Here is a 44579-nt window from a genome sequence, read left to right on the forward strand (position 1 = left end):
TGAACCTGAGCCACCACTACCTCAGCGACGCCATGATGCTGCAGGTCTGGGACGCTCTCGAACCCGCGGGCGTACGGGTGGACCTGTCCGAGCAGCAGCCCGAAAAGTATCGAACCAGCCCCCACCCGTCGGACCGCAACATCGAGGCCGGCGACTACTTTTGAGTGACGACCGCGTTCTGGCGTCCTGCTGGGCGCCCACTGATCGGCGGCGCGGCTGCGGGAGGCGATGGGAGAAGGGTCTCGCTCCGGCCGGTCCCGATCCGTAGCTCGCCCGTTCCGCGTCCGATCCGGAGCCCGGCGGCGTCCGGCTCAGTCTTGTTCCACCGACTGACTCGTGTCCTGTGGATAGAGAATCGAAGCTTGGGTCGCAGTGGGGCCAGTACGAGTACGCCACTTCCTTCGGTTTCTCCGCCTGAGCAACGGACCACAGAAGGGAGGGGAAGAGCATGGAGGAGCACACCATGGACGGGCCGATGGAACTGCGGCGCCGGCAGAAGGAGGCCGCCGATGCGGGGGTCTTCGCGCTGGAGACCCCGCCCGGCGGCATCCCCGCAGAGGGGCTGCGTACGCAGGTGATCGCCGCTCCGGGGTCGGGTAAGACGCTGGTCGCCTATGATGTGGCGCGCCGTCTGGAGCCGCGAGGGCGGGTCTTGGTGCTGGTGCCCACCTTGAATCTGCTGACGCAGACGGTGGCCAAGTGGCGTCAGTACGGCATGCGCGGTAACGCGGTCGCGGTCTGTTCCCTGAACCGCGACTCGGAGGTGCGCGCCCACCTGGCCGACGACTTGGGCGTGCGGTGCACTACGAACCCGCTGCGGTTGGCGCTGTGGGCCGGCACAGGCCCCGTGACCGTGTTCGCCATTACGCCTCTCTGGTCGGTAACCCGGGCCGCCCCGCCGCCGACGAGGACCAGGACGACGAGGGCGACGACGAGGCTGCGGAGGAACGCGCGGTCGCCGGCGTCCTGGAGCGCGCCTTGGCGGGTGCGTTCGGGCAGAAGCTGGACGGCTTTGGTCTGGCGATCGTGGACGAGGCGCACCGCACCGCCGGCCTGGCCTCGAAACCGTGGGCCATCGTCCACGACAACACCCGCATTCCGGCCGACCGGCGCCTGTACATGACGGCCACGCCCCGGGTCTATGAGGCGGACGCCGTCGGTGGCGAGGTGCTGGTCGCCTCGATGGACGACGAGGGCGTGTTCGGCAAGCCCGCGTTCACCTTCCCCTTGGGGCAGGCCATCGAGGAGGGCCTGCTGGCCTCCTTCGAGATCGACGTGCTGGAGATTCGCGACCCCGCACCCCCTGGTGACGAGGCGACGCTGGAGGAGCGGCGCGGCATGCGGCTGGGTGCCATCAGGGCCGCCGCCCTGGCCCACATGGAGACCGCGGGCGTCGTGAGCCTCCTGTCTTTCCACTCCCGTACCCAGGAAGCCCTCTCCTTCGCCCGTGGCCTGCCGGACGCGGCCGACGAGCTGCGCGCGGCGGGGCGGTTTCCGGGCCAGGTGTGGGGGGAGTGGCTGTGCGGCCTGCACCCGGCCGCGCACCAGCGGGCCGTGCTCGACCAGTTCGCGAACGGCGTCGATGCCGAAGGGCGCAAGACCGAGTTCCGCATTCTGTCCACCTGCCGCCTGCTCGGGGAGGGCACGGACATCACCGGCCGGTGCGGGTTGGACGGTGTCCTGTTCGCGGATGTGCGCAGCAGCCCCGTGGACATTGTTCAGGCCGTCGGCCGCGCCCTGCGCCAGAAGCCGCACGAGGGCAAGGTGGCCCGCCTGGTCGTGCCGGTGCTCCTGGCCGCGGAGGACGAGGGCCGGGACATGGCGGCCACGGCCGCGTTCGAGCCGCTGGTGACGGTCCTGCGCGCGCTGCGCTCCTTCGACCCGCGCGTCGTCGAGCAGCTGGCGCTGCGCCAGTCCGGCCGCAGCAGCGGCACACCGGAGGACGTGCTCGCAGACGACCCGGCCGGGGCCCCCGGCAGGCCGGCACTTCCACCGAGGGCGGTGAGCCGGCCGGTGAGGACCACGGCTAGGAGGAGGCGCCCGCCACGAGCAGGGGGCGGAGCTGGCGTTGCTGCACTTCTCCCACCGCCCCCGCGAAGCCGAAGAGATCGCACGGCTGGTCCGCACCCGCGTCCTGCGCCCGGAATCCACGGCCTGGCTGACCGGCCTCGAGGCCGTCCGCGCCTTCGCGGCCGAGCACGGGCACGCCAACGTGCCCTACACCGCCACCGTCCACCTCGGCGACCAGGGCGTCGACTACCCGGTGGGCCAGTGGGCGGCCGAGCAGCGCCGCGCCTGGCGGCGGGGCGAGTTGGCCGACTGGCGCACCAAGCTGCTGGCCGAGGAAGGGTTCGTCTTCGACACCCGCGACCAGGCGTTCACCGAGTTCCTGGACGTGTGCGCCCTCTATCACGCCGAACACCACACCTTGGCCGCGCCCCGCGACGCGGTGCTGGCGGGTGTGGCGGTGGGGGAGCGGCTGCACCAGGCCCGCAAGCCCGGTGGGCTGGGCAAGAGGCCCGAGCGCGCGAAGAGCCGGCGGGAGCGGCTGGAGGGCATCGACCCGGACTGGAATCCCGACTGGTCGCTGTCCTGGCAGCGGCACTACGCGAAAGCCCGCTGGCTCATCTCCCAGGGCGCCACCCTCGCCGAGCTCCAGCCCGGCGTCAGCCTCGGCGGAGACGACATCGGCACCTGGCTGGCCGAACAACCCGCCGCCTGGCACACACTCACCGATGGCCAGCAACAGCGCCTCACCAAACTGGGAGTGCGCCCTGCTGCCACGGCAGCACTCCCGGCCGCCCCGGCTGTGCCCGCTGGGGCAGGGCGATGGCAAATCAACCTGGCCGCCGCACGCCAATTCAAAACACGAGAGGGACACCTACGCGTTCCACGGGACCACACCGAAACCATTACCGACGCCGAAGGACGCGAACACCTGATTCGGCTGGGCGTTTTCCGTAGTAACGCCCGCACCCGCCACAAGAAACAGAAACTCACCCCCGACCAGACCCGCGAAGCGGAACAGGTAGGACTGCTGACCTGACCACCGTGCCCTGCGCACCGCGAGCGCCGCCAGGGCTGGCGCCGAGGCGTAGCTCACCCGGCCAGGAGCCATCGTGGCGGACTGCTCGCGGTTCGCTCGCAATCTAGGGCGTGTCCCTTCGATCATGAGTGCCAAGTCCGGCCGGAGGTATCTGCCCCCCAACCGTGCTTGACCGATCGGCGGCATCTGGCGGGATCGTCGCCGGCGCTGATGAATAGTGCGGTCAGCATGGGCACGGCGTGGGTGAGTGCTTGGTGCGGCAGGGGACCTGTGGCGACAAGTGAGGCGAGTCCGTGGCCGATTGTCCAGCTCTGTGTTGCCAGTTCCAGCGGGTCCACGTCGTCGCGGAAGCGACTGGCCGTTTTGGCCCGTTCGACGGCACGGACGAGGCAGTGCAGAGCTTCATCCGCGGCGTCGGCGTCTTCGAGTTCGAAGCCCGCGTCGAACATGACGCGGTACAGGTCGGGACTTTGCAGGGCGTTGGCCAGGTAGGCGGCTCCCAGGGCGGCGAGGTCTCGCACGGGGTCCGGGGTCATCGAGACGGCTGCGAGTTTGGCCGCAAGGCGGGTGAAGCCTTCCTGTCGCAGCGCTTTCCACAGGCCGTCCATGCTGCCGAAATAGGTGTAGACGGCCATCGTCGATACGCCGGTTCCGGCGACCAGTGCGCGGAGTGTGACTGGTTGCCGGGTCCGGAGTATGCGCGCGGCCCGATCCAGCAGTTGGGAGCGGACCGCCGGATCTTTCGTCCTTGCCATGGCGGCAAAATACATAGCATCGCTATGCTTTCGCGCGCTGATCTTGCCGCACTTGACGCCAAGGAGGGGTCATGACTGTGACGCTGGTCAATCCCAACGGTTTGCCGAAACCCGACGTCTACCGTCAGCTGTCGATCGCCAGCGGATCGAAGCTGGTGTTCCTTGCGGGGCAGGTCGCCCGTGATGCCGACGGCCGACCCGTCGGCGAAGGAGACTTCGCCGCTCAGGTCGAGCAGTGATACCTCAACATCGGCACGGCGCTGGCCGAGATCGGCGGATCCTTCGATGACGTGGCGAAGCTGACCATCTATGTCGTCGACTGGAGTCCCGAGAAGATGCCTCTGCTGGGTGACGGGGTCGGCCGGGCGGCGGCGAAGCTGGGCATCGATCCGGTCAAACCGATCACCCTGCTGGGCGTTGCGGCGCTGGGGGAACAGGACCTCCTGGTCGAGGTCGAGGCCACCGCGGTCATCGAATAGCCGTGTCGCTCGATCAGGGAGAGCGTGGGTCTGGCCATGATGAGCCGGGGGGATCTGACCGACGGCGAGTGGGCGGTGCTGGAGCGGCTGTTGCCGGTGAGTAACAACCGGTGCGGTCGGTGGCGCGATCACCGGCAGGTGATCAACGGGATCATTCACCGGTTGAGCACCGGGGTTCAGTGGCGGGAGCTCCCCGAACGCTTCGGCCCGTGGAAGACCGTCCACAAACGGCACTCGTTGTGGTCGGCCGACGGCACGTGGGAGAGACTCCTCCAGCACGTCCAGGCCGTCGCCGACGCCGAAGGCGACTTCGGCTGGAACGTCAACGTCGACTCCACCATCACGCGCGCTCACCAGCACGCCGCAGGCGCACCCCAGACCCCACCGCCCGCACCGCCCGGCCCTTCAAAAGGGGGCCGCCGAAGGCTGGCCCGGCGGCCGCCGACATTGGTGAGCCTGCGCGGCCTCCTGGAGGGGGCGGCGCCTCGGGCGAAGCCCTGGGCCGGTCCCGCGGCGGGCTGACCACCAAGATTCACATCGCCGCGGAGGGCCGCTGCCGCCCCCTGTCCCTGCTCGTCACGCCCGGCCAGCGGGCGGACTGCATCCAGTTCGAGCCGGTCATGGACAAGATCCGCGTCCCACGCACGGGACTCGGCCGTCCCCGCCGCACGCCGGACAGCGTGAGCGCCGACAAGGCGTACAGCAACCGCTAGATCCGCGCCTACCTCCGAAACCGCGGCATCCGGCACGTGATCCCGGAGAAGAAGGACCACGAGGCCGCCCGCCTGCGCCGGGGTACACGCGGCGGCTGGCCGCCGGGCTTCGACAAGGAAAGGTATAGAGAACGCAACACGGTAGAGCGGGCCATCGGAAAGCTGAAGCAGTTCAGAGCCGTGGCGACCCGCTATGACAAGCGCGGATACGTCTACCTCGGCACCGTCACCGCCGCCGCACTCCGCGTCTGGCTCCGATCATGATCGAAGGGACACGCTTTAGCACAGTGATCCGGGCTGGCCAACTTCTCGGTGAACACCCTTGAGGTGCTGCGCGTCCCGCCCGGCTGCCTGCTGTTGCAGACGCTGCGCGCCACGACCAGTACAACACCACCATCTACGGGCTGGCGGACCGCCACCGCGGCATCCACCGGGGACGCAGAGTGGTCTTCGCCCACCCCGACGACCTTGCGGAGCGCGGGATCAACGACGGTGACCTGGTGGACCTTGTCAGCGAGTGGACCGACGGCCAGGACCGGCGGGCTGAGGCCTTCCGGGCCGTCGCCTGCGACACCCCTCGCGGCTGCTGCGCGGCCTACTTCCCCGAGGCCAACACACTGGTCCCGCTCGACTCGGTGGCCGACACCTCCAACACGCCGACCTCCAAGAGCATCGTGGTACGCCTGGAGCGCTGTGGTTCCCCCGCCCGCGGGCCGGGGGAGGGTCAGCCCGGGTAGCCCATCCGGTGGCCGATCTCGTCTGCGCCCTTGACGAGTACCGGGGAGATCTCGCGCATGCGCTCCTCGGTGAAGCGGTACGCCGGTCCCGACGCGCTGATCGCGGCGACGACCTCACCGTCCCGGGAGCGGATCGGGGCCGCCATGGCGTTCAGCCCTGTCTCGAGTTCCTCCAGCGCCAGTGCGTACCCCTGCTCCCGCACCTCTGCGAGGCTCTTCTCCAGCTTCGTCTTGGCAGTGATGGTGTGGGGTGTTTGCTTCCGCAACCCGGACGCGAGCAGTTCGGCGCGCTCGTCAGCCGTCAGGTGAGCCAGCAGGACCTTGCCGCTGGATGTGGCGTACGGCGGGGTGAGCCGTCCGACCCAGTTGTGCGCGCCGACCGCGCCCGGACCGCGCACCTGGTAAAGGTTGACCGCGTAGTGCTCCTGCAGCACGCCGATGTTGACGGTCTCGCCGATCTCCTCGGCGAGCCGTTCGCAGACCGGCCTGCCCTGTTGGGTGATGTCGATGCGGCCGGTGACCGCGCTGGCCAGGCGCACGATCCCGAAGTCGAGGCGGTACTTTCCGCGCTCGGCCGTCTGCTCGACCAGACCGCGCGCCTCCAGCGCTCCGAGCAGGCGGAATGCGGTCGACTTGTGGACATCGATCTCGGCGGCGACCTCACTGACGCCTGCCTCCCCACGCTCGGCGAGGATCTCCAGGACACTTACGGCACGGTCGACGGACTGCACTCCGCTCCCCGCGGGGCCTGCTGTTCGATTGTGTGCCGTATGGTTGCTCATGGCGCAACTATACCTACCGGTAGTGCACGCCCCGTGCGCAAGGGCGGGGGAGAAGCGGTGACCGTTTCTGTGTGATCGGCACCATCGCACGGATCAGCCGGTATCCGCCCAGCCGGTATCGGCGGCCCGAGCGGCGGCCCCGGGCCGTCTACGGCGAGGTATACGTGCTGGACGTCATGGGCGGGCTCCGGGAAGGGGCGGTGTCGAGGACGTGGCCGTGCCCGGGGGCGAGCGCCGACGACGCATCGGGTGCGTCCGCGGTTCGCCGCGGACCGGTGGGGGACCGTACCGGTCGAGGCAGACGGATTCCGCGAGGCTCGCCCGGCCACCTGGCGAACCCCCGGACTGCTCGTCCCGTCAGCGGAAGACGACCGTGCGATTGCCGTTGACCAGTACGCGGCTCTGGCTGTGCCACTCCACGGCGCGGGCGAGGACCTGGGCCTCGACGTCACGGCCGATGGTGACCAACTCGTCCGGGTCGTGCGAGTGGTTCACGCGGACGACATCCTGCTCGATGATCGGCCCCTCGTCGAGGTCGGGGGTGACGTAGTGGGCCGTGGCTCCCACGAGTTTGACGCCGCGCACGTGTGCCTGGACGTACGGCCGTGCCCCCTTGAAGCTCGGCAGGAAGGAGTGGTGGATGTTGATGGCCCGGCCGTCGAGGTGCTTGCACAGGTCGTCCGAGAGGATCTGCATGTAGCGGGCCAGCACAACCAGGTCGATGCCGAGTTCGTCGACCAGCCCCAGCAGTTGCGCCTCTGCCGCGGCCTTGCTCTGGGGCGTCACCGGGATGTGGTGGAACGGGATGCCGTAGTTCTGTGCCAGTGGCTCGAGGTCGCGGTGGTTGGAGACAATCGCGGGGATCTCGATGTTGAGCGCGCCCGTGGACCTGCGGAAGAGCATGTCGTTCAGGCAGTGGCCGAACTTCGACACCATGATGAGTGTGCGGGTCGGGATCGAGGCATCGACCAGCTGCCAGGTGATCTGGTACGCCTCGGCCACTGGGCCGAAACCAGGGCGCAGATCCTCCAGCGACACGTCTGGATCCGAGACCTCGAAGTGCACTCGCATGAAGAAGCGGTCCTTTGACCGGTCCTCGAACTGCTGGCTCTCCAGGATATTGCCGGAGTGGCCGACGAGGAAGGTAGTCACAGCGTGGGCGAGGCCCGCACGGTCAGGACACGAGAGGGTGAGGACGAACTCGCGGCCGGGCTGCGGTCGAGGAGACATTGACATCCTCCATTGGTGCGTAATACGCAACGCGATGAGTAATACGCAACATGGTCCAGGGTGGCGCCCGGCTGGTCAAGGGGCGGCAGTGCAACCGCCCCGCCCTGAGGTGAGCGACATGGGCCGCGTCCCGGCGCGTCCTCCGGGAGACGGTCCAAGGGTCATGCCCTGATGTGCCGGCGGCAGGGAGGAGGCGGCGATCGGCGGCAGTCGGGGGCGCCTGAGTGCCCTGCCGTTTCGGTGCTCTGCGTGGCGATCGTTTCCGCGAGTCACCCCTTGACAGCGTTCCGGGAGGCCCGGCACCTTGAGTTGCACAATGCGAAGCGTGTTGCGTAAAAAGCAACTGGAGGTTGTGCGATGCCGGGACCACGCGTGGTCATCATCGGAGCGGGCGTCGTGGGAGCGGCATTGGCCGACGAACTGTCCGTCCGGGGCTGGACCGAGGTCACGGTCGTCGACCAGGGCCCGCTGCCCGCTACCGGCGGGTCGACGTCCCACGCCCCTGGCCTGGTGTTCCAGACCAACTCCTCGAAGACCATGACCGAACTGGCCCGCTACACCGTGGAGAAGTTCCGCTCCCTCGATGTGGAGGGGCAGCCCTGCTACCTCCCGGTCGGCGGCCTGGAGATCGCCACCAGCCCCGAGCGCAGCGCCGAACTACAGCGCAGGCACGGCTGGCTGACCTCCTGGGGCATCGAATCCCGGCTGATCGGCCCGGACGAGTGCGTCGAGCTGCACCCCCTGGTGAATCGCGAACGTGTACTCGGCGGGCTGTTCATCCCCACCGACGGCCTGGCCAAGGCCGTCCTTGCGGTCGAGGCGCAGCTCAAGGCCGCCCAGGACCGCGGCGTCCGCGCCCTCGCCCACCATGAAGTCCTGGACATCCGCACCGAGGACGGCCGCGTCAGCGCCGTCGTCACGGACCAGGGGGAGATCCCCGCGGATATCGTCGTCTGCTGCGCCGGCATCTGGGGCCCCAAGATCGCCCGCATGGTCGGGATGAACCTCCCCCTGACTCCGCTGGCACACCAGCTTGCCTGGACCGGCCCCGTGCCGGCGATCGCCGGGCAGACGGAGGAGGCCGCCCGCCCGATCCTGCGCCACCAGGACGCCGACCTCTATTACCGCGACCGCTTCGACCAGCTCGGCATCGGTCACTACGGCCACCGGCCCATGCCCATCGACCCCGACGACATCCTCTCCGTCGACGCCGCCGAGCAGATGCCTTCCGTGCTCCGCTTCACCGAGGACGACTTCGCCAACGCCTGGACCGAGACCCAGAACCTGCTGCCCGCCACGAAGGACGCCAAGGTCGAGGAGGGCATCAACGGGCTCTTCTCCTTCACCACCGACGGGCTTCCCCTGCTCGGTGAGTCGCCCGACGTCAAGGGCTTCTGGGTCGCCGAAGCGGTCTGGGTCACCCACTCCGCCGGTGTCGGCCGTGCCGTGGCCGAGTGGCTCGTCGACGGCCACTGCTCCTCATTCGACCTGCACGAGTGCGACGTCAACCGCTTTGAACCGCACCAACTTGCGCCCGCGTACGTCCTCGCGCGCGACTGCCAGAATTTCGCCGAGGTCTACGACATCCTCCACCCTCTCCAGCCGGCCGGTGCGCCCCGGCCCCTGCGCACCAGCCCGTTCCACCCCCGCCAGCAGGAGCTCGGCGGGTACTTCCTGGAGGCCCACGGCTGGGAGCGGCCCCAGTGGTACGCCACCAACGAACACCTGCTGGCAGGCCGGAACATACCCACGCCCGACGACTGGGCCGCCCGTTACTGGTCGCCGATCGTCGGCGCCGAGGCCCAGGCCACCCGCGAGTCCGTCGCCCTGTACGACATGACGGCCCTCCCGCGCCTGGAGGTCACCGGCCGTGGCGCGGCCGCCTTCCTCCAGAGCATGACCACGGCCAACGTCATCAAGTCCGTCGGATCGGTCACCTACTCCCTCATGCTGGATCACGACGGCGGCATCCGCAGCGATGTCACCGTCGCCCGCCTCGGCCGCGACCGCTTCCAGGTCGGCGCCAACGGCAACCTGGACCTGGACTGGCTCACCCGGCACCTGCCCGAGGACGGCTCCGTGCAGGTGCGCGACGTCACGGCCGGCACCTGCTGCATCGGCCTGTGGGGACCCAACGCGCGCGAGGTCCTCCAGCCGCTCGCCGACAAGGACTTCTCCAGCAAGGGTCTGCGCTACTTCCGCGCCCAGCACGCCCACATCGGCTCCGTTCCCGTCACCGCTATGCGGCTGTCGTACGTGGGGGAACTGGGCTGGGAGCTGTACACGACCGCCGACATGGGGCTGAAGCTGTGGGACACCCTCTGGGAGGCGGCCCGGCCCTACTGCGGCATCGCGGGCGGCCGCGGCGCCTTCAACAGCCTGCGCCTGGAGAAGGGATACCGCGCCTTCGGCACCGACATGACCTACGAGCACGACCCGTACGAGGCCGGCGTCGGCTTCGCGGTGAAGATGGACAAGGGCGACTTCATCGGCCGAGCCGCGCTGGAGCGGCGCGCGGCCGACGTACGCCGCCGCCTGACCTGCCTGACCATCGACGACCCGCTCTCTGTGGTCATGGGCAAGGAACCCGTGTACGACGGCGACCGGCCGGTCGGCTACGTCACCAGCGCCGCCTTCGGCTACACGATCGGCAAGGGCATCGCCTATGCCTGGCTGCCCGCTGAACTCGCCACCACCGGACGCGCACTCACCATCGGCTACTTCGACCAGCGCATCCCCGCGGTCGTCGCCGAGGAACCCCTGTTCGACCCGACGATGCAGCGCCTGCGGGGCTGACGAAAGGAAAGCTCTGTGACCGCAATGACCCTCGACGGCCGCCGAACAGCGACCGCCATTCGCGCCGAACTCGCGGACCGTGTTGCAGCGCTTGCCGAGCGCGGCATCGTGCCCGGCCTCGGAACGGTGCTGGTCGGTGACGACCCCGGCAGCCACGCCTACGTGGGCGGCAAGCACCGTGACTGCGCCAAGGTCGGTATCACCTCGATCCGGCGCGAACTGCCTGCCGACGCCACGCAAGCCCAGGTGGAAGCCGTCGTCGACGAGCTCAACGCCGACCCGGCGTGCACCGGCTACATCGTCCAGCTGCCCCTTCCGCGCGGGCTGGACGCCAACGCCGTACTGGAGCGGATGGATCCGGCGAAGGACGCCGACGGCCTGCATCCGGTCAACCTGGGCCGACTGGTCCTCGGTGTCGAGAGCCCGCTGCCCTGCACCCCGCGGGGCATCGTCGAGCTGCTGCGCCGCCACGACGTGCCGCTCGCCGGCGCCCGGGTCTGTGTGATCGGCCGAGGCATCACGGTCGGACGGCCCATCGGCCTGCTGCTCACCCGCAGATCGGAGAACGCGACCGTGACGCTGTGTCATACGGGCACCAAAGGGCTGTCCTGGCACGTACGCGAAGCAGACGTCGTCATCGCGGCGGCCGGATCGCCCGGACTGATCACACCGGAGATGGTCCGGCCCGGTGCCGCGGTGCTCGACGTCGGCATCACGCGCACGGAGGAGGGGCTGCTCGGTGACGTCAACCCGGACGTGGCCAAGACCGTCGGATGGCTGGCCCCGATGCCCGGTGGGGTGGGCCCGATGACGAGGGCGATGCTGCTGGCCAATGTCGTCGAGGCCGCCGAACGCGCCGCCGAACCCCCGCCGGCCCGGGCATCGTCCGACGTCACCCCGTCCCCGTAACCGAAACAGGCTGCCTGAACGCTGCCTGAACGCGTCCACATCCCAAGGCGGGTCCTGGGCCGCACGGCTCCCGGGCCACCCGCACCTGTCAGGAGATCCGCGAGGAGCCCCGCCCCCGGAGGCTCGCTCCAACGGCCGTTCCTGCGCCACCGCCCAGAACATCCCGGCCGAAGACCGTATTCGGCCGGCCCTTCAGCGAGGAGCTCGACAGTGACACACGAGGTACGCGCCGTTGTTGCCCGGAAGAAGGGCGCTCCGGTTTCGGTGGAGACCATCCTGGTGCCCGACCCCGGCCCGGGCGAGGCGCTTGTGAAGGTGCAGGCTTGCGGTGTCTGCCACACCGACCTGCACTACCGTGAGGGCGGAATCAACGATGAGTTCCCCTTCCTGCTCGGCCATGAGGCCGCCGGCGTGGTCGAGGCGGTCGGTGAGGGCGTCACCGGCGTCGCTCCTGGCGACTACGTCATTCTCAACTGGCGTGCCGTCTGCGGTCAGTGCCGTGCCTGTAGCCGCGGGCGGCCGTGGTACTGCTTCAACACCCACAATGCTGTCCAGCCCATGACGCTGGCTGACGGAAACCCGCTGTCCCCGGCCCTGGGGATCGGCGCCTTCGCCGAGAAGACCCTCGTCGCAGCCGGCCAGTGCACCAAGGTCGATCCGAGCGCCTCGGCCGCCGCCGCGGGTCTGCTCGGCTGCGGTGTGATGGCAGGGTTCGGCGCCGCGGTCAACACGGGCGGGGTTGGCCGGGGGGACTCGATCGCGGTGATCGGCTGCGGAGGTGTGGGCATGGCCGCCATCGCCGGTGCCAAGGTGGCCGGCGCCTCGAAGGTGATCGCGGTCGACGTCGACGAGCGGAAGCTGGAGTGGGCCGGGAGGTTCGGCGCCACCGCCACCGTCAACTCCGCCAAGACCGACCCCGTCGAGGCCATCCGTGACCTGACGGGTGGCTTCGGCGCCGATGTCGTCGTGGAAGCGGTGGGCCGTCCCGAGACCTATGAACAGGCCTTCTACGCCCGGGACTTGGCAGGCACCGTCGTTCTGGTCGGCGTCCCCACCCCGGAGACGACCATCGAGCTGCCGCTGCTGGACGTGTTCGGCCGCGGCGGGGCGTTGAAGTCCTCCTGGTACGGCGACTGTCTGCCCGCCCGCGACTTCCCCGCCCTCATTGATCTCTACCTTCAGGGGCACTTCGACCTGGACGCCTTCGTCAGCGAGAAGATCGGCCTCGACGAGGTGGAGACGGCGTTTGAGAAGATGCACCGCGGCGACGTTCTGCGCTCGGTGGTGATCCTGTGAGCGCCCGCATCGAGCACCTCGTCAACAGCGGCACCTTCGAACTGGACGGGGGAAGCTGGGAGGTCGACAACAACGTCTGGCTGGTCGGTGACGACCGGGAGGTCCTGGTCATCGACGCGGCGCACGACGACGCGGCGATCGCCGCCGCCGTCGGGACCCGGCGTCTGGTCGGCATCGTGTGCACCCACGCCCACAACGACCACATCAACGCCGCCCCCGCGCTGGCAGCCCGCACCGGCGCGCACATGATGCTGCACCCCGCCGACTCGGTGCTGTGGAAGGCCACCCACCCGGGCATAGCCCCCGAGGTGTGGCTGGCGGACGGCGACGTGCTCACCGTCGCCGGTACCGACCTGCACGTGCTGCACACCCCCGGGCACGCGCCCGGCGCGGTCTGCCTGTACGCGCCCGAGCTGGGAGCCCTGTTCTCCGGCGACACTCTCTTCCAGGGTGGCCCCGGCGCCACCGGCCGCTCCTATTCCGACTTTCCCACCATCATCGCCTCCATTCGCGACCGACTGCTCACCCTCCCCGCCGACACCACCGTATACACCGGTCATGGCAGCAAGACCTCCATCGCGGCTGAAGCACCCCAACTCGCCTCCTGGATCGCCCGAGGGAGCTGACAAGCCCGGTTGGCACCGGAGCAGCCCCTTGCCCTTTTCGACCCTCGTTGTGTGGGCGTCTGCTGTCTTTTCGAAGGTGACACGATGACTGTGACGAATCTGCCCCCGAGTCTGATTTCGACGCTGCCCGGGGGCTTTTACACCGATCCTGAGGTCTTCCGTGTGGAGCAGGAGCGGATTTTCGAGGCCATGTGGTTCTGTGTGGCCCGTGCGTCGGACCTGGCCGGGCCGGGGAGTTTCCGGACGTGTCAAGTGGGGCGGGAGAGTGTGCTGGTCTCCCGTGCCCGGGACGGCTCCATCAAGGCGTTCTTGAACATTTGCCGGCACCGTGGTGCGAAGTTGTGCACGCAGGAGTCCGGTCAGGTCAAGCGGGCTTTTCAGTGTCCGTATCACGCCTGGACGTATGGGCTGGACGGGAAGCTGGTTGCCGCTCCCAATCTGACGTCGATGCCGGATGTCGACCGGGTCGAGTACGGGCTGGTCACGGTGCATGTCCGGGAGTGGATGGGCTATGTGTGGGTCTGCCTGGCCGATTCCCCGCCCTCGTTCGAGGACGAGGTGATGGGTGCGGTGGCCCAGCGGCTGGGGAGTGCGGAGGCGATTGACAACTACGGGATCGACGGTCTGGAGGTGGGCCGGCGGATCACGTATGACGTGCGGGCCAACTGGAAGCTGATCATCGAGAATTTCATGGAGTGCTATCACTGCGCCACAATCCATCCGGAGTTGACCGAGGTGCTTCCGGAGTTCGCTGACGGGTTCGCGGCGCAGTACTACGTGGGTCATGGGGCGGAGTTCGGTCAGGAGGTGAAGGGCTTCACCCTTGACGGGGGTGAGGGTCTGGACCGGATTCCGGGGGTCGGTGAGGAGCAGGATCGTCGCTATTACGCGATTACCGTCAGGCCGCAGGTGTTCATCAATCTCGTTCCCGATCACGTGATTTACCATCGGATGTTTCCGGTGGCTGCCGACCGGACGGTGGTGGAGTGTGACTGGCTCTACCTTCCGCATGTCGTGGAGAGCGGTAGGGATGTCGAGCGTTCGGTGGAGCTCTTCCACCGTGTGAATCAGCAGGACTTCGATGCCTGTGAGCGTACGCAGCCGGCGATGAGTTCCCGTGCCTACGCCAAGGGCGGTGTCCTGGTACCCAGCGAGCACCACATCGGCGAATTCCACACCTGGCTTCAGAACCGACTGGCGGGTCCGACCCACTGACCCGTCCCCGCTCCCGCGCAACTATCCAATTGCTGTGCGGCCTCGGGCAGCCACGGACAGCAACTGACAGCTCCCGCCCCGGCGGCAGGCGGCACGATCCGCTCCGGCCCGTCATCCGGCACGAGCCACGGTGCAGGGGGTGGCGAGACGAACGCTCCACCGAAATCACAGAACAGCCAGCCGCACCACCCCACCTCAATGTGTGAGGAGCTCCAATAATGTGACCATGCGGATTCCTCGAGTGCGGCGATTGCCCGTACCGCCTTCCCGCCCGTTCAACCGGTGGGGTAGGCGGAATCGGCGTGCGGCTCCACGTCCGGGAAGCGGGCAACGTGAGCGGTCGGAAGGCGAACGGCAGGCCCCGCGCCGGTCCAAGGACCGGCGACTGCACTCGCTGCTCAGCGTGCGCACTGCCGCGGGCCAAGTATTTGCGCTGCAAGTCGTGCTCGTGGTGCTGCTCGCTTGTGCAGCTGTGATCGCTCTCGTCCTGCAGGCGCGGGGGGCGAGACTGCAGGAGGCCCGCGATCGCTCGCTGGTCGGCGCACAGACCTTCGCACGGGCCCCGGGGACGCTGAGCGCCATGAAATCCTCCGACCCCAGTGCACTGCTGCAGCCGCGTGCGGAGGAAGCCCGGAAGGCATCCGGTGTGGACTACATCATCGCCTTCAACACGTCCGGCTTCCGTTGGACCCACCCGGACCCGGACCTGATCGGCAAACACGTCGTCGGTTCCTATGCCGAAGCGCTCAGCGGCAGAGTGCACCAGGAGACCTATGACACGCCGGGAGTTGGCCGTGCCGTGGACTCCATGGTTCCCGTCTTCGACACCGACGGCTCGGTTGTCGGGCTGGTCTCCGTCGGGATCAAGGTCAAGAGCGTGAACGCGGCGGTGGCGAAGCAACTGCCGATGATCTTCTCAGCCGCGGGTGGTGCGCTCGTCGTGGCCATGGGCGGGTCGGCGCTTGTGAGCCGGCGGCTGGTGCGCCAGACGCGCGGCCTGGGCCCCGCGGAGATGACTCGGATGTACGAGCACCACGACGCGGTGCTGCACTCAGTGCGGGAGGGCGTGCTCATCATCGACGGCGACGCTCGGCTGCTGCTGGCCAACGATGAGGCGCACCGGCTGCTCGAGCTGCCTGAAGACGCGGAGGGCCGTCGGATCACCGACCTGGGCCTGGCCCCGGGCACAGCCAGGCTGCTCGCCTCCGGCCGGACGGCCGACGATGAGGTGCACCTGGCGGGGGACCGGCTGCTGGTCGTCAACCTGCGCCCCGTGGCCGGCCACGGAGGACCGCCCGGCAGCGTGGCGACGCTGAGGGATTCCACCGAGCTGCGGACACTGGCGGGCCGGGCCGAGGCGGCGCGGGAACGCCTGCAGTTGCTCTACGAGGCCGGGGTACGGATGGGCGCCACACTGGACATGGCGGGCACCACCGACGAACTGGCCGGGATCGCGGTTCCCCGCTTCGCCGACTTCGCCACAGTCGAACTGTTGGATGCGGTCCAGCGGGGTGAGGAACCGGACGGCGCGAGCCTGACCATGCACCGAACCGCCCTGCGTGGCGTCAGGGACGACCACCCGCTGTACCCGGTGGGGGAGAGGATCACCTTCCTGCCGGCGATGCCGCAGGCGCGGGGGCTGCGGGACGGTCGCGCAGTGCTGGAACCCGATCTGAGCGTCGCGTCGGACTGGCAGGCACTCGATCCCGAACGCGCTGAGCGCATCGTCAGCTTCGGTATCCGCTCGCTGATCAGCGTTCCGTTGCAGGCCCGCGGCGTCGTGTTGGGGATGGTCGGCTTCTGGCGCTCGGAGAAGGAACCCTTCACGGAGGAGGATCTGTCCTTCGCCGAGGAGCTGGCCGCTCGCGCGGCGGTATGCGTCGACAACGCCCGCCGCTACACCCGGGAGCATGCCACGGCGGTCACCCTGCAACGCAGCCTGCTGCCCCGCACGCTGCCCGAGCAGTCGGCGCTGGAGGTGGCCTACCGCTATCTGCCCGCTCAGGCCGGAGTGGGCGGGGACTGGTTCGACGTCATCCCTCTGCCCGGCGCCCGCGTCGCATTGGTCGTCGGTGATGTCGTCGGACACGGCCTGCACGCGGCCGTCACCATGGGCCGCCTGCGCATCGCCGTCCACAACTTCTGCGCCCTCGACCTGTCCGCCGACGAGCTCCTGGGGCACCTGGACGAGCTGGTCGCCCGTATCGACCAGGGCGAGCCCGGCGACGGCGAGAGCGCGGGCATGATAGGTGCGACCTGCCTGTTCGCGATCTACGATCCGGTCTCCGGAGACTGTTCCATCGCCCGGGCCGGCCACCCCGGCCCTGCCCTCGTCCACCCCGACGGCACCGTCTCCTTCCTCGACGTCCCCGTCTCCCCACCGCTCGGTCTCGGCGCCGGACTGCCGGTCGAGACCGCTGAACTGCACCTGCCCGAGGGAACTCAGCTGGCCCTGTACACGGACGGACTCATCGAGGACCGCCGTCGCGACATCGATACGGGTCTCGCACTCCTGGGAGACGCCCTGGCACATTCCGGCCAGGACCCGGAGCAGACCTGTCAGGCGGTACTCGATGCCATGCTGCCCGCCCGCCCCGGCGATGACATCGCCCTTCTGGTGGCCCGGACCCGGCTGTTGGCCCCGGATCAGGTCGCCGACTGGGACGTGCCCTCCGATCCCGCCGCCGTCTCCCGCGTCCGCGCTGCCTGCGCTCGCCGGCTGGAGACCTGGGGCCTGGACCAGGTTGCCTTCGCCACGGAACTCATTCTCAGCGAACTGGTCACCAACGCCATCCGCTACGGCACCGGCCCCATCCGGCTTCGTCTGCTGCACGACCGCGACAGCCTGATCTGCGAAGTCGCCGACGGCAGTAGTACCTCCCCACATCTGCGCCGGGCCGAGATCACCGACGAGGGTGGTCGCGGCCTGTTCCTCGTCGCCCAGTTCGCTCGGCGTTGGGGCACTCGGTACACCACCCACGGCAAGGTCATCTGGACCGAACAGTCCTTGCACGACGCCGCAGCCGGACCCGGTGGAGCCCTGGGCGACATCCTGCTGGACCAGTGGGACGACCCTGAACTGTGACCGTGCGCCGTCGCTACCTCGACGAGACTGACGGCCATCAGGCCCGGGCCGTGACGTGGCGACGGCTGAGGCACGGCTGCCGCGGTAGCGCCACGCGCTTCGTCCGCGCGCCGCGCGCCAGCGCTCCGGGCCCGCGCCATGAGCCAGCGGTACGGGCTCTCGCTACGAGCCTGCGCAACGAGCTTGTGGCGTTCGGTTGTTGGGCCCCTGCGGGCGGTCCGCCGAAGCCTGCCCTGTGACCGGGTTCCACCTCGGCGAAGACGTGCTGTCGAGGGCTGGTTCAGCCGGCCCTTGACAAGCCCCCTGGATGCCAGAAAGCATGTTGCGTATAGCGAACCGCGTTGTGTTATTCGAAACAACGCACAATCTCTTCCTCCGTCCCGAAGCTGGGCGCATGGCCGTCCGCCGAGGGCCGTCCATTCCTGTCGGGCCCCCGTAACCTGGAGGTTCCCCATGATCACGGTGTGCCGGATCGAAGATCTGCCGCCCGGTGAATCCATCCGTGTCACCGACGGTGTCCCCGCCCCCATCGCGGTGTTCCACACCGAAGACGGCGAGGTCTACGCCATCGACGACACCTGCACGCATCAGGACGCCTCACTGGCGGACGGCTGGGTGGAGGGCTGCTTCGTCGAATGTCCCCTGCACACGGCCTTCTTCGACCTGCGGACCGGTCGCCCGACCTGCCCGCCGGCGAAGTACCCGGTGCGCACCCACCAGGTTTCCGTGCAGGACGGCCACGTCCTGCTTCACGTCGGCGTCGTGGCGCCGGCATGAGGAGCATCACCGTCATCGGGGCCTCGCTGGCCGGGCTGTACGCCGCGCGTGCCCTGCGCGACCAGGGTTTCGACGGGCGGCTGGTGATCGTCGGTGACGAGAACCACGAGCCCTACGACCGCCCCCCGCTGTCCAAGGCATTTCTCACCGGCGCCACCGGCCAGGGGCAGCTGACCCTGGCCGACGCCGACGAGACCGCCGAGCTCTATGCCGAATGGCACCTCGGCACCAAGGCCACCGGCCTGGACACCGGCGGAGGCGCGGTGCTCCTCGACGGCGACCGGGCGCTGGACACCGACGCCGTGGTCATCGCCACGGGTGCCACCCCGCGGCACCTCCCCGGCCAGGAGCCCGCCGACCCGGCGGAATCCGGCGTGCACACCCTGCGCACCCTCGACGACGCCCAGGCGCTCCGCGACGACCTGGCCCGTGGCCCGGCCCAGGTCGTGGTCATCGGTGGCGGATTCATCGGCGCCGAGGTCGCCTCCTCCTGTGCCGTCCTCGGCCATGACGTCACCGTGGTGGAGGCCGCCCCGCTTCCTCTCGTACCCCAGCTCGGGGAGGAGATGGCCCGGGTCTGCGCCGATCTGCACGCCGACCACGGCGTCACCCTGGTCACCGGTACGGGCGTTGCCGGGCTGCAGAGCGGCGGCCGAGAGGGGCGCGTCACCGGGGTGGAGCTGAGCGACGGGCGGCTGCTGCCCGCCGATGTGGTCGTGGTCGGGATCGGCGTACGGCCCAACACCGGCTGGCTGGAGGACTCCGGGCTGCTGCTGGCCGACGGCGTCGTGTGTGATGCGGGCTGTGTCACCGCGCTGCCGAACGTCGTAGCCATCGGGGACGTCGCCAGAGTGGACGGCAGTCGCGCCGAGCACTGGACCAGCGCCACCGAACAGGCCACCACCGCCGCGCAGAACCTGCTCGCCGGCAGCACGGTCGCCACCCATCGGAGCGTGCCGTACTTCTGGTCCGACCAGTACGGGGTACGGATACAGTTCGCCGGCCGACGGCTGCCCACCGACACCCCGCGGATCGTCGAAGGCTCCGCCGACGACCGCAGCTTCCTCGCCTGCTACGAACGCGACGGGCAGACCACCGCCGTCATCGCCGTCAATCGCCCCCGCCCCTTCATGCGGCAGCGCCGCGAACTGATGCGCGCCGCGCAGCCGGTCACGACCTGAGCCCGGCCCGGCCGTCACCGCCGGGCCTTCGCGGGCCGCGGCCGGGGCCCGCATCGCCGCCGCGTCCCCCGGCGGTGGCTCGCGCCCGCCGGTAACCGACACACCCTCCCGCAGGGAGTGGTCGTGGCAGGTGCGGTACGACCCTCAACCCACGGAGCATGGCGTGGCAATCAGCGTCTTCGACCTGTTCTCCATCGGCATCGGCCCGTCCAGCTCGCATACGGTCGGCCTCATGCGGGCCGCCCGGATGTTCGCCGGCCGGCTGAAGCAGAACGGCCTCCTCGCGGCGACGGCATCCGTGCGGGCCGAGCTGTTCGGCTCCCTCGGTGCCACCGGACACGGCCACGGCACACCCAAGGCCGTGCTGCTCGGCCTGGAGGGCAACGAGCCGCATACGGTCAACGTCGGCCAGGCCGAGCTGGATGTCGAGCGCATCCGCACCACCCGGCGCCTGCGTCTCCTGCGCGCGGAGATCGGCCCCTCCTGTGAGATCGACTTCGACGCCGGCACCCAGCTGAAACTGCACCGGCGCCGTTCGCTGCCGTACTACGCCAACGGCATGACCCTCTTCGCGTACGACGCTCATGACGCGCCGCTGCTGGAGAAGACCTACTACTCGGTGGGCGGCGGCTTCGTGGCGGACGAGGAGGAGGTCGGCGCCGACCGCGTCACGCTCGACGGCACCGTGCTGAAGCACCCTTTCCACACCGGCGACGAACTGCTCCGACTCGCCCGCGAGACCGGCCTGTCCATCTCCGCCCTCATGTTGGAGAACGAGCAGGCGTGGCGCACCGGGACCGAGATCCGCGCCGGCTTGCTGGAGATCTGGCGGGTCATGGAGGAGTGCGTCGCGGACGGCCTCTCCCGCGAGGGCATCCTGCCCGGCGGGCTGAAGGTCCGCCGCCGGGCTGCCGCCTCCGCCCGGCACCTGCGTGCCAAGGGCGACCCGGCCGGCCGCGACATGGAGTGGGTCACCCTCTACGCGATGGCCGTCAACGAAGAGAACGCGGCCGGCGGCCGGGTGGTGACCGCCCCGACCAACGGCGCGGCCGGCATCATCCCTGCGGTACTGCGCTACTACACGAACTTCGTGCCGAGCGCGGGCGAGGAAGGCATCGTCCGGTTCCTGCTCGCCGCGGGCGCGATCGGCCTGCTCTTCAAGGAGAATGCCTCGATCTCCGGTGCCGAGGTCGGCTGCCAGGGCGAGGTCGGCTCCGCCTGCTCCATGGCCGCCGGGGGCCTCGCCGAAGTCCTCGGCGGCTCCCCCGAACAGGTCGAGAACGCCGCCGAGATCGGCATGGAACACAACCTGGGCCTGACCTGCGACCCCGTCGGCGGCCTGGTCCAGGTCCCGTGTATCGAGCGGAACGGAATGGCGGCGGTCAAGGCCATCACCGCCGCGAGGATGGCGCTGCGTGGCGACGGCCGCCACCACGTCTCCCTCGACAAGGTCATCAAGACGATGAAGGACACCGGCGCCGATATGAGCGTCAAGTACAAGGAGACGGCGCGGGGCGGGCTCGCGGTCAACATCATCGAGTGCTGAGAAGGTGGGTGCCCGCCGGCCGACAGCAGCACATACCCGGCGCGTACATGCGACCGGACGCCGGTCTCATCTGCGTTCATGTGCACCCCAACTGGCCGCCAGCGCGGGCGAGTCCGCCTCGTGGGCTTGCGGCCGACCACGGCGCATGCAGTACGGTCGCGCCTCCTGTGGCGATCGGGCTAGCCGGATGCGGCATCGGCGGCAGTGTAAAGAGTCCGCGTTCGCCGGACGATCTGGACCAGCATGGCCCTCGGCGGATTTGATGGCGCGGCGCTCGTCCATCGCCTTGTAGCCCTCAGCGGCCTTGTCGAGCGGGAGTGTGAGGTCGAAGACCTTGCCCGGGTCGATCTTGCGGTCCCAGATGAGCTGGATCAGCTCAGGCAGGAACCGACGCACCGGAGCGGGACCGCCGAGCAGGTGCACCTCGGCGAAGAACAGTTCCTCGCCCGGAAGCTCCACCCTGTGCGCCACGCCCACGTATCCCACGTGTCCGCCGGCGCGGGTGGAGCGGATGACCTGCATCATCGATTCCTGGGTGCCGACGGCCTCGATCACGCTGTGGGCGCCGTATCCTCCGGTGAGCTCCTTGATCCTGGCTACGCCCTCGTCGCCGCGCTCTGCGACGATGTCGGTCGCGCCGAACCCGCGGGCGAGCTTCTGCCGCGACGCGTGCCGCGACATCGCGATGACCCTTCCCCAAGCTCTCGACTTCGCTCGAGCAGGGGAGACCCCATCGCGCCCAGCTGCTTCGCGGCCAGAACAGCGAGGAGGCCGACGGCACCGTCACCGACCACGGCCACGGTCTTACCCGGCCCGGCCTCAGCGGCCACGGCGCCGAACCAGCCCGTTCCGAGCACATCGGAGGCGGCCCGGAGCGAGGGGACCAGGTCGTCGTCCGGCATTCAGGGGGGTGGCGACGAGGGTACCGTCGGCCAGCGGCACCCGCAGGTACTCCGACTGTGCCCCACCGGCGCCGACGTACTCGGCGTGCGCGCACCGTGACTGGTAGCCGGCTTCGCAGATTTCACAGGTGTTGTCCGAGGCGAAGAACCAACCGACGACGAAGTTACCGAGCTTGATGTTCTTCACCTCGTCGCCGATCTCGGTGACCACGCCGACGGATTGGCCACGCCCCAGTCAGTCGACAGACGTGGACCCGTCTCGCTGCGCAAGGTGGTGCTGACCGGGGTTGGCTGGCTGGTCGGGCTGTTCTTCATCGCGCCGTACCTTGTGATGCTCGGGACGGCTCTGAAGCCCGAGCACGAACTGATGCGGTCGTCTTACCTCCCGTCGGAGTGGCACTGGTCCAATTTCGTCGACGTGTGGAGGGCCGCACCGATCTGGCAGAACATGAAGGTGTCGCTGATCGTGGCCGCCGCCGCCACGGTGGTCACGCTGCTGGCCGCGTTGCCGGCGGCGTACTACACCGCGCGAAACCGCTTCCGCGGCCGGAACGCCTTCATGGTCCTCGTCCTCGTCACCCAGATGTTCGCACCGACCGCCCTGGTCATCGGCATCTACCGGGAGATGGTGGCGCTCAACCTTACCGACACCCTCCTGGCGCTCATCCTGGTGAACGCCGCTTTCAATCTGCCATTTTGCATCTGGATCCTGCACGGGTGCTTTTCGAGCATTCCGAAGGAGTTGGAGGAGGCCGCATTTCTCGATGGGGCGGGACGGATCACAGCGCTGGTCCGGGTAACGCTGCCGATCTCCCTGCCAGGCGTAGTGACAGCGATTGTCTACACCTTCATCAGCGCTTGGAACGAATACATCGTGGCCCTGACGGTGACGGCGTCGCCGAACCGTCAGCCCCTGACCGTCGCGATCCCGTCGTTCGTAACGCAATATCAAGAGCACTGGCAGTTTCTGTTCGTGACCTCGCTGATCGCGATTGTGCCAGTCGCGATTCTGTTCATCTTCATCGAGCGCTACCTCATAGGCGGTCTCACCGCCGGTTCAGTGAAATGACGCCAGAACACTGGGTGCACCGGCAGGCCAGCGTTTCCGATGCGCGACACAGGAGGTCGTGGATGACGAGAAAGATCGATGACGATGCCGTCTCAGCCCTGGGCGAGGAGCGTCTCGACTGGCGATTCAAGGCCGTACCGGCCGCCGCCCACGGCCTGACGACCAGACAGTTTCTCCAATCGTGACCGACGCTCGAACAATTCGGCACTCCGCTGCTGACGCTCGACGCCGACGCACTCCGGCACAACATCGCCACGATGGCCGACTGGGTCGCCGACGTTGGTGTCCATCTCGCCCCACACGGCAAGACGACAATGGCGCCGGCATTGTGGCAGAGGCAACTCGACGCCGGAGCCTGGGGTATCACCGTGGCCAACCTGCCGCAGCTGCGAGTGGCGCGCGCATTCGGCGTCCGGCGTGTGCTGCTGGCCAACGCACTCATCGACGCTCCTGGTCTGGCCTGGGTAGCCGCCGAGCTCGATCGGGACCCGGAGTTCTCGTTCGTTTCCTGGGTGGACTCGGTGCGTTCAGCGGAGCTGATGGACGCGGCGCTCCGGGGAACCACATCGGCGCGCCCTATCGACGTGTGCGTGGAGCTCGGTGCATCAGGCGGCCGTACGGGGGCGCGCGAGGACGGCGAGGCCATGGCCGTTGCCGACGCCGTCTGCAGAGCTCCCTCGCTGCGCTTGGTCGGCGTAGCCGGATACGAGGGTGCTCTTGCCCACGACGCGTCCCCGGCCGCGCTGGCTGCGGTCGAGGCCTACCTTCACCGGCTCGCGGCCCTGCACGAGCGGATCCCGTATGAGACGGCCGAGCCCATTGTCACTGTCGACGGAAGCTCCTATTTCGACCAGGTGGTCGACGTGCTCGGTGGCTTGGGCGCCCAGTTGGTGCTGCGCTCGGGGAGTTACGTGATTCACGATGATGGCTTCTATCGCGCGATGTCGCCGTTCGCCAGGCTCGGGGGACGCCAGCAGCTGCGTTCGGCCATGCACGGCTGGGCGCGCGTCATTTCCCGGCCCGAGCCGGGACTGGCACTCCTGGACGCCGGACGACGGGACCTGCCCTTCGATGAAGGGCTGCCCGAACCACAACGGGTGTGCGGACGAGGTCCGCTGACGGATGCCCGCATCACCGGGCTGAACGACCAGCACGCGTTTCTGGAAGGGGCCACGGTCGGGATCGGTGACGTGGTACGGCTGGGCCTGTCCCACCCGTGCACGGCCATGGACAAGTGGACACTCATCCCCGTCGTGGACGAAGCCGGCACGGTCGTCGACCTGATACGGACGTGGTTTTGATGGCGAATCTGGTGATCCGGGGTGCGACGGTCGTCGACGGCACCGGTGCGCCCGGATACATCGCCGATGTCGCTCTCGCCGACGGGCGGATCGCGGACACCGGGAACGGGCGGACCGGCCGCCGCGTGCTGGACGCCACGGGCCTGGTGGTCGCGCCCGGTTTCATCGACATGCACGCACACTCCGACCTCAGCCTGCTCGTCGAACCTGATCACCTGGCCAAGGTCGGCCAGGGCGTGACCACCGAGGTCCTCGGCCAGGACGGGCTGTCGTACGCCCCGGTCGACGACACGACGCTGGCCCGGATCCGGCAGGCCATCACTGGCTGGAACGGGGACCCGCCGGGCTTCGAGTGGAACTGGCGCAGTGTCGGCGAGTACCTGGACCGCCTGGATCAGGGCATCGCGGTCAATGCCTGCTACCTGGTGCCACAGGGATCAGTCCGCATGCTCGCCGTCGGATGGCCGACCGACCGCCAACCGACACCGAGCTGAACCAACAGCGGACCCTTGTCGCGACCGCGATGCGCGAGGGCGCCGTGGGCATGTCCAGTGGGCTCACCTACCCCCCGGGCATGTACGCGGACGACTTCGAACTCGTCGAACTGTGCCGCGTAGTGGCCCAACTCGACGGCTTCTACGCTCCCCACCACCGCTCGTACGGAGCAGGAGCGCTAAAGGCGTATGCCGACATGATCGAGGTATCGCGCCGATCCGGCTGCCCACTGCATCTGACGCACGCGACCATGAACTTCCCCGTCAACGCCGGTCGCGGCGCGGAGCTGCTGCGGCCGCTGGACACTGCCATCGCCGAGGGGTGCGACCTCACCTTGGACACCTATCCCTATCTGCCAGGCTCGACCACGCCGACGGCGCTGCTGCCGAGTTGGTCCTGCGAGGGCGGCCCGGATACCACCCTGGTGCGGCTACGCGACCCGGCCACGCGACGGCGGATCCAGCACGCGATGGAGGTCTCCGGGTCTTTCCGACTCCCGAGACGTATCAATTGTCGGCCGGACCATAGCGGAACTGTCCGACGACTCCGGCCGCCCGGCCTTCGAGGTCTGCTGCGACCAGCTACTCACCGACAAGCTCGGCACCATGATCCTCCAGCTCGTCGGAGACGAGAAAAACGTTCAGGCGATCATGAAACATCCCACGCACACCGGAGGAAGCGACGGGCTCCTGGCCCCTGCCCGGCCGCATCCCCGCGCCTGGGCCACCTTCCCCCGCTTTCTTGCCCGCTACGTTCGCGAACTCGGAATCCTCGGCCTGGAAGAATGCGTGGCGCATCTGACCGGACGCGCGGCGCGTCGGCTCAAGCTCGCCGAGCGCGGCTCCATCCGCTCCGGGCACCACGCCGACCTGGTGCTCTTCGACCCGGACACCGTTCGCGACACCGCGACGTTCGAAGACCCGCGTCAGCAGCCCGAAGGTATCCCATATGTCTTCGTCGACGGCGTCACCGTCATCGCAGACGGTCGCCACACCGGCGCCCTGCCCGGCCGCTCACTCCGCCGTCGAGCACAGGGAGGACAAACCTGTTGAGTCTTGTCCGGCTTCCTCGGCTGACCTGGTTCGCGGGGTCACGGCCGGTGTGTCATGCATGGCTGAGGGTACCGAACAGCTCAGCCGCTGGTTGCGCGGACATCCGGGTGTGGAGATCGATGGAGACTGACCGATCAGGAGGGGCAGAAGCTTCAGCAGATCGTGTAGCGGGGCAGTACCAGCTCGACGCACTGCCAGCCGACTCATCTTCCACGTCTTCGCCGCCCTCGCCGAGTTCGTCCGCGAACTCATCGTCATCGGCACCAACGAGGGCCTGGCCGCCGCCCCCGCCCGCGGCCGGGTCGGAAAGTGCCCCAGCGTCGCCACCGAGGAAGTCATCCGCGCCGCCCGCGATCTGCTGCCCGCTCCCTGCCGCTCCATCACCTCGATCGCGAAGCTGCTGGGCGTCTCCCTGGGCGCGCTCTACAACCACATCCCCGACCTACGCGAACTCCGGGCGACCCCGCAGCGCCCCGCCAGCTTGAAGCGCCCGCGAAGTAGGCGAACCCCAGCAAGATCGTTCTCACCGGGATTTCCTGCACCTCAACTACTCACACCCGGAGACCAGCCATGTTCTGGGTGCTCCTGTTGGGCCCGAACGTGTGGCTGCCCGCCAACATTTGGGCCCTGGATGAGGGGGCCGTGACCTGCGACTTCTCCTCAGTCTGGATAGGAGTCCGCCGATTCGGCTCTTCCTTGCTTCCCCTGAGGCGCACAACCATGAACGCCGCTGCCAGGCAATATGCGGTGCTGACCTGCGACGATGCTCAGGCAGCGCTGAGCGCAGGTTGGCGCCCCCTGCAGGAGCCACAAAACATGGCTGGTCTTTCACAGGGCGGCGACCTGCGTATTCGTGCAGTGGTGGCGGTGGAGGGGCGGGCGCGGCTGGTACCGCTCGCCTAAGCGCGAACAAGTGGTCGAACTATCGAAATCGCCGAAGCGGCCCCGCGCAGATTTGAACCCCCGGCAGGGCACACCGCAGGTGGGAAACGTGAGGGCCCTTACAAGCCCGGGGCGCTCGTCACGATTGAAGAGACTTACCGGATCATCAAAACGTAGTGTGAGCTTCCAGGGGGCTGGCTGAGTGGCCGGTCTTTGCTGCCTGTACGACCAGTCAGAGCAGGGCACAACACACCGGCACTTGGCGCCAGGGCGACCTGGCCGACTGGCGCCCCGCCGCAATGAGGCCGTAGGCCGGAGCCTGCGGAGACCTCTGCGGCTGCACCAACGGCCAGGTCATGGCCACCGTGCCGCAATGAGGCCGCAGGCTGGAACCCGCGGAGACCCGGACCGCCACCGACAAGACCGTTCTTGCCCGCCTTGCCGCCATGAAGCCGCAGGTAGGAGCCCGCGGGTCATTGGCATGGCCATGGCGCCATCCGCGCTTCCGGGCCGCGATGAGGCCGCAGGCCGGAGCCTGCGGAGACCGGGCCGTGCGCGTCGGGGAGGTCGCCCGCAAGTTGCTGCCGCGATGAGCCCGCTGGTCGGAGCCTGCGGAGACGTCACGGGAAACAAGGGCGAGCAGACCATGCAGGCCGGACCGCGATGAGGCCGCAGGCCGGAGCCTGCGGAGACTCCCGGAGGACCGGGAGTACCGGGGGCACGGCTACCTGCCACGATGAGGCCGCAGGCCGGACCCTGCGGAGACCCGACGTGCGCCGCGTCGCCGTGCTCGCCGGATACTCGCCGCAATGAGGCCGCAGGCCGAAGCCTGCGGAGACGTGCCGCAGCACGCGCACGCCTCACCAGCGAAACGGCGCTGGCCGCGATGAGAGGTCGACGCGGTGGCCCGCTTCGCGTCGACCGGGCACGAGTTCGCTGTGAACCCCGCCCCGGCGCCTGGCCCTGGGGCGGGGTGAGCCCCAGACCACCAGACCCCGTTGTCAGTGGGGTGATCCAAAGTACTGGGTATGACATTCTCAGATACCTCGGTTCGGTCCTCCTGGGCCCGTATCGACGCCTGGCTCCGCAGCCACGCCCCAGCAACGTTCGCCGAGCTGGCCCTGCCCGCGATCCCCGACGAGATCGAGACAGTACAAGCGCAACTGAGCCTGAGTTTTCCTGCGGAGCTCCTGGCGTCGCTTGCTTGCCACAACGGTGCGGAGCGGTATTCCGGTGTTCTGCCCGCCGATGCCCCTCTTGGGTTGGCGGAGATGGTGGAGCTCTGGCGGATGCGCGTGGAGATCTCCAAAAATGATCTTCCGCAGGAGTCGTTCGAGGAGGACTGCGAGCCCTGGTGGCACCCGGAATGGATTCCGTGGGCTGCGACGGACGGCCACGTGGAGGTCATCGACATGCGGCCGGGCCCGGAGCAGGGCCGGATCGGGTCAGCCCCGCATGACGGTAGCGGTGAGTTCGACGGCGGGTGGCCTTCGCTCGGCTCCTACCTGCACCAGGTCGCCGAGACCCTGGAATTCGGAGGAACCGTGAGCGAGCTGGCGCCTTACCTGACACCCGAAAAGGAACTGCGTTGGGTGTTCCCCGGGGAGGTATTCGTCGAAGACGAAGACCTGCTGCCGGCACCGACACCCCGGACACGCTGAGGCTCCGGAAAGACCGAGCACGTGAACCGTGACGGGCCCGTCACGGTTCACCGTCGGCTGCCTGACGGCAGCACCGTGGCCACATGTGCGGGGTACTACCGCCGCCGGGCCAGGCGGGCCGGGCCGATGTCGAAGGGGGCGGTCGCGCGACCACACGAAAGCTGAACCGCCCCCCCCCCCACTCCCCCTTCCCCCCCCCCCCCCCCCCCCCCGCCCCGCACGATGCAGTGCTGAGCCAACGACGCACAGTCGCTTACCAGCACGTCCATGACAGATGACCTCCGCAGGACGATCGCGGGAGCCACCAGCACGAGCACGCCATCGCCAGCTCACGCCAGCCCCGTGACCTGCGACTTCAGGATGAAAACTTTCCAGTGGGTTCCTGGGGCCCGGTCGTGGGCGTCTTGGGCTTTGGATGGTCGACGCACCAGCGCAGGACTTCCAGCATCAACCCGACTGCCCGGTCTGCCGACTGCGTCGAGTAGGCGCCCTACTCCGGGCCGGTGCCCGTGTCCAGGGCTGGGTGGGGAACCGTCTCCTGGGGCTTCTCCCGGCGGTGGACCGCAGCGTCCCGAAGATCGAACAGCCACTTGAACTCGTCGACCCAGGGGGTGTTGCGAGGTCCGGTACCGAACACGAGCTTCAGGCCCTCGCGGATCGCCGAGCGTCGCGGGGTGCGATTGTCCTTCCACTCGGCCCGGCGTGACTCCGGTACCACCGAGCCGTAGAGGGCATCCAGTGTGTGCGCTGAGGCGGCCACGGCGACCAGCGCAACGTCGAACTCCTCATTGAGTGCGGAAGACTTCGCCGCGAACTCGTTCGCTGCAACAGCCCGCTCACGAGCCACGCGGGCGGCTAGCGCTTGGTCGATCGCAATACCGGCCCAGCGCGGCCATTGACGGGCCGCGACCTCAATTGATTTTCTTGGCCGGGTCGATGCCTTGGCCGGTCAGGTGGACGGTGGCGGAGGTTTTGATGCTCTGGCTGTCGATCAGGCAGGCGCTGGGGTCGCTGGTGCGGCCTTCGGCCTGGCGGACTTTGCCGCGTAAGAGGCCGGTGAGCTGGTCGAAGATGCCGTCGGCTTCCCAGTGGGCGAAGTAGCCGTAGACGGTCTGGTGGGGCGGGAAGTCGTGGGGCAGGTAGCGCCAGGGGATGCCGGTGCGGTCGATGTAGAGGATGGCGTTCATCAGGGTGCGCAGGTCGTGGGTGGGTTTGCGGATGCCGTTGCGGGCCTGGCGCCAAGCTTCGAGGGTGGGGCGGATGAGTTCCCAGCGGGCGTCGGACAGGTCGCTGGGGTAGGGCCGTGAGGGCTGCATGTTGCCTGCGTACGCGGTGGCAGTTGGCTTGAGCAGGGCGTGTTGCGGGGGTGCCGGGTGCACCGGGGGTGCGTTTTCAATCTCGCGTGAACCGGTGGGTTTCTAAATGAGACAGGAGCTTTTGCAAGGAACCCGGCGCATAGCTGGTCTGCTGATTGCCCCAGAAGCCGTTATTCGGGCGGATCGCGTGGTTGGTGCCCCTGGCTGGCCGCTGAAGATCGCCATGAACCATCCGATAGGCGAATCAAACGCTCACTAAGAGAGGAGGCTCTGGATGAAAGCCCGACACGCGATGGCTTCGAGATCACAGAGCCAGTGATCATCTTCCCGGCAGCGTGCCTTACGTGACAGAACGCCTTGCGAGCCGCTGACCTGCGCTGATCGTCGGCGACCCTGGATAAAGTGCGCCGCGAAGGCCACGGCAGAGCGCGCCTCCAGTCTGGATCACGGAGGTGTGGGGGACTATGGGCGCGACCCCGCAGCTGACCAGGCGCCCGATGGGCAAATTTCGCGTTCTGACAAATGAGCTCTCTCACTCAGAAGATCAGAAACCATAGGTTTCTGCAGGTCAAGGCCGTGTACGCGCTTGACGTGAAAATGGCGCCCCCAACTTGCCACAACGCGAAAAACTAGATCCTCATCGAGGCCCCACCCCTCGACCTCCTCCCCGCGCACGCGAAGGTCCGAAGGGAGGGCGACCGCTTGTCCAGTGGGTCAGGGCCGGAGGACCTGGAGACGTGACGCGGGTGGCTCCAACGTGTAGCGCCCGCAGCCGCATTGGCCCGACGCGCGTCAGGCGTACAGGTCAGGTCAGCTGGGGGCGGCCCGTCATGGGCCGCCCCCACTGCCGTTCCCGTTCCTGGATCCGTGCTGGTTTGACGGGCAATCCCCCGAAACAGCCCGCTGGCCGCAGGTTCGAGTTCTCGGCAGGAGCCACCCGCAAGGGCTGGTCGTGCCGTATCTTCGCTGACCTGCGGAGATGCGCTCGTAGCGACGATGTTGGCACCTCTGCCCTAATCTCGCGTCGGCTGACGTAGTGCGATTGCGTACGACGCGCCGGGTTGGACCCTCGGCGGGGCACACCGCTGATGGGAACGACAACACAGCACCTATACAGGCCCGGGGCCCTTGTCGTCATTGAAGAGACATTCGTGCTTGCACGCTTATGAGCGGGCAGAGCCGTTCGGGGGCCTCGCGTTCAAGCCGTTCGTCCGTAGGAAGACCGGATCCCTGCCGACGATCACTTCCCTCCTGTGGCGAAAGAACGGGGTTGCTGTCCACTCTGTAGGCCGTGTGGGCTCTGAACAGGACGAATACCCTGGTCAGAACCCACACGCCCGGCCGGAGGTTCTCCCGCCTGTACCTGCGTTTTCCCAGGACTTCCCGCGCGGTTGCGCACGCGGAACGCAGCGCTGCGGAGCACGACACCCCACTGGCCAGTCGATAGCACGTTGGGCCTTGTTCTCTCCGCCCATGCGGAGAGAACATCGCGCTGTACGACGACAACGTCGCCGCCATCGGACCACCTCTGTGCTGGGGGGAGAGACCGACGACGCCGCCGGTCTCTCCCCCCAGCACCACGGATCACCTCCGGACACTCCCCTGCGCAGGCGATGCTCTCCGCGCGGAGAGTGGTCCGCGAGACTACTTCCGGAGCCTGGAGATGACCTGACAGCCCAAACCCAGGAAGGCCGCTGGGGAAACCTTCGATACGTCAGACGAAGGCACTGACGCTATCCGGTTCATCGCGGTCGGCATTGGGCGAGGCTACTGCGCGTATCTCCTGGTAGAAGATCCACAAGTGCTGGGCGACGGCCTTGCGCGCCGCGGTCGAGTCCCTGCGGCGTATCGCGTCCACGATGTACGTGTGATCCTTCGAGCGTTCCTGGGCCCGTGGCAGGCTCAGTGTGCGCTGGCGGAATTCCCTCATTTCTGGCACAAGCGGCTCGTACATGCTGGACAGGGCCGCGTTGTGGGCTGCCCGCACGATCGCTTCGTGCAGCTCCTCGTCCGTCCGAACCAGCAGGTCTACGTCGGCATGGTGTGCGGTGTCGTGGGCGACACGCAGCCGCTGCAGCTCCGCCAGCTCGTCGTCACTGGCTCGCACACAGGCGAGACCGGCGGCTGTGGTCTCGAGGCCGATCCGTACCTCGAGCAGTTCGGAGAGGGCAAAGCCCTCCGCAACGCCCCACTTCACATACTGCGTTGTCGGGTCGCCGGCGGGAGGCTCGCGGACGAAAGTGCCCTTGCCGCGGACGATCTCGATGACGCCGAGGGTCGACAGCTTGCGCAGCGCCTCCCGCAACGAGGTCCGGCCCACCTGAAGCTGTCGGGCGAGTTCTGGCTCCGAGGGCAATTGCTGGCCCGGTTTCAGTGACCCATTTGCGATGTTCGCCGTGATTCGCTCGGCGATGACGTCAGGCAGAGGACGTCGGGAAAGATTCTCCGATCCTGTCTGTTGACTGATGTCAGACAAGTGCTTACCTTTCCAGTCAGCTGTTGAGACCGCGTCCATCGTAACGGGGCGCTGGCGGCTAGGACATCACGTCGACGGGATGTGAGCGCACAGTTGCGCCCGGATGGGAGTCAATGGCACATGAACGACGACGGCAATTTGCGCGCGGTGAGGTTCGGGGTTCGCTTCCCCCCTGCTGTTTCGGGCAAGGACGTGGCCGAAGCGGTCGTGCTGAGCGAGCGCAAGGGCTTCGATATCGCCTGGATCGCCGATTCCCAGCTCCTGTGGCGCGATGTTTTCGCGACGATGGCGCTCGCGGCGGTGCGGACCGAGCGCATCGGCCTGGCCACTGCTGTGACGAACTTCGTGAGCCGGCATCCCAGCGTGGTCGCGTCGGCGATCAACACGGTCAACGAGTTGGCGCCTGGGCGGGTGCTGCTGGGCGTCGGGACCGGGGACAGCTCGGTGAAACCATTGTCCATGAAGCCGAGCACGCTGGCGCATCTGCGCGACTCCATCGACATGGTGCGCGGGCTCCTTCGGGGACGGTTTCACGACTATGGGCAGCGCAGCTCGAAACTCCGCAAGCCCGTCGGGGACGTTCCCGTGCACATCGCGGCCAGCGGGCCGCGTACGCTCGGCCTGGCCGGCGAGATGGCGGACGGGGTGCTGACGCTGGCCGGTATCTCCCCCGAGATCCTGGCCAGCACCCGTTCGGCAGTGCAGGCGGGAGCGGAGCGTGCGGGCCGGGAAATAGCGGATCTCGACTTCACAGTCGGCGCATTCTGCAAGATCACCGATGATATCGAGCGGGACGCGTCGATCCTGAAGCCCATCTGCCTGCACCTGGCGACCATCGGTGCGCAGGATTTCCTGCGGACGGCCGGGATCGAGCTGCCGCCGCCACCCACCGTTCCGGACGTCTACCCGGACATGGTGCACGCCGAGGACTGGGATCTCGCCGTAGAGCATGCGTCGCGGTACGTAACGGACGAGATGGCCGTCACATTCTCCCGGGCGTTCTGCCTTTTCGGCACCGTCGAAGAAATTCTCGGCCGGATTCACCGTGCGATCGATCTCGGCGCGACCGGCTTCTACTTGCGCCATGTCGGCAACTACACGCTGCCGCTTGAGCTTATAGAGACGTTCGGCGACGAGATCGTGCCGCGTGTGTCGGGAGTGCCGGCATGACCGATATCCTGCTGGATTCCCTCGTGGAGCTTGCCCGGGAGCCCTCGGCCGTGCCGCTGGGCAGCGCGACGCTGATCGAACCGGACGATCCGCTGCTGGTCCACTACGTACAGCGTGAACTTCGTCCGCGATTCGAGAGGCTTGGCGCCCTCGACATCATTGACCTGCCGCACAACCAGTTCACGGTGCGGTTCGGCTCAGGTGCCGGCCCGTGCCTGGCGCTGGTCGCCTACACACCCACCCAGCACCACAACCTGATGACGGAGCCCTGGTCGGGGCGGATTGCGACGCCGATCGACCGCGGTATCGATGAGCCGTGTGTCTTCGGCCAGGGCATCACCCAGAACAAGGTGCACCAGGCGTGTCTGCTCGGTCTTGCGCAGTGGCTGTACGACGAGCAGGTCGCGCTCGAAGGCACGCTGCTGCTCTGCGTCAACAACGAAGGACGCAGCAGCCACGCGTGCTCGGAGGGCATGCTCGACGCGCTTCCGATCACGCCCGACCTGATGGTCCAGCTCTTCCCCACAGGTTTCGACGTATCCGTGGGCAACCGCGGGCGCATCGATCTGTACGTCCATGTTCGTGGCACGGCCGCCCACTCGGCCAACCCGCCGCACGGTGGCAGGGTCATCGATGCGGTGGGCGTTGTTCTGGACCGGATCCGGAAGCTCGACGAGGAGGTTCGGCAGCGTAGCCATCCCCGGCTCGGTCATGAGCAGGCAGTGCCATACCAGGTCGTCTTCGACCCGCTGGCACCGCACACCCTCCCGGCAACAGCCAAGATCACAGTCGATCGCAGGCTGCTGCCGGGCAGCGATCCGCTCGACACCGCCGTCGAGCTGCGTGCGGCGCTCAGTGAGATATCCCCTGCCGGCTGCGAGATCACCGTCGAGCCGGGAGTGACCATGTTGCCGGCCTGGTTCCCTGAGGAGCAGATTGACCGGCTGCATGCGCTGGACTCCGCAGTGTCGCGGCACCTGGGCAGTCCAGCGCGGCATTCCGTCTACGGCGGCAGCTTCGACGCAGGAGGGCCGTCCGCGCGAGGGGTTCCGACCGTGATGTTCGGTGTGCCTGAAGAGGGCGACCTTCTCGGCGACGACTTCGTCCGCGTGTCTCATGTGCGGGCTCAGGAGCGCATCTTGCGCAGCACGATAACCACCTTCTTCGGGCCCGGGAGGCTCCAGTCATGAGCCACGCACGCAAAGTTCTCCTCTCCAGTCTGATCGGAAGCACCGTCGAGTGGTACGAGTTCTTTATCTACGGCACGGCCGCTTCTCTGGTATTCGGTGATCTCTTCTTTCCGGAGTTCACCCCGCTGGTGAGCACGTTGCTCGCGTTGTCGACCTTCGCTATCGCGTTTGTCGCCAGGCCGATCGGAGGGGTGGTCGCCGGCCACTTCGGAGATCGGATCGGCCGCAAGTCGATGCTGGTGTTCACGCTGACGCTCATGGGTGTGGCCACGTTCGCCATCGGTCTGCTGCCGACGTACGACCAGATCGGGGTCGGCGCGACCGTGCTGCTCGTCCTCGTCCGGCTGATCCAGGGCTTTTCCCTCGGCGGGGAGTACAGCGGCGCGGTGCTGATGAGCGTCGAGCACGCGCAGGCCAGCCGCAAGGGTTTCTTCGGTGCTGTGGTCAACACGGGCGCAGGATGGGGGCTTCTGCTCGCGAACCTGGTGTTCTTGATCATGTCTCAGCTGCCGGACGACGACTTCCGGACGTGGGGCTGGCGCGTTCCCTTCCTGCTCAGTGCGGCGCTCGTCGCGATCGGCCTGTTCATCCGGCTCAGGGTCGCGGAGAGCCCGGACTTCCAGCGAGTCAAAAGCGCCGGCGAGGTGCGGAAGGTCCCAGTAGCCGATGTGCTACGCCATCATCCGGTGCTGGTCGCGCTGGTATGCCTCGCCTATCTCTCAGCGGGCGTGACCTTCTACATCGGCACAGTGTTCTCCCTGGCCTACGGAAAGAATGAGGTCGGGGTAAGCCAGAGCACCATGCTCTGGCTGGTGATCGCGACCAATGTGCTCACCATCGCGGCGATCCCGTACTTCGGCTGGCTTTCGGACCGCATCGACCGCAAGCGGATCTTCCTGGCGGGCATCGTCGGCATGGCTGTGCTGCCGTATGCGTGGTTCGCCCTTCTGGGCACCGGGAACTTCACGTTGATGCTGCTCGGCTTCGTGATTCTCTTCATACCCTACGCCGCGAACTTCGGCGTCATGCCGACGCTCTTCGCCCACGTCTTCCCGGTGGGCGTGCGCTACACGGGTATGGCGATCGGCTACACGCTGGGCACCGTGCTCGGCAGCGGCCTGGCGCCGATCATCGCCGCGTTCCTGCTCGACCGGACAGGGAGCTGGCCGGCGATCGCCCTCTACATGAGCGGCGTCGGGGTGCTCTCGTACGTGGCCGCGCTCTTCCTGCGTGAACGGCCCGCAGTGCCGGAGCCGGCGTCCTCTGTCGCCCTTCCAGAGGTGCGCTGATGCGGTTTCTCCGCCCCGCCGGGCTGGCCGAGGCATGCGAGATGAAGGCGACCGAACCGGACCTGGTGCCGCTCGCCGGGGGAACCGATGTGATGGTCGAGTTCAACTTCGGCCGCGACAAGCCACACGGCCTCCTCGACTTGAGCCGTGTGGGCGAACTCCAGGAGTGTGCGAGGGACGGCGCGATGCTGCGGCTCGGCGCGGGGATGACGTACACGCGCATGATGGACGAGCTCGCTGCCTCCGCACCGGCGTTGGCCATGGCCGCCCGTACCGTCGGCTCGCTTCAGATCCGCAACCGCGGCACGCTCGGCGGCAATCTGGCCACCGCCTCTCCCGCCGGCGACGGGCTGCCGCCTCTCGTGGCGACCGGAGCCGACGTGGAACTGGCCTCGGTCCGCGCCACACGCGTCGTGCCGATCGACGCGTTCTTCACCGGCCCCAAGCGGACCGTGCTCGCACCGGACGAACTGATCACGGCCGTGCACGTGCCGGCACGTGCCGGCCCGCAGCAGTTCGCCAAGGTGGGCACCCGCAATGCGATGGTGATCGCCGTTGCCACAGTGGCCACCGCGCTCGACGCATCTCGTAGGCGCGTGGGAGTCAGCCTGGGTGCCGTGGCGCCGACCCCCGTCCGCGCGGCACTGGCCGAGGACTTCGCGTCGGACGCCTTCGACTGGAGCGGCGGCACGCCCTTGGACGGCGACGCCGCGGCCCGGTTCGGTGCGCTTGCTGCGGACGCGGCCGCGCCGATCGACGACGTACGCGGCACGGCCCGCTATCGCAAGCACGCCATCGCCGTGCTCACCGCCCGCTGCCTCACCCGGAGCTGGGAAGAATACCGGAGGAGCGTTATATGAGGTTGACCTGCACCGTCAATGCCGAACGCCGGGAAATCGATGACGTCTGCCCGAGCGAGAGCCTGCTCTTCACCCTGCGCGAGCGGATGGGCCTCCCCGGCTCGAAGAACGCGTGCCAGCAGGGCGAATGCGGCTCGTGCACGGTCTACGTCGACGAAGCGGCCGTGTGCGCCTGCCTGGTTGCGGCAGGACAGGTGGACGGCAGCGAGATCATCACCGTCGAAGGGCTCGGCGACGCCGAGCAACTGCGCCCCGTGCAAGAAGCGTTCGTCGAGACAGGCGCGGTGCAGTGCGGGTTTTGCACCCCAGGTCTGGTCATGGCTGCCCACGACCTGCTGGCGCATTCGCCGCAGCCGACCGACCCCGAGATCAGAGAGGCCCTGGCTGGAAACCTGTGCCGCTGCACCGGCTACGAGAAGATCCTCGACGCCGTCCGTCTGGCAGCACAGTGGCAGGGCGCCCGATGACCCTCACACCGGCACCTGCCCGTACCCGGCCGGGAACCGTCGGCGTGACCACGCCCAGGCCCGACGGCGTACCGAAGGTCCGTGGGGACTTCGCCTACTCCTCGGACCTGCACGCCGAGGGCATGCTCTGGGGCGCCACCGTACGCAGTGCGCACCCCTACGCCCGCATCGTTTCGGTCGACGTAAGCGAAGCGCTGCGCCTGGACGGCGTCCGGTGCGTGCTGACCCACCGCGACATCCCCGGGAAGAATCGCTACGGGTTGGAGACCCGGGACCAACCAGTGCTCGCGCACGACATAGTGCGCTACGCCGGCGAGCCGATCGCCGTGGTCGCTGCGGAACATCCCGACATCGCGCGGCGCGCGGCCGATGCTGTGATCGTCCGCTACGAAATGCTGGAGGCGCTCACGGATCCGGAGCACGCGCTCGCCGGCGAGGGGCCGCGGCTGCACGAAAGAGGCAACCTCGTCGCGCACCGAAGGATCCGCAAAGGCGAGGCCCATCCAGTCGCCGAGGTGGTGGTGCGCGGGACCTACGAGGTCGGCAGACAGGATCAGGCATTTCTCGGCCCCGAATCGTGTCTCGCGCTGCCCGGCGAGGACGGCGGAATCGACCTGCACTGTTCCACGCAGTGGCTGCACATCGATCGTGACCAGCTGTCGGATGTACTTGGCCTGCCGGCGGAACGGGTACGCCTGACGCTGTCCGGCGTCGGTGGCGCGTTCGGCGGGCGGGAGGATCTGAGCGTGCAGGCGCACGCCTGCCTCCTCGCCCTCCGCACCCGGCGGCCGGTGAAGATGGTCTACGACCGCGAAGAGTCCTTCGCCGGACACGTGCACCGCCACCCGGCGCGGATGGAGTACGAGCACGGCGCCACACGCGAGGGCCGGCTGGTGTATGTACGGGCGCGGATCCTGCTCGACGGCGGAGCCTACGCCTCCACCTCCCAGGCCGTCGCCGCGAACGCCGGCTGCTTCGCGGCCGGCCCCTACGAGGTTCCCAACGTCCATATCGACAGCTACGCCGTCTACACCAACAACCCGCCCTGCGGAGCGATGCGCGGATTCGGTGCGGTACAAAGCTGCTTCGGCTACGAGTCCCAGATGGACAAGCTGGCCGCCGTCCTTGGCCTGGACCCGGTGGAGCTTCGACTACGCAACGCCGTCGGCACCGGCAGCACTATGGCGACCGGCCAGCGTATTGAGGGCCCCGCGCCGGTCGCCGAGCTGCTGCGCCGGGTGCGCGTCATGGAACTGCCACCGCCACCCGACCTCTCAGCGGACGACGTTTTGCAACTGCCCGGCGGCGCGGCCAACGCCACCGGGGGCGAGAGCGTCCGGCGCGGTGTCGGGTACGGCGTCTCGGTGAAGAACATCTGCAAGTCGCTCGGCTACGACGACTACGGCACCGCACGTGTCCGGTTGTCCGTCGACGACGGACAACCGGTGGCGGAAATTCACACCGCCGCGGCGGAGGTGGGCCAGGGCCTCATCACCGTGCAAGCGCAGATCGCCCGCACCGAGTTGGGCGTCGACCGGGTCGTGGTACTCCCCGCCGATACTGCGGTCGGCAACGCGGGAACATCCTCCGCATCGCGGCAGACATGGGTCTCCGGCGGCGCGGTGAAAGACGCCTGTGCAGCGGTACGTGAACGACTGCTCATCATGGCCGCCAGGAAGCTGGACGAACCGGCGCAAGCGCTGGCTGTCGCCAACGGCGCTGTGACGTCGCGACGCTCGGGAGTGCATGTGGACGTGGCCGAACTCCTCGCCCACGACGAAATCGAAGAGACGCGCGTCTTCCGGCACAGGCCGACACACCCGCTCGACCCCGAGACCGGCCAGGGAGACGGGCATGTCGCCTTCGCATTCGCCGCGCACCGGGCGGTGGTTGATGTCGACACCGAACTCGGCCTGGTGCGCGTCGTCGAGATCGCGTGTGCCGAGGATGTCGGCAAGGCGATCAACCCGGCAGCGGTGGAAGGCCAGATGCAGGGCGGGATCGCGCAGGGGCTCGGCCTGGCGCTGATGGAGGAGATCCAGGTGGTGGACGGCCGGATCCAAAATCCGTCCTTCACGGATTACCTCATTCCTACCCTGATGGACATGCCCACCGTCCGGCTCGACATCCTGGAGATCCCCCGCGATGACTCGCCGTACGGGCTCACCGGCGTGGGTGAGCCGTCGCTGTTGTCCTGCCCTGCGGCCGTCGTGGCGGCGATCCGCGATGCCTGCGGCGTCGACCTCGCCCGCATCCCGGTACGGCCGGAAGCGATCGTCGGATGCTGAGCGCCGCCATAGCTGCTGAGAGAGCTGAAAGCTGCAGGAGACCAACCCACGGAGGTCTGCCACGGCCGCGGAGCTGTCCGGTGCCCACGATGCGTTACACCCGCGCGGTGACCACCATGGCACCCGGTACTGCTTCCCGGGCGCGTCGACAACCTCCATTGATCGTAGGCCACGCTCGGCGTCGGCGGCTGCCGGACCGATGCTGCGGGGTGGAGTAATCGACTTGGGCAGCACGCTGGGGGAGGGTCGATCTCCCGGATGGCCGACTAGTAGTAGGGCTGACAAAAGACCGTAATCGAGGTCGAGGAGATCGCTCGCGGCACCGACCGCCCGGCCCGCCCGCACCACTACCGCCACGTCCCGCGAGCGCCTGGCTGCTGCTCGGGTCGCCGCGGACACCGACCTCACGCGGCCGACTCCCGGTCCTCGCCGGTTGCATCCCATCTCATCGGACCCGACACCAAGTCTTCCCCCGTTGTCCCACGTGTAAGGAGCCAGCATGACCAGTTACAAGATCGCGATAACCGGCGGCACCGGCCCTCAGGGCAAGGGCCTGGCCTACCGCTTCGCCAAGGCTGCCCACACCGTCTTCATCGGTTCCCGATCCCCCGAGCGAGCAAAGCAGGCGGCGACCGACATCGCGCGCCGGGTTGGCGATGCCGCCCGGGTCAGCGGGATGGAGAATGCCGCCGCCGCCGAGTCGGCAGACGTCGTCCTTTTGGCGGTGCCCTACGACGGTCACGCGGCGCTGGTCGCGTCGCTGCGCTCCCAACTGGTGGGCAAGGTGGTGCTCAGCTGCGTGAACCCGCTCGGCTTCGACAAACATGGCCCCTACGGTCTCGACATCGCCGACTCCAGTGCGGCCGAGGAGGCACAGCGGATTGTTCCCGACGCCAAACTGGCGGGGGCATTCCACCACCTGTCCGCCGTGAGCCTGTGGAGCGATGCCGAGCTACTCGCTCACGAGGACGTGCTGGTCTGTGGCGATGATGACCAGGCCAAGACGGTGGCCGCCGATCTGGCGCGCGCGATCACCGGCCGCGCCGGCATCGATGTCGGCGCGCTCCGGCTGGCCCGTCAGCTGGAACCGCTCACCGCGGTATTGATCGGCATCAACAGACGCTACAAAGTACGGTCTGGCATCCACATCGTGGGCCTGGGGCACGATGGATGACCGCCGCTGGTGAACAACTGCCATCCAGCCGCACCCACATCGGTCCTCGGGCCGACCGGCTCGATGTGTGCCGGGTGAGGGGATGCGTGCGTGCGCCGGACCAGAAGGACGGCGGTCGGCCAGTCGCCGGCGTGTGGTGACGAGCACGCTGGCTCCAGCAGCTCGAACTCATCGTTCTGGAACCGCCGCGACAGCAGCTTCTCGCCTTCAGCGTTAATCACGCAGTGGTGGTGCATCTGCGGACGTCCCCCCCCGGTCGCCCAAGCCTCGGTCACGTTCCCCTCCGCCAACTCGTCGTACATCCATCCCTCAGACTCGCCGACGTTGCCTATAGCCGCGGTCAAGTCACAGTTCCCCATGGGCAGTCGCGTCATCGCAGAGCTGGCCGCTCAGGCGCCGTAAGCCATCCACGCGGCCCACGACGGCAGCCCCGTCCCAGGGCAGCACCTAGGTCCATCGATCTTCCAAGTAACCCGTTCCGACCCAAGTCAGAAAGGTAGGGATCAATGCTGGACATCGCCGAAGAGCTCAACCGGTGGTGCGAGCAGGGACGTGACTTCGCCGTCGCCACCGTGGTGGCGACCAACGGCAGCGCGCCCCGGCAGCCCGGTGCAGCCCTCGCCGTCAGCGCCGACGGCACGGCGATCGGGTCGGTCTCCGGCGGGTGTGTGGAGGGAGCTGTCTACGAACTATGCCAGCAATCCCTCCAGTCCGGCGAGGCCGCGCTCGAGCGCTTCGGTTACAGCGACGACGACGCCTTCTCCACCGGCCTGACCTGCGGAGGGGGCATCGACATCCTCGTCACCCCGGTACGGACGGGTGGCTCCCCGGTGGACAGCGTCAACCGGGAGACGCTCGCCGCTGCGTTGGCCGCCGTCGTCGTCGGGGAGGCGGCGGCGGTCGCTCGTATCATCCAGGGACCCATGCAACTGATGGGCCGGGCCCTGCACCTACGGTGCGACGGTTCGTACGCCGGTACCCTCGGCAGCCATCCCGAGCTGGACCGGGCAGCCGCGGGCGAGGCGCGGGCGCTGCTGGACGCAGGCCGCACGGCGACGGTCGAGATCGGCGCCGACAGCAGCCACTGTGGACGGCCGATCGTTCTGCTGGTCGAGTCCAGCGTCCCGCCGCCCCGCATGATCATCTTCGGAGCGATCGACTTCGCCTCCGCTCTCGCCCAGGTCGGCAAGTTCCTGAACTGCCACGTCACTGTCTGCGACGCCCGCCCAGTCTTCGCCACCGCGCAGCGCTTCCCCACAGCGGATGAAATCGTTGTCGACTGGCCACACCGCTACCTCGACTCACAGAAGCTGGACGGCCGTGCGGTACTGTGCGTACTCACGCACGACGCGAAGTTCGACGTTCCACTGCTGCAGCGGGCGCTGAAGCTCCCAGCCGCCTACATCGGCGCGATGGGCTCACGTCGTACGCATCTCGACCGCCTGGACCGCCTCCACGAGGTTGGGGTCACGGAACTGGAACTGGCCCGGCTTCGCTCGCCAATCGGCCTGGACCTGGGTGCCCATACGCCCGAGGAGACGGCCCTGTCGATCGCGGCGGAGATCGTCGCCGACCGCCGAGGCGGCTCCGGTATCCCGCTGACCGGAGCACACACCACGATCCACCACGGCGACACGCCTTCAGCGGTGGGACACATCGACTCGGCGGCCTGACGACTCCCCACGTGCTGGCCATAGGTGGGTGAGAGGGGGACGTACCCGTGGACTGGGAATGGAACCTCACCAGATCGACCGGGCGGTCAAACTTCGGTGGAACGTCTACGGCGTAGGTGACGTTACTTTCGCACCACGGCACCACGGCTCGAATCACGCATTTTTAACGGCCCAGCTGGCACGGCTGCAGAGGTAGCCTGATCAACCCTCCTGGTCGGCCGGATGGCCGATCCCGAGCAGCGCCAGCGGGTGCTGACCGGATGGCACGACCGCAGGGGTGAGCCCAAGGAGTTGGTCGTCGTCGAATCCGGCGACGAGCACCGCGCCCAGCCCGGCCTCAGTGGCTTGAAGGTAGATGTTCTGGCTGGCGTGCCCCGCCTCCAGCCACACGTACCGCTGCCCCCGACGCCCTTGCGGCGGCTGATCGGCGAAATGTTGCATGGCCGCGTCCATGTCGCCGCTGAGCAGTAGCAATGCCGCCGCATGTCGCAACCAGCCTTGGTCGGCAAGGGTGGTGCTGGCAACCCGGTCGCGGTGATCGCCGCCGACGACCGGGATGAGCACATGCCGCTCGGCGTCGTACCGGTAAGCCCCGGCGGCCAGACCGTCCACGTTGCCCGCGATCACTGTGAGCGTGATGGGGTACAACGCGTGCGCCGACGGGCAGGAGCGATGCCCTTCGGTGGTTCGTCCCTGCGCCGCCCACGCCATCAGGGCGACCTGGGCGATGCTCAGCGGCCGGGGTCCGAAGCTGCGCGTACTGCGTCGCCGTACCAGCAAGGAACCCAGGGTGCTGGTCGCAGCCGTAGGTCGAACAGGCGTCAGAGGCACTTCCGACTGTGTCATCAGGTCAGACAAGCACACCCGTTAAAGGGCGCCTAGTCTTCTGAGTCGTTCCTGTTCAGATAGCTGATGAGGCGTTCGAGAATCTAGTCTGGGGTTTCCGTCCGCATATAGGGCTTGAGGTCCGGTGTTCCATGCGGCGATCCAGGCACGGATGTCCTTCTCCAACGCGTGGACGGTCTTGGTGGAAGCCCCGTCGTATCTGCTTGTTCGTCAGCTCCGCGAACCATCGCTCCACCAGGTTGATCCAGGACGATCCGGTGGATGTGAAGTGCAGGTGGAAGCGAGGGTGAGCGAACATCCAGGTCTTGATGAGCGTGGCCTTCTGCGTAGCGAAATTGTCCAGCACAGATGAATGTCCAGGCCCACCGGGATCTGCCGGTCGAGCCTGGTCATGAACTTCCTGAACTCCGCGGCCCGGTGTCGGCGGTGGACTGCCTCGGCGCGCAGCGCGCTCTCTCCGGTCGAGCAAATCAAACTCGGACACCCCAACTGCCTCCCGTGGCGAGGTACTCCGCGGGGGCGAGTACCGCCGGTGGCGCTGCCGCTGGCGCTCGTGCCGGAGGTGGCTCCTCTCCTGATGTCCCTGGTCAAGCCGATCTATGTGGAGCGGTACGTCATGTACGCCTCGGCCGGGCCGGCGCTCCTGCTCGGGGCCGCGCTTCAGGAGCTGCGGCGCCGCCCGGGTCTCCGTGCGGGCTCGGCGGCAGTCGCGGGTGTCGCGGCGGTACTTCTCCTGGTTCCGGTAGGGAAGCATCTGCGCGCTCCGGCGAGCCGGACGGACGACCTCAACGCCATCGCCAACGCCGTGAGCGCGCGGGCGAACCCCGGAGATGGGCTGCTGTTCATGCCCGGCGGCAGCCGCGTCTGGAAGCTGCCCTACGCCTCCGCCTACCGCGGTCTGACCGACCTGACGAGCAAGGCGGACCCGCACACCTCCCGCACGCTGTACGGCACTGATGTGCCCCCGCGTGCGGTCCGCACCCGCATGCTCGCCGTCCGCCGCATCCTCGTGCTCCAGGACCCGGCGGGAACGCAGCGCGGCCAGGACGGGATTGACCGCGTCAAGCGCGCCACGCTGCGCACGCACTTCGTGCTGTGCAGCACCACCAGGGTTCAAGGAGCCCGCCTCACCGTCTACACGCGCCCCGGCACCTGCTGACAGCCTTAGTACTGCAACGACACTCCGTGGTGTCCTCTGCGTCTGTAATGGCTGACGCGGGCTCGGGCTTGACTTCTTCTTCGCCATAAGGACCAAGCGAGTACGTGCTGGATGCTGTGACGGGCGGGAAAGAGGA

Annotated in this window: 31 protein-coding genes and 7 pseudogenes; 29 read left to right on the forward strand and 9 right to left on the reverse strand. The window is 68.1% G+C overall.

Annotation, left to right across the window (positions count from 1 at the left end):
- Positions 1-475 precede the first annotated feature (475 nt).
- Positions 476-697, forward strand: a pseudogene (locus ACTWP9_RS34940) (DEAD/DEAH box helicase family protein); the annotation flags it as partial.
- A gap of 8 nt (positions 698-705) precedes the next feature.
- Here ACTWP9_RS34940 and ACTWP9_RS34945 read toward each other — a convergent pair.
- Positions 706-1755, reverse strand: a complete 1050-nt coding sequence (locus ACTWP9_RS34945) for a hypothetical protein (RefSeq protein WP_443250384.1) — start codon at positions 1753-1755, stop codon at positions 706-708.
- A gap of 313 nt (positions 1756-2068) precedes the next feature.
- On the opposite strand from ACTWP9_RS34945, the gene ACTWP9_RS34950 reads away from it, so the two are divergent.
- Positions 2069-3046, forward strand: coding sequence for a helicase associated domain-containing protein (locus ACTWP9_RS34950; RefSeq protein ID WP_443250354.1), 978 nt, complete (start codon positions 2069-2071; stop codon positions 3044-3046).
- A gap of 122 nt (positions 3047-3168) precedes the next feature.
- Here the strand turns inward: ACTWP9_RS34950 and ACTWP9_RS34955 are convergent, their stop codons facing one another.
- Complete coding sequence (locus tag ACTWP9_RS34955; RefSeq protein ID WP_443250355.1) at positions 3169-3681, reverse strand: TetR/AcrR family transcriptional regulator; 513 nt, start codon at positions 3679-3681, stop codon at positions 3169-3171.
- Between the two features lie 191 nt (positions 3682-3872).
- Here ACTWP9_RS34955 and ACTWP9_RS34960 point away from each other — a divergent pair.
- The 3 pseudogenes from ACTWP9_RS34960 to ACTWP9_RS34970 form a co-directional block, all read left to right on the forward strand.
- Positions 3873-4280: pseudogene (locus tag ACTWP9_RS34960) on the forward strand (RidA family protein).
- Between the two features lie 39 nt (positions 4281-4319).
- Positions 4320-5257 (forward strand): annotated as a pseudogene (locus ACTWP9_RS34965) (IS5 family transposase).
- Between the two features lie 27 nt (positions 5258-5284).
- Positions 5285-5730 (forward strand): annotated as a pseudogene (locus ACTWP9_RS34970) (molybdopterin dinucleotide binding domain-containing protein); the annotation flags it as partial.
- On the opposite strand, the gene ACTWP9_RS34975 reads toward ACTWP9_RS34970, so the two are convergent.
- Both ACTWP9_RS34975 and purU read right to left on the reverse strand, forming a co-directional pair.
- Positions 5718-6512, reverse strand: coding sequence for an IclR family transcriptional regulator (locus ACTWP9_RS34975; protein WP_443250356.1), 795 nt, complete (start codon positions 6510-6512; stop codon positions 5718-5720). The pseudogene ACTWP9_RS34970 and the gene ACTWP9_RS34975 sit on opposite strands and share 13 nt — an antisense overlap.
- Before the next feature lie 357 nt (positions 6513-6869).
- Positions 6870-7742: a formyltetrahydrofolate deformylase gene (gene purU, locus ACTWP9_RS34980; RefSeq protein WP_443250357.1), complete on the reverse strand. Its 873-nt coding sequence runs from the start codon at positions 7740-7742 to the stop codon at positions 6870-6872.
- A 357-nt stretch (positions 7743-8099) separates the two neighbouring features.
- Here purU and ACTWP9_RS34985 point away from each other — a divergent pair, with 357 nt between their 5' ends.
- From ACTWP9_RS34985 to ACTWP9_RS35025, 9 genes are all read left to right on the forward strand, one after another.
- The gene (locus tag ACTWP9_RS34985; protein WP_443250358.1) at positions 8100-10538 is read left to right on the forward strand and encodes a GcvT family protein; all 2439 of its coding nucleotides are present in this window, start codon (positions 8100-8102) and stop codon (positions 10536-10538) included.
- Between the two features lie 15 nt (positions 10539-10553).
- Positions 10554-11447: a bifunctional methylenetetrahydrofolate dehydrogenase/methenyltetrahydrofolate cyclohydrolase gene (locus ACTWP9_RS34990; RefSeq protein WP_443250359.1), complete on the forward strand. Its 894-nt coding sequence runs from the start codon at positions 10554-10556 to the stop codon at positions 11445-11447.
- A gap of 210 nt (positions 11448-11657) precedes the next feature.
- The gene (locus tag ACTWP9_RS34995) at positions 11658-12743 is read left to right on the forward strand and encodes an S-(hydroxymethyl)mycothiol dehydrogenase (protein WP_443250360.1); all 1086 of its coding nucleotides are present in this window, start codon (positions 11658-11660) and stop codon (positions 12741-12743) included.
- The gene (locus ACTWP9_RS35000; RefSeq protein WP_443250361.1) at positions 12740-13369 is read left to right on the forward strand and encodes an MBL fold metallo-hydrolase; all 630 of its coding nucleotides are present in this window, start codon (positions 12740-12742) and stop codon (positions 13367-13369) included. The genes ACTWP9_RS34995 and ACTWP9_RS35000 overlap by 4 nt, the downstream gene beginning before the upstream one ends.
- 84 nt (positions 13370-13453) lie before the next feature.
- Positions 13454-14584 carry an aromatic ring-hydroxylating oxygenase subunit alpha gene (locus ACTWP9_RS35005; protein ID WP_443250362.1) on the forward strand — a complete coding sequence of 377 codons (1131 nt, stop codon included), beginning with the start codon at positions 13454-13456 and terminating at the stop codon, positions 14582-14584.
- 226 nt (positions 14585-14810) lie between these two features.
- Positions 14811-17669 carry a SpoIIE family protein phosphatase gene (locus ACTWP9_RS35010; protein ID WP_443250363.1) on the forward strand — a complete coding sequence of 953 codons (2859 nt, stop codon included), beginning with the start codon at positions 14811-14813 and terminating at the stop codon, positions 17667-17669.
- A 453-nt stretch (positions 17670-18122) separates the two neighbouring features.
- Positions 18123-18446, forward strand: a complete 324-nt coding sequence (locus ACTWP9_RS35015) for a bifunctional 3-phenylpropionate/cinnamic acid dioxygenase ferredoxin subunit (protein WP_443250364.1) — start codon at positions 18123-18125, stop codon at positions 18444-18446.
- Positions 18443-19627: an NAD(P)/FAD-dependent oxidoreductase gene (locus ACTWP9_RS35020; protein WP_443250365.1), complete on the forward strand. Its 1185-nt coding sequence runs from the start codon at positions 18443-18445 to the stop codon at positions 19625-19627. The genes ACTWP9_RS35015 and ACTWP9_RS35020 overlap by 4 nt, the downstream gene beginning before the upstream one ends.
- A 163-nt stretch (positions 19628-19790) precedes the next feature.
- Positions 19791-21173 carry an L-serine ammonia-lyase gene (locus ACTWP9_RS35025; protein WP_443250366.1) on the forward strand — a complete coding sequence of 461 codons (1383 nt, stop codon included), beginning with the start codon at positions 19791-19793 and terminating at the stop codon, positions 21171-21173.
- A 255-nt stretch (positions 21174-21428) separates the two neighbouring features.
- Here the strand turns inward: ACTWP9_RS35025 and ACTWP9_RS35030 are convergent.
- Positions 21429-22292 (reverse strand): annotated as a pseudogene (locus ACTWP9_RS35030) (zinc-binding dehydrogenase); the annotation flags it as partial.
- A 54-nt stretch (positions 22293-22346) separates the two neighbouring features.
- Between ACTWP9_RS35030 and ACTWP9_RS35035 the strand changes: the two are divergent.
- The 6 genes and pseudogenes from ACTWP9_RS35035 to ACTWP9_RS35060 all read left to right on the forward strand — a co-directional run bounded on the left by ACTWP9_RS35035 (position 22347) and on the right by ACTWP9_RS35060 (position 28535).
- Entirely contained in the window at positions 22347-23144 is a 798-nt protein-coding gene (locus ACTWP9_RS35035; RefSeq protein WP_443250367.1) for a carbohydrate ABC transporter permease, read from the forward strand.
- Positions 23145-23206: 62 nt separating this feature from the next.
- Entirely contained in the window at positions 23207-23329 is a 123-nt protein-coding gene (locus tag ACTWP9_RS35040) for a hypothetical protein (RefSeq protein WP_443250368.1), read from the forward strand.
- A 30-nt stretch (positions 23330-23359) separates the two neighbouring features.
- Positions 23360-24445: an alanine racemase gene (locus ACTWP9_RS35045; protein ID WP_443250382.1), complete on the forward strand. Its 1086-nt coding sequence runs from the start codon at positions 23360-23362 to the stop codon at positions 24443-24445.
- Positions 24445-25992: pseudogene (locus ACTWP9_RS35050) on the forward strand (N-acyl-D-amino-acid deacylase family protein). The gene ACTWP9_RS35045 and the pseudogene ACTWP9_RS35050 overlap by 1 nt, the downstream one beginning before the upstream one ends.
- Before the next feature lie 720 nt (positions 25993-26712).
- The gene (locus ACTWP9_RS35055) at positions 26713-26895 is read left to right on the forward strand and encodes a hypothetical protein (protein ID WP_443250369.1); all 183 of its coding nucleotides are present in this window, start codon (positions 26713-26715) and stop codon (positions 26893-26895) included.
- A 1007-nt stretch (positions 26896-27902) separates the two neighbouring features.
- Entirely contained in the window at positions 27903-28535 is a 633-nt protein-coding gene (locus tag ACTWP9_RS35060; protein WP_443250370.1) for an SMI1/KNR4 family protein, read from the forward strand.
- Positions 28536-29025: 490 nt separating this feature from the next.
- Here the strand turns inward: ACTWP9_RS35060 and ACTWP9_RS35065 are convergent, their stop codons facing one another.
- The 3 genes and pseudogenes from ACTWP9_RS35065 to ACTWP9_RS35075 all read right to left on the reverse strand — a co-directional run bounded on the left by ACTWP9_RS35065 (position 29026) and on the right by ACTWP9_RS35075 (position 32327).
- On the reverse strand, positions 29026-29382 hold the full coding sequence (locus ACTWP9_RS35065; RefSeq protein WP_443250371.1) for a hypothetical protein: 357 nt from the start codon (positions 29380-29382) through the stop codon (positions 29026-29028).
- Positions 29383-29452: 70 nt separating this feature from the next.
- Positions 29453-29851 (reverse strand): annotated as a pseudogene (locus tag ACTWP9_RS35070) (transposase); the annotation flags it as partial.
- Positions 29852-31565: 1714 nt separating this feature from the next.
- Complete coding sequence (locus ACTWP9_RS35075; RefSeq protein ID WP_443250372.1) at positions 31566-32327, reverse strand: FadR/GntR family transcriptional regulator; 762 nt, start codon at positions 32325-32327, stop codon at positions 31566-31568.
- Positions 32328-32447: 120 nt separating this feature from the next.
- Between ACTWP9_RS35075 and ACTWP9_RS35080 the strand changes: the two genes are divergently transcribed.
- The 8 genes from ACTWP9_RS35080 to ACTWP9_RS35115 all read left to right on the forward strand — a co-directional run bounded on the left by ACTWP9_RS35080 (position 32448) and on the right by ACTWP9_RS35115 (position 42438).
- The gene (locus ACTWP9_RS35080) at positions 32448-33497 is read left to right on the forward strand and encodes an LLM class flavin-dependent oxidoreductase (protein ID WP_443250373.1); all 1050 of its coding nucleotides are present in this window, start codon (positions 32448-32450) and stop codon (positions 33495-33497) included.
- A gap of 50 nt (positions 33498-33547) precedes the next feature.
- Positions 33548-34687 carry a peptidase dimerization domain-containing protein gene (locus ACTWP9_RS35085; protein ID WP_443250374.1) on the forward strand — a complete coding sequence of 380 codons (1140 nt, stop codon included), beginning with the start codon at positions 33548-33550 and terminating at the stop codon, positions 34685-34687.
- Positions 34684-35976 (forward strand): MFS transporter, encoded by a 1293-nt coding sequence (locus tag ACTWP9_RS35090; protein WP_443250375.1) that lies wholly within the window; start codon positions 34684-34686, stop codon positions 35974-35976. Before ACTWP9_RS35085 ends, ACTWP9_RS35090 begins: the two co-directional genes overlap by 4 nt.
- Positions 35976-36836, forward strand: coding sequence for an FAD binding domain-containing protein (locus tag ACTWP9_RS35095; RefSeq protein WP_443250376.1), 861 nt, complete (start codon positions 35976-35978; stop codon positions 36834-36836). Before ACTWP9_RS35090 ends, ACTWP9_RS35095 begins: the two co-directional genes overlap by 1 nt.
- Positions 36833-37303: a (2Fe-2S)-binding protein gene (locus ACTWP9_RS35100; protein WP_443250377.1), complete on the forward strand. Its 471-nt coding sequence runs from the start codon at positions 36833-36835 to the stop codon at positions 37301-37303. Before ACTWP9_RS35095 ends, ACTWP9_RS35100 begins: the two co-directional genes overlap by 4 nt.
- Positions 37300-39591, forward strand: a complete 2292-nt coding sequence (gene pucD / locus ACTWP9_RS35105) for a xanthine dehydrogenase subunit D (protein ID WP_443250378.1) — start codon at positions 37300-37302, stop codon at positions 39589-39591. The genes ACTWP9_RS35100 and pucD overlap by 4 nt, the downstream gene beginning before the upstream one ends.
- Positions 39592-40090: 499 nt before the next feature.
- A complete protein-coding gene (gene npdG, locus ACTWP9_RS35110) occupies positions 40091-40765 on the forward strand; it encodes an NADPH-dependent F420 reductase (RefSeq protein ID WP_443250379.1) in 675 nt (224 codons plus the stop codon).
- Positions 40766-41271: 506 nt separating this feature from the next.
- The gene (locus tag ACTWP9_RS35115; protein ID WP_443250380.1) at positions 41272-42438 is read left to right on the forward strand and encodes an XdhC family protein; all 1167 of its coding nucleotides are present in this window, start codon (positions 41272-41274) and stop codon (positions 42436-42438) included.
- 201 nt (positions 42439-42639) lie between these two features.
- Here the strand turns inward: ACTWP9_RS35115 and ACTWP9_RS35120 are convergent, their stop codons facing one another.
- Positions 42640-43284 (reverse strand): SagB/ThcOx family dehydrogenase, encoded by a 645-nt coding sequence (locus ACTWP9_RS35120; protein ID WP_443250383.1) that lies wholly within the window; start codon positions 43282-43284, stop codon positions 42640-42642.
- A gap of 577 nt (positions 43285-43861) precedes the next feature.
- Here ACTWP9_RS35120 and ACTWP9_RS35125 point away from each other — a divergent pair.
- Entirely contained in the window at positions 43862-44443 is a 582-nt protein-coding gene (locus ACTWP9_RS35125) for a hypothetical protein (protein WP_443250381.1), read from the forward strand.
- Positions 44444-44579 lie beyond the last annotated feature (136 nt).

This window comes from Streptomyces sp. 3N207 (genome assembly GCF_052246355.1).
Classification (GTDB): Bacteria; Actinomycetota; Actinomycetes; order Streptomycetales; family Streptomycetaceae; genus Streptomyces.

Bases quoted from the DNA above. Each gene is read 5' to 3' on its own strand.
- ACTWP9_RS35090 (WP_443250375.1), top strand. From the start codon at position 34,684: ATGAGCCACGCACGCAAAGTTCTCCTCTCCAGTCTGATCGGAAGCACC.
- ACTWP9_RS35015 (WP_443250364.1), top strand. From the start codon at position 18,123: ATGATCACGGTGTGCCGGATCGAAGATCTGCCGCCCGGTGAATCCATC.
- pucD (WP_443250378.1), top strand. From the start codon at position 37,300: ATGACCCTCACACCGGCACCTGCCCGTACCCGGCCGGGAACCGTCGGC.
- ACTWP9_RS34975 (WP_443250356.1), bottom strand. From the start codon at position 6,512: ATGAGCAACCATACGGCACACAATCGAACAGCAGGCCCCGCGGGGAGC.
- ACTWP9_RS35120 (WP_443250383.1), bottom strand. From the start codon at position 43,284: ATGACACAGTCGGAAGTGCCTCTGACGCCTGTTCGACCTACGGCTGCG.
- ACTWP9_RS35005 (WP_443250362.1), top strand. From the start codon at position 13,454: ATGACTGTGACGAATCTGCCCCCGAGTCTGATTTCGACGCTGCCCGGG.
- purU (WP_443250357.1), bottom strand. From the start codon at position 7,742: ATGTCTCCTCGACCGCAGCCCGGCCGCGAGTTCGTCCTCACCCTCTCG.
- ACTWP9_RS34955 (WP_443250355.1), bottom strand. From the start codon at position 3,681: ATGGCCGTCTACACCTATTTCGGCAGCATGGACGGCCTGTGGAAAGCG.
- ACTWP9_RS35055 (WP_443250369.1), top strand. From the start codon at position 26,713: ATGAACGCCGCTGCCAGGCAATATGCGGTGCTGACCTGCGACGATGCT.
- ACTWP9_RS35080 (WP_443250373.1), top strand. From the start codon at position 32,448: ATGAACGACGACGGCAATTTGCGCGCGGTGAGGTTCGGGGTTCGCTTC.
- ACTWP9_RS35020 (WP_443250365.1), top strand. From the start codon at position 18,443: ATGAGGAGCATCACCGTCATCGGGGCCTCGCTGGCCGGGCTGTACGCC.
- ACTWP9_RS35040 (WP_443250368.1), top strand. From the start codon at position 23,207: ATGACGAGAAAGATCGATGACGATGCCGTCTCAGCCCTGGGCGAGGAG.
- npdG (WP_443250379.1), top strand. From the start codon at position 40,091: ATGACCAGTTACAAGATCGCGATAACCGGCGGCACCGGCCCTCAGGGC.
- ACTWP9_RS35010 (WP_443250363.1), top strand. From the start codon at position 14,811: ATGCGGATTCCTCGAGTGCGGCGATTGCCCGTACCGCCTTCCCGCCCG.
- ACTWP9_RS35100 (WP_443250377.1), top strand. From the start codon at position 36,833: ATGAGGTTGACCTGCACCGTCAATGCCGAACGCCGGGAAATCGATGAC.
- ACTWP9_RS34985 (WP_443250358.1), top strand. From the start codon at position 8,100: ATGCCGGGACCACGCGTGGTCATCATCGGAGCGGGCGTCGTGGGAGCG.
- ACTWP9_RS35060 (WP_443250370.1), top strand. From the start codon at position 27,903: ATGACATTCTCAGATACCTCGGTTCGGTCCTCCTGGGCCCGTATCGAC.
- ACTWP9_RS35115 (WP_443250380.1), top strand. From the start codon at position 41,272: ATGCTGGACATCGCCGAAGAGCTCAACCGGTGGTGCGAGCAGGGACGT.
- ACTWP9_RS35125 (WP_443250381.1), top strand. From the start codon at position 43,862: ATGTCCCTGGTCAAGCCGATCTATGTGGAGCGGTACGTCATGTACGCC.
- ACTWP9_RS35095 (WP_443250376.1), top strand. From the start codon at position 35,976: ATGCGGTTTCTCCGCCCCGCCGGGCTGGCCGAGGCATGCGAGATGAAG.